47 protein-coding genes, 2 rRNA genes and 1 pseudogene (2 of these 50 running past the window's edge) are annotated in these 56,430 nt (G+C 69.0%); 33 read left to right on the top strand and 17 right to left on the bottom strand.

The genetic code is table 11. The features are described from left to right. The 3 genes and pseudogenes from AC6R2M_RS00020 to AC6R2M_RS00030 all read left to right on the top strand — a co-directional run. Nucleotides 1-1,166: ribosomal RNA gene (locus AC6R2M_RS00020) — 23S ribosomal RNA — on the top strand (it extends 1,750 nt beyond the left edge of the window). 393 nt (nt 1,167-1,559) lie between these two features. Continuing rightward, nucleotides 1,560-1,673, top strand: a 5S ribosomal RNA gene (rrf, locus tag AC6R2M_RS00025). A gap of 503 nt (nt 1,674-2,176) precedes the next feature. Then, nucleotides 2,177-2,302 (top strand): annotated as a pseudogene (locus tag AC6R2M_RS00030) (3-oxoacyl-ACP reductase); the annotation flags it as partial. Nucleotides 2,303-2,318: 16 nt separating this feature from the next. Here AC6R2M_RS00030 and AC6R2M_RS00035 read toward each other — a convergent pair. After that, nucleotides 2,319-3,404 (bottom strand): MBL fold metallo-hydrolase, encoded by a 1,086-nt coding sequence (locus AC6R2M_RS00035; protein ID WP_500484266.1) that lies wholly within the window; start codon nt 3,402-3,404, stop codon nt 2,319-2,321. A gap of 310 nt (nt 3,405-3,714) precedes the next feature. Between AC6R2M_RS00035 and mprF the strand changes: the two genes are divergently transcribed. The 4 genes from mprF (at nt 3,715) to AC6R2M_RS00055 (ending at nt 10,635) form a co-directional block, all read left to right on the top strand. Then, nucleotides 3,715-6,297, top strand: a complete 2,583-nt coding sequence (gene mprF, locus AC6R2M_RS00040) for a bifunctional lysylphosphatidylglycerol flippase/synthetase MprF (protein ID WP_500484268.1) — start codon at nt 3,715-3,717, stop codon at nt 6,295-6,297. Further along, nucleotides 6,297-7,679: a virulence factor family protein gene (locus AC6R2M_RS00045; RefSeq protein ID WP_500484270.1), complete on the top strand. Its 1,383-nt coding sequence runs from the start codon at nt 6,297-6,299 to the stop codon at nt 7,677-7,679. The genes mprF and AC6R2M_RS00045 overlap by 1 nt, the downstream gene beginning before the upstream one ends. Nucleotides 7,680-7,716: 37 nt before the next feature. Then, nucleotides 7,717-8,892: a GNAT family N-acetyltransferase/peptidase C39 family protein gene (locus AC6R2M_RS00050; protein ID WP_500484272.1), complete on the top strand. Its 1,176-nt coding sequence runs from the start codon at nt 7,717-7,719 to the stop codon at nt 8,890-8,892. A gap of 288 nt (nt 8,893-9,180) precedes the next feature. Continuing rightward, entirely contained in the window at nt 9,181-10,635 is a 1,455-nt protein-coding gene (locus AC6R2M_RS00055) for a RimK family ATP-grasp domain-containing protein (RefSeq protein ID WP_500484273.1), read from the top strand. Between the two features lie 233 nt (nt 10,636-10,868). Here AC6R2M_RS00055 and hslV read toward each other — a convergent pair whose 3' ends face one another. Next, complete coding sequence (hslV, locus tag AC6R2M_RS00060) at nt 10,869-11,429, bottom strand: ATP-dependent protease subunit HslV (protein WP_500484275.1); 561 nt, start codon at nt 11,427-11,429, stop codon at nt 10,869-10,871. A gap of 127 nt (nt 11,430-11,556) precedes the next feature. On the opposite strand from hslV, the gene hisB reads away from it, so the two are divergent. From hisB to AC6R2M_RS00105, 9 genes are all read left to right on the top strand, one after another. Continuing rightward, on the top strand, nt 11,557-12,159 hold the full coding sequence (gene hisB, locus AC6R2M_RS00065) for an imidazoleglycerol-phosphate dehydratase HisB (RefSeq protein ID WP_500484277.1): 603 nt from the start codon (nt 11,557-11,559) through the stop codon (nt 12,157-12,159). Further along, nucleotides 12,156-12,659, top strand: coding sequence for a DUF2628 domain-containing protein (locus tag AC6R2M_RS00070; RefSeq protein ID WP_500484279.1), 504 nt, complete (start codon nt 12,156-12,158; stop codon nt 12,657-12,659). Before hisB ends, AC6R2M_RS00070 begins: the two co-directional genes overlap by 4 nt. Continuing rightward, complete coding sequence (gene hisH, locus AC6R2M_RS00075) at nt 12,659-13,312, top strand: imidazole glycerol phosphate synthase subunit HisH (protein ID WP_500484281.1); 654 nt, start codon at nt 12,659-12,661, stop codon at nt 13,310-13,312. Before AC6R2M_RS00070 ends, hisH begins: the two co-directional genes overlap by 1 nt. Beyond that, entirely contained in the window at nt 13,312-14,043 is a 732-nt protein-coding gene (hisA, locus tag AC6R2M_RS00080) for a 1-(5-phosphoribosyl)-5-[(5-phosphoribosylamino)methylideneamino]imidazole-4-carboxamide isomerase (protein ID WP_500484283.1), read from the top strand. The genes hisH and hisA overlap by 1 nt, the downstream gene beginning before the upstream one ends. 110 nt (nt 14,044-14,153) lie before the next feature. Next, complete coding sequence (locus tag AC6R2M_RS00085; RefSeq protein ID WP_500484285.1) at nt 14,154-14,708, top strand: Uma2 family endonuclease; 555 nt, start codon at nt 14,154-14,156, stop codon at nt 14,706-14,708. Between the two features lie 42 nt (nt 14,709-14,750). Beyond that, the gene (gene hisF / locus AC6R2M_RS00090; RefSeq protein ID WP_500484287.1) at nt 14,751-15,533 is read left to right on the top strand and encodes an imidazole glycerol phosphate synthase subunit HisF; all 783 of its coding nucleotides are present in this window, start codon (nt 14,751-14,753) and stop codon (nt 15,531-15,533) included. A 31-nt stretch (nt 15,534-15,564) separates the two neighbouring features. Further along, nucleotides 15,565-15,897 (top strand): phosphoribosyl-ATP diphosphatase, encoded by a 333-nt coding sequence (locus AC6R2M_RS00095; protein WP_500484289.1) that lies wholly within the window; start codon nt 15,565-15,567, stop codon nt 15,895-15,897. Nucleotides 15,898-15,902: 5 nt separating this feature from the next. After that, nucleotides 15,903-16,859, top strand: coding sequence for a type I pantothenate kinase (gene coaA / locus AC6R2M_RS00100; protein ID WP_500484291.1), 957 nt, complete (start codon nt 15,903-15,905; stop codon nt 16,857-16,859). A 259-nt stretch (nt 16,860-17,118) separates the two neighbouring features. Next, nucleotides 17,119-18,684 (top strand): OpgD/OpgG family glucan biosynthesis protein, encoded by a 1,566-nt coding sequence (locus tag AC6R2M_RS00105; protein ID WP_500484293.1) that lies wholly within the window; start codon nt 17,119-17,121, stop codon nt 18,682-18,684. Between the two features lie 13 nt (nt 18,685-18,697). On the opposite strand, the gene AC6R2M_RS00110 is transcribed toward AC6R2M_RS00105, so the two are convergent. From AC6R2M_RS00110 to AC6R2M_RS00120, 3 genes are all read right to left on the bottom strand, one after another. After that, nucleotides 18,698-19,315, bottom strand: coding sequence for an alpha-ketoglutarate-dependent dioxygenase AlkB family protein (locus AC6R2M_RS00110; protein ID WP_500487429.1), 618 nt, complete (start codon nt 19,313-19,315; stop codon nt 18,698-18,700). A 132-nt stretch (nt 19,316-19,447) separates the two neighbouring features. Further along, on the bottom strand, nt 19,448-19,762 hold the full coding sequence (locus AC6R2M_RS00115) for a hypothetical protein (RefSeq protein WP_500484295.1): 315 nt from the start codon (nt 19,760-19,762) through the stop codon (nt 19,448-19,450). Beyond that, nucleotides 19,759-20,478 carry a helix-turn-helix transcriptional regulator gene (locus tag AC6R2M_RS00120; protein ID WP_500484297.1) on the bottom strand — a complete coding sequence of 240 codons (720 nt, stop codon included), beginning with the start codon at nt 20,476-20,478 and terminating at the stop codon, nt 19,759-19,761. The genes AC6R2M_RS00115 and AC6R2M_RS00120 overlap by 4 nt, the downstream gene beginning before the upstream one ends. Before the next feature lie 212 nt (nt 20,479-20,690). On the opposite strand from AC6R2M_RS00120, the gene hslU reads away from it, so the two are divergent. Next, complete coding sequence (gene hslU / locus AC6R2M_RS00125) at nt 20,691-22,001, top strand: ATP-dependent protease ATPase subunit HslU (RefSeq protein WP_500484299.1); 1,311 nt, start codon at nt 20,691-20,693, stop codon at nt 21,999-22,001. Between the two features lie 194 nt (nt 22,002-22,195). Next, the gene (locus AC6R2M_RS00130; RefSeq protein WP_500484301.1) at nt 22,196-23,503 is read left to right on the top strand and encodes a PQQ-dependent sugar dehydrogenase; all 1,308 of its coding nucleotides are present in this window, start codon (nt 22,196-22,198) and stop codon (nt 23,501-23,503) included. A 121-nt stretch (nt 23,504-23,624) separates the two neighbouring features. On the opposite strand, the gene AC6R2M_RS00135 is transcribed toward AC6R2M_RS00130, so the two are convergent. The 3 genes from AC6R2M_RS00135 to AC6R2M_RS00145 all read right to left on the bottom strand — a co-directional run bounded on the left by AC6R2M_RS00135 (nt 23,625) and on the right by AC6R2M_RS00145 (nt 25,565). Next, nucleotides 23,625-24,227, bottom strand: coding sequence for a superoxide dismutase (locus AC6R2M_RS00135; protein WP_500484303.1), 603 nt, complete (start codon nt 24,225-24,227; stop codon nt 23,625-23,627). 96 nt (nt 24,228-24,323) lie between these two features. Then, the gene (locus AC6R2M_RS00140; RefSeq protein WP_500484305.1) at nt 24,324-25,196 is read right to left on the bottom strand and encodes a branched-chain amino acid aminotransferase; all 873 of its coding nucleotides are present in this window, start codon (nt 25,194-25,196) and stop codon (nt 24,324-24,326) included. Nucleotides 25,197-25,325: 129 nt separating this feature from the next. After that, nucleotides 25,326-25,565 carry an NINE protein gene (locus AC6R2M_RS00145; RefSeq protein ID WP_500484307.1) on the bottom strand — a complete coding sequence of 80 codons (240 nt, stop codon included), beginning with the start codon at nt 25,563-25,565 and terminating at the stop codon, nt 25,326-25,328. Nucleotides 25,566-25,797: 232 nt separating this feature from the next. Here AC6R2M_RS00145 and AC6R2M_RS00150 point away from each other — a divergent pair, with 232 nt between their 5' ends. The 3 genes from AC6R2M_RS00150 (at nt 25,798) to AC6R2M_RS00160 (ending at nt 29,483) form a co-directional block, all read left to right on the top strand. Continuing rightward, entirely contained in the window at nt 25,798-26,148 is a 351-nt protein-coding gene (locus AC6R2M_RS00150) for a DUF2267 domain-containing protein (protein WP_500484309.1), read from the top strand. A 343-nt stretch (nt 26,149-26,491) separates the two neighbouring features. After that, the gene (locus tag AC6R2M_RS00155) at nt 26,492-28,372 is read left to right on the top strand and encodes a putative bifunctional diguanylate cyclase/phosphodiesterase (protein ID WP_500484311.1); all 1,881 of its coding nucleotides are present in this window, start codon (nt 26,492-26,494) and stop codon (nt 28,370-28,372) included. A 349-nt stretch (nt 28,373-28,721) separates the two neighbouring features. Continuing rightward, nucleotides 28,722-29,483, top strand: coding sequence for an N-acyl amino acid synthase FeeM domain-containing protein (locus tag AC6R2M_RS00160; protein ID WP_500484313.1), 762 nt, complete (start codon nt 28,722-28,724; stop codon nt 29,481-29,483). A gap of 20 nt (nt 29,484-29,503) precedes the next feature. Here AC6R2M_RS00160 and AC6R2M_RS00165 read toward each other — a convergent pair whose 3' ends face one another. Then, a complete protein-coding gene (locus AC6R2M_RS00165; protein ID WP_500484315.1) occupies nt 29,504-30,505 on the bottom strand; it encodes an asparaginase in 1,002 nt (333 codons plus the stop codon). 160 nt (nt 30,506-30,665) lie between these two features. Between AC6R2M_RS00165 and AC6R2M_RS00170 the strand changes: the two genes are divergently transcribed. Next, entirely contained in the window at nt 30,666-31,616 is a 951-nt protein-coding gene (locus AC6R2M_RS00170) for a carbohydrate kinase family protein (RefSeq protein ID WP_500484317.1), read from the top strand. A gap of 93 nt (nt 31,617-31,709) precedes the next feature. Here the strand turns inward: AC6R2M_RS00170 and AC6R2M_RS00175 are convergent, their stop codons facing one another. The 4 genes from AC6R2M_RS00175 to AC6R2M_RS00190 form a co-directional block, all read right to left on the bottom strand. Further along, nucleotides 31,710-32,516 (bottom strand): outer membrane protein, encoded by an 807-nt coding sequence (locus AC6R2M_RS00175; protein ID WP_500484319.1) that lies wholly within the window; start codon nt 32,514-32,516, stop codon nt 31,710-31,712. Between the two features lie 453 nt (nt 32,517-32,969). Continuing rightward, complete coding sequence (locus AC6R2M_RS00180) at nt 32,970-33,242, bottom strand: YMGG-like glycine zipper-containing protein (protein ID WP_500484321.1); 273 nt, start codon at nt 33,240-33,242, stop codon at nt 32,970-32,972. A gap of 99 nt (nt 33,243-33,341) precedes the next feature. Beyond that, nucleotides 33,342-33,677, bottom strand: a complete 336-nt coding sequence (locus tag AC6R2M_RS00185; protein ID WP_500484323.1) for a hypothetical protein — start codon at nt 33,675-33,677, stop codon at nt 33,342-33,344. An 89-nt stretch (nt 33,678-33,766) separates the two neighbouring features. Next, a complete protein-coding gene (locus tag AC6R2M_RS00190) occupies nt 33,767-34,912 on the bottom strand; it encodes a M48 family metallopeptidase (RefSeq protein WP_500484324.1) in 1,146 nt (381 codons plus the stop codon). A gap of 281 nt (nt 34,913-35,193) precedes the next feature. Between AC6R2M_RS00190 and ytfQ the strand changes: the two genes are divergently transcribed. The 4 genes from ytfQ to yjfF all read left to right on the top strand — a co-directional run bounded on the left by ytfQ (nt 35,194) and on the right by yjfF (nt 39,729). After that, a complete protein-coding gene (gene ytfQ, locus AC6R2M_RS00195) occupies nt 35,194-36,156 on the top strand; it encodes a galactofuranose ABC transporter, galactofuranose-binding protein YtfQ (RefSeq protein WP_500484325.1) in 963 nt (320 codons plus the stop codon). 62 nt (nt 36,157-36,218) lie between these two features. Continuing rightward, a complete protein-coding gene (locus AC6R2M_RS00200; RefSeq protein ID WP_500484326.1) occupies nt 36,219-37,724 on the top strand; it encodes a sugar ABC transporter ATP-binding protein in 1,506 nt (501 codons plus the stop codon). Continuing rightward, the gene (locus tag AC6R2M_RS00205; RefSeq protein WP_500484328.1) at nt 37,721-38,755 is read left to right on the top strand and encodes an ABC transporter permease; all 1,035 of its coding nucleotides are present in this window, start codon (nt 37,721-37,723) and stop codon (nt 38,753-38,755) included. The genes AC6R2M_RS00200 and AC6R2M_RS00205 overlap by 4 nt, the downstream gene beginning before the upstream one ends. Beyond that, nucleotides 38,755-39,729: a galactofuranose ABC transporter, permease protein YjfF gene (yjfF, locus tag AC6R2M_RS00210; RefSeq protein ID WP_500484329.1), complete on the top strand. Its 975-nt coding sequence runs from the start codon at nt 38,755-38,757 to the stop codon at nt 39,727-39,729. Before AC6R2M_RS00205 ends, yjfF begins: the two co-directional genes overlap by 1 nt. 62 nt (nt 39,730-39,791) lie before the next feature. Here the strand turns inward: yjfF and AC6R2M_RS00215 are convergent, their stop codons facing one another. Then, the gene (locus AC6R2M_RS00215; protein ID WP_500484330.1) at nt 39,792-41,540 is read right to left on the bottom strand and encodes a M14 family metallopeptidase; all 1,749 of its coding nucleotides are present in this window, start codon (nt 41,538-41,540) and stop codon (nt 39,792-39,794) included. A 378-nt stretch (nt 41,541-41,918) separates the two neighbouring features. Here AC6R2M_RS00215 and AC6R2M_RS00220 point away from each other — a divergent pair, with 378 nt between their 5' ends. From AC6R2M_RS00220 to AC6R2M_RS00240, 5 genes are all read left to right on the top strand, one after another. Beyond that, complete coding sequence (locus AC6R2M_RS00220) at nt 41,919-42,680, top strand: LamB/YcsF family protein (protein ID WP_500484331.1); 762 nt, start codon at nt 41,919-41,921, stop codon at nt 42,678-42,680. A gap of 5 nt (nt 42,681-42,685) precedes the next feature. Further along, nucleotides 42,686-44,305: a 5-oxoprolinase subunit B/C family protein gene (locus tag AC6R2M_RS00225; RefSeq protein ID WP_500484333.1), complete on the top strand. Its 1,620-nt coding sequence runs from the start codon at nt 42,686-42,688 to the stop codon at nt 44,303-44,305. Beyond that, entirely contained in the window at nt 44,302-46,020 is a 1,719-nt protein-coding gene (locus tag AC6R2M_RS00230) for an acetyl/propionyl/methylcrotonyl-CoA carboxylase subunit alpha (protein WP_500484335.1), read from the top strand. The genes AC6R2M_RS00225 and AC6R2M_RS00230 overlap by 4 nt, the downstream gene beginning before the upstream one ends. Before the next feature lie 69 nt (nt 46,021-46,089). After that, complete coding sequence (locus AC6R2M_RS00235; RefSeq protein WP_500484337.1) at nt 46,090-49,371, top strand: response regulator; 3,282 nt, start codon at nt 46,090-46,092, stop codon at nt 49,369-49,371. Next, nucleotides 49,368-49,745, top strand: coding sequence for a response regulator (locus AC6R2M_RS00240; RefSeq protein WP_500484339.1), 378 nt, complete (start codon nt 49,368-49,370; stop codon nt 49,743-49,745). The genes AC6R2M_RS00235 and AC6R2M_RS00240 overlap by 4 nt, the downstream gene beginning before the upstream one ends. Before the next feature lie 9 nt (nt 49,746-49,754). On the opposite strand, the gene AC6R2M_RS00245 is transcribed toward AC6R2M_RS00240, so the two are convergent. The 3 genes from AC6R2M_RS00245 to AC6R2M_RS00255 all read right to left on the bottom strand — a co-directional run bounded on the left by AC6R2M_RS00245 (nt 49,755) and on the right by AC6R2M_RS00255 (nt 54,725). After that, the gene (locus tag AC6R2M_RS00245) at nt 49,755-51,701 is read right to left on the bottom strand and encodes an AI-2E family transporter (protein ID WP_500484341.1); all 1,947 of its coding nucleotides are present in this window, start codon (nt 51,699-51,701) and stop codon (nt 49,755-49,757) included. A gap of 116 nt (nt 51,702-51,817) precedes the next feature. Then, nucleotides 51,818-53,389 (bottom strand): hypothetical protein, encoded by a 1,572-nt coding sequence (locus tag AC6R2M_RS00250; RefSeq protein WP_500484343.1) that lies wholly within the window; start codon nt 53,387-53,389, stop codon nt 51,818-51,820. A gap of 91 nt (nt 53,390-53,480) precedes the next feature. Next, nucleotides 53,481-54,725, bottom strand: a complete 1,245-nt coding sequence (locus AC6R2M_RS00255; protein WP_500484345.1) for a D-arabinono-1,4-lactone oxidase — start codon at nt 54,723-54,725, stop codon at nt 53,481-53,483. 153 nt (nt 54,726-54,878) lie between these two features. Between AC6R2M_RS00255 and eutH the strand changes: the two genes are divergently transcribed. Beyond that, complete coding sequence (gene eutH, locus AC6R2M_RS00260) at nt 54,879-56,123, top strand: ethanolamine utilization protein EutH (RefSeq protein ID WP_500484347.1); 1,245 nt, start codon at nt 54,879-54,881, stop codon at nt 56,121-56,123. 28 nt (nt 56,124-56,151) lie between these two features. Further along, a protein-coding gene (locus tag AC6R2M_RS00265; protein WP_500484349.1) for an ethanolamine ammonia-lyase subunit EutB crosses the window boundary here: on the top strand, nt 56,152-56,430 show its 5' end (the start). 1,113 nt of this gene lie beyond the right edge of the window; 279 of the gene's 1,392 nt are visible here — the first part of the coding sequence; its start codon is at nt 56,152-56,154; the stop codon falls past the right edge of the window.

The following is a 56,430-nucleotide window of genomic DNA, read 5'->3' on the forward strand; positions in this document are numbered from 1 at the left end:
AAGAAGCGTGACCTCCATGCGGGCAACCGTATGGTGGTGGCACAGACCAGGGGGTAGCGACTGTTTATCAAAAACACAGGGCTCTGCGAAGTCGAAAGACGACGTATAGGGTCTGACGCCTGCCCGGTGCTGGAAGGTTAAGAGGAGGGGTGCAAGCTCTGAATCGAAGCCCCAGTAAACGGCGGCCGTAACTATAACGGTCCTAAGGTAGCGAAATTCCTTGTCGGGTAAGTTCCGACCTGCACGAATGGCGTAACGACTTCCCCGCTGTCTCCAACGCAGACTCAGTGAAATTGAATTCCCCGTGAAGATGCGGGGTTCCTGCGGTCAGACGGAAAGACCCCGTGCACCTTTACTATAGCTTTACACTGGCATTCGTGTCGGCATGTGTAGGATAGGTGGTAGGCTTTGAAGCGTGGGCGCCAGCTCGCGTGGAGCCATCCTTGAAATACCACCCTTATCGTCATGGATGTCTAACCGCGGCCCGTCATCCGGGTCCGGGACAGTGTATGGTGGGTAGTTTGACTGGGGCGGTCGCCTCCCAAAGAGTAACGGAGGCGCGCGATGGTGGGCTCAGACCGGTCGGAAATCGGTCGTCGAGTGCAATGGCATAAGCCCGCCTGACTGCGAGACAGACAAGTCGAGCAGAGACGAAAGTCGGTCATAGTGATCCGGTGGTCCCGAGTGGAAGGGCCATCGCTCAACGGATAAAAGGTACGCCGGGGATAACAGGCTGATGACCCCCAAGAGTCCATATCGACGGGGTTGTTTGGCACCTCGATGTCGGCTCATCGCATCCTGGGGCTGGAGCAGGTCCCAAGGGTTTGGCTGTTCGCCAATTAAAGCGGTACGTGAGCTGGGTTCAGAACGTCGTGAGACAGTTCGGTCCCTATCTGCCGTGGGTGCAGGAATATTGACAGGATCTGTCCCTAGTACGAGAGGACCGGGATGGACGTACCTCTGGTGGACCTGTTGTGGCGCCAGCCGCAGTGCAGGGTAGCTATGTACGGTCGGGATAACCGCTGAAGGCATCTAAGCGGGAAACCCACCTGGAAACGAGTATTCCCTATCAGAGCCGTGGAAGACCACCACGTTGATAGGCCGGGTGTGGAAGTGCGGCAACGCATGAAGCTTACCGGTACTAATCGCTCGATCGGCTTGATCGTTCTCATTCGCCAATGTTCATCAGCGGGCTGCGCCCGTGATGAACATTGCCTCATCTCTTCATGGTTCGCCTCGTGGCGATCGGCTACGGGCCGATCACCTGCGGCGGGCCGGAACCTGAAGGTTCCGCCGACGCTATCGCGTCGGGACTGCCGTGCGCCCCTCAGCGGTGCATGACGATACAGACCAGCTCACGTCACCTCACGCTCCATGCGGCTCGACCTTCGCAAAGGTCTTCGCTGACATGGACGGACGGGGTGCCCTCCGAGGACCCGAAAGGGTCCGTGGGGAAGCCCGAACGGGCGTCGCGCCCCGTGGCGCGCCCCAGCGGAGACGAACGGCTCGATAGCCGTTCGGCGTGAGCGTCCCAAGCTTCCAGTGATGCGATTTGCCGACCTGGTGGTTCAGCGAGGTGCCCCCACCCGATCCCATTCCGAACTCGGCCGTGAAACGCCTCAGCGCCTATGATACTTCGTCTTAAGACGCGGGAAAGTCGGTCGCCGCCAGGTCTGCAAATCGCATCCATCACCTCTCTCACACACAGCACACTCCATTCCAAACCATCCACAACCCCGGGGCCGAAAGCCGCCGGGGATTTTTGCGTTCGTCCGCCAGAAAGAACGGGCGGGCCACGAAAGAACGGGCGGGCAAGGGCTCGCCGCGGGAAGAGCAATGCCGGCGCCGTCCAGCACCCCGAAACACAGCAGATCCGCCGCCCCCAACGCAGGCCAAACCCGCCCCCGATAGCGGCCCCAAGGGCGCAATCCGCCCCGCCCACGAAACCAGCCTGGCTCCCAAAGGTGCCACCGGCCCCGAAGCCGGTCGACCGCAGGCCGCACGAAACCGTGCCCATACAAGCCGCACGCCAGACAACCCCGACAACCACAGAACACTTCCCCGCACGCCGTCAGAACCCCCACCACACACCACCCCGCCTTGATGTCCAAAACACCAAAGCGCAAAAACACTCCCCAATGGCTCAACAGCGAGAGCCAACCGGGGAGGGGAATCCATGAAACGACTGCAGGACCGCTGCGCCATCGTGTTCGGCGCGGGCTCGATCGGCGAAGGCTGGGGCAACGGGAAAGCAGCCGCCGTCGCCTATGCCCGAGAAGGCGCGAAAATCGTCTGCGTCGATTGAGCGGCCGGAGCTCTTACAGGCCAGCGCCGCCATCGCGGATCGCCCGCGTCTCTCCGATGCGCATGACCATGGCGCGGCCCAGCGGCCAGCCTGCCTCCCGCGCTCGCGCGAGAAAGGCCGGACCCGGCTTGAAGGTCGGCTCGGCGCCGAGCGGGAAGGTGCCCCAGTGGACAGGCACGGATGTGGCCGCGCGTAGCTCGTCGCCGGCCCGAACCATCTCGCTCGGCGTGACGTGGCGCGCTCGCGCCACCGGCCGAGGGGCGTAGCCGCCAAGATAGATCACAGCCAGATCGAAGGGGCCGTGGGCACGGCCGATCCGCTCGAAATGGGAGTGGTGGCCGCTGTCTCCCGACACGTAGACGCTCACGGCGTTCGGCTTGGCGCCGGCGATCGCGAAGGAGGCCCAGAGCGTGCGGTTGCGCGAGAAGGCACCGCGCGCCGATGTGTGGGCGGCGGGAAGCGCGCGCACGGACAGGCCCGCAACGCGCCGCTCCTCCCACCAGTCCATCTCCACGACGTCGGCGAAGCCGGCCGAGCGCAGGAGCGGCGCCAGCCCGAGCGGCACCACGACCTGGACGCGGTCCTTGCCGGGCAGGGCGCGTAGCGTCGGCATGTCGAGATGGTCGTAATGATCGTGCGTGACGATGAGAACGTCGATCGGCGGAAGCGCGGCCAGTGGCACGGCGGGCGGGGTCGCGCGCCTGGGGCCGAGCGGCGGCATGGGCGTCGCATAGGTGGACCAGACGGGATCGATCAGGACGCGCTTTCCCTCGATCTGCAGCAGGGTCGTCGCGTGGCCGAGCCAGGTGATCCGATCCTCGCTCGAGGGTACCAGCATCCCGGCCAGCGCCTCGTCCTCGGGCAGGACGAAGCCGTCGGGAACCGGCTCGCGCTCGCGCGCAAAGGTGATCCGCACCGCGTTCTCGATGCGCGCGGGCAGGCTCGCAGTCGGCTCGGGCGCGCCGGGCTCGTTGCAGAAGCCGGTGGCCCCGTGATGGGCGGGGCGACCGGGAAGGCCGCAGGTCGGGGTCGCGCAGGCGCCGAGCACGGAGCCCAGGAGCGCGAGACCGGCAAAGCGCACAGCCGAGGCGGCGCGCATGTGTCTCCGGCGGGCCGGGTCGCCTGCGTTGCGAAGGCGCGCGTCCGCCCGGATGCACGAGGATCGCGCCATGTCCTTGTTGCCACCCCATCGGCGTCGCCGGAAGCCGAGCCCTGGCGCGCGGGCGATGCCGCTCGAACGGCGTGCCGGACTTGGCGCTTCTTCCGTCCTGCCGTATCTGCGTTGGAGAGGGCCCGCAAGGTGTCGCGGCACCGGCCGGACAACGCTTTGCCGCAATCGCGCGCAAGGTCCGGCGCAAGCCTTCGTGATCGGGCGGAGCGCCCCTCAGGGCCGGGAGCGAGCAGTCGAGATGGTCGAGATCCCAGCCCCTTCCGAGGATGCCATGCCGGTCTCCCGGCTCCGCCGCCTGCTGCCCGCGCTTCTCGGGGTCGGGATCACGATCGTCGCCTTCGCGGCGCTCGACATCCTCCTGACCCATGTCTCCTACGAGGACATCCGGACCGCGATCGCCGACAAGCCCGCTTCGGCGATCCTCGCCTGTCTCGGCTTCACCGCTCTCTCCTTCCTCGCCATGTCGAGCTACGACGTGATCGCGGTCCGCACCGTCGCGCCGGGCCGGGTGAAGGCTTCGACGGCGGCGCTGGTCGGGGCCGCGGGCTACGCGGTCTCCAATGCGCTCGGCTTCCCGCTCCTGACCGGGGGCGCGCTGCGCTACCGGCTCTATCGGGCCGCCGAGCTCGATCCGGCGATGATCGGCAAGATCGTCGGCACCTCCTTCTACGCCCTCTGGCTCGCCTTCGCGGTTCTCGTTGGCATCACGCTGATGGCCGACCCGGAGGCCGTGCCGCTCTTCTCCGAGCTCGACCCGGTGGTCGATCTCGTCATCGGCGTGGCGCTGATCGGCGGGGTGGGCGCCTTGATCCTGTGGCTTCGGGGTGGCGGCCGAAGCCTGACCTTCCGCGGTTCCGTGCTGCCGCTCCCCTCGTCCCGCTATGCGCTGGCGCAGACCCTGGCCGGCATCGTCGATCTGATCGCCGCCGCGGCGGCGCTCTACGTCCTGATGCCGGAGGGGAGCGTCTCCTCCTTCTTCGTCTTCGCCCTCGTCTTCATCGTCGCGACCATCGCGGGCATGGTCTCCCACGCCCCGGCCGGGCTCGGCGCCTTCGAGGCGACGATCCTCGCCGGCCTCGGGCTCGGCGCGCAGCCCGGCGCCATCGCCGCCCTCGTCGTCTACCGCGTCATCTACACGGGCCTGCCGCTCGGCGTGGCGACCCTGGCGCTCGCGATCGCGGAAGGCCTTCGCCAGCGCCACATCATCTCCGGCCCGGCGGCGGAGGCCCTGCGGCTGTTCCGGCCGCTCGTGCCGCCGCTCGCCGCCACCGTCACCTTCATCGCCGGGATCGTCCTCCTCGTCTCGGGGGCGACGCCGACGCTGGACCAGCGGCTCGCCGCCCTGCGCGACATCGTCCCGCTTCCCTTCGTGGAGGTCTCGCACCTCGTCTCCAGCCTCGTCGGCCTGGCCCTGCTCGTCATCGCGCGCGGGCTCGCCCTGCGCCTTCGCCGCGCGGTGCATCTGGCGATCGCCCTGACGCTGGCGGGCGCCGTCGTCTCCCTCACCAAGGGGCTGGACTGGGAAGAGGCGCTGACGCTCGGGCTCGTCGCCCTCTCGCTCGCCGCCTTCCGGCGCTCCTTCTACCGCCGGGCGCATCTGTCGGGCATGACGCTCTCCTGGCGATGGCTCGCCGCGACCGTCGCCACCGTCGTCGCCTTCCTCTGGATCGGCTTCTTCTCCTACGAGAACGTCGCCTATTCCGACCAGCTCTGGTGGCAGTTCGCCATCGAGGACGACGCGCCGCGCTTCCTGCGCGCGGGCGTCCTTGTCGTCGCGGCGCTGGTGGTGACCGTCCTGCATTTCTGGATCGCGGGCCGCCCGCGCCGAGCGAAGCTCCGTCCGCCGATCCCGGCGGAGGTCGCGTCCATCGTCGCGGGGAGCCCGGATTCGGGGGCTGCGCTGGCGCTTCTCGGGGACAAGGAGTTCCTGATGTCGCCGGGCCGCGACGCCTTCGTCATGTATGCGCGCTCGGGCGGCAGCCTCATCGCGCTCGGCGAGCCGGTCGGGGAGGAGGGCGCGGTGGAGGAGCTCGCCTGGACCTTCCGCGCCGCCGCCGACCGGCAGGCGCTGCGGCCGGTCTTCTACGAGGTCGGTCCGGGGCGGCTGCCGCTCTTTCTCGACATGGGGCTGACGGCGCTGAAGCTCGGCGAGGTGGCGCGCGTCGATCTCGCCAGGTTCGACCTGAAGGGCTCCAAGCGCCAGTCTCTGCGCTCGGCGGTCAACCGCGCGACGCGCGAGGGGATCGCCTTCCGCATCGTCCCGGCCAGCGACACGCGTCCGATCATGCCGCGCCTTCGGGCGATCTCCGACGCCTGGCTTAAGGAGAAGTCGGGCGCCGAGAAGGGGTTCTCGCTCGGCTTCTTCGACGAGGCGTATCTGTCGAACTTCGACATCGCGGTTCTGGAGAAGGACGGCGTCATCGTCGCCTTCGCCAATCTGTGGAAGAGCGGCGGCCTGAACGAGATGTCGATCGACCTCATGCGCCATACGCCGGACGCGCCGCACGGGGTGATGGAGACCCTGTTCGTGAACCTGATGACGAGCGCGCGCGAGGAGGGCTATCGCTGGTTCTCGCTGGGCGCGGCGCCCCTGTCGGGCCTCACCGACCGGCCCGGCGCCTCGCGATGGAACCGCTTCGGCACGCTCCTCTACCGGCACGGCAACGAACTCTACTCCTTCGACGGGCTGCGCGGCTTCAAGAACAAGTTCGGCCCCGTCTGGACGCCGCACTACCTCGTCTGCCCGCCGGGGCTTGAGGCGGCGCGCGCGTTGGTCGACGTGACGGCCCTCATCTCCCGACGCATGAAGGTGAAGCACTGATGCGCAGACTTCGCGTTCTCCTGGCGACCACCGGGCTCGGCCTGCTGATCGCCGCGGCCTGGCATGTGGGGCTGCTCGATTCCGCGCATATGGCGGTCCCGGTCGCGCAGGTGTCCTCGCCGCCGCTGCAGAACATCGACGTGCAGTCGCCCGCCGGGGAGCCGAAGGGACTGGTGATCCTCGTCTCCGACGCGGGCGGGATCGCACAGGCCGACCGCGACCTCGCCGACGCGCTGCTCGTTCGCGATCTCGTGGTCCTGCCGGTCGACCTGGAGGTCTGGCGCGCCGCCCTGAACCAGGAGAGCGGCACCTGCGTCTATCTCGGCTCGGCCATCGAAGGGCTCGCGAAGGAGGCGCAGCGCGCGCTCGGCCTCGATAGCTACTTCCACCCCGTCGTCGCCGGGCGCGGGGAGGGCGGCACGCTCGCCTTCGCCGCGGTGGCCGACTCGCCCGCCGCGACCATGGCCGGCGGGCTCTCCTTCGAAGCCGCGCCCGCGCTGCGCACGAGCCTGCCCGTCTGCGCCGGCGCTTCGCCGAGCCCGGCCGAGGGCGGCGGCTTCTCCTACGATCCTTCGGCCCGCCTGCCCGAGCCCTTCGTCGCGCTCGACACAGGGGCCGCGACGGCCACGCCCGAGATCGCGCCCCACGGCCCCTACACGGTCCAGACGATGGGCGTCGCCGCAAACGAGGCGCAGGAGGCGGGCGCCGACATGATCGCGACCCTGGCCGCCGACGACGCGACCGCGCTGCCGGTGATCGACACGCCCGCGACGGGCACGGCCAGCGCGCTCGCCGTCTTCTATTCGGGCGACGGGGGCTGGCGCGATCTCGACAAGACGACCGGCGACGCTCTCGCCACGCAGGGCGTCCACGTCGTCGGCGTCGATTCGCTGCGCTATTTCTGGTCGGAGAAGCGTCCGCAACAGATCGCCGAGGATCTGGAGACGATCGTCGCGGCCGCCGACCCGACCGGGAAGCTCCCGGTGGCGCTGCTCGGCTATTCCTTCGGCGCCGACACGCTGCCCTTCGCCATCCCCCTTCTCGACGAAGGCCTGCGGGATCGCGTCACCTTGATCGGACTTCTGGCGCCGGGTCTGGAGACCGGGTTCGAGGTCTCGATCGGCGGCTGGCTCGGTCTTTCGACGGGCGACGAGCCGATCGCGCCGCAGATCGCGGCGCTTCCCGCAGACAAGGTTCTGTGCGTCGAGGGGCGCGAGGATGAGGCGTCCGCCTGCGCCGACCCGTCGCTGTCGCAGGTCGCGCGCCTGACCCTCGACGGCGGCCATCATTTCGACGGCAATTACGGCGCTCTCGCCACGCGCATCCGCGCCGCCATTGCCTCCGGTCCGCAGGCCGCTCTCGCAACGCCGCCCGGTTCGTGAGACAATCGCGGCCTCAACCCTGTCCCAAGTCGAACCGATGTCCCTCGCATCCGCCCCGTCGCCCGCCCGGTCGCCTCTCTGCGGCGATCCGCCGGCGGGCCTGCGACCGGCACGGATGGAGGATCTCGACCGGCTGGTGGCGCTGGAGCGCGAGGCCTTCGACGCCGACCGCATCTCGCGCCGGTCCTTCAAGGCCCTGCTCGGCTCGAAGAGCGCGATCCTGATCGTGGCGGAGGGGCCGGGGGGCGCCGCCGAGCCGCTTCACGGCTACGCCGCCATCCTCCTGCGGTCCGGCACCGCGCTCGCCCGGCTCTATTCCATCGCGGTCGCCGCCGCCGCCAAGGGGCGCGGCATCGGCAAGGCCCTGCTCCATGCGAGCGAGATCGAGGCCTTCGAGCGCGACCGCATCGCGCTGCGCCTCGAAGTGCGCGAGGACAATGCGCCCGCCATCTCGCTCTACGAGGCGTCGGGCTACCGCCCGATCGGGCGCTATCTGGACTATTACGCCGACCACGGAAACGCGCTGCGCTACGAGAAGACGCTGCGCGGCGACCACCCGGTGGAGAGCGGCGTGCCCTTCTACGAGCAGCGCACCGACTTCACCTGCGGCGCCTGCTGCCTGATGATGGCGATGGCGCGCGACGTGCCCGGCACGGCGATGAGCCCGGTTCTGGAAATCCGCCTCTGGCGGGAGGCGACGACGATCTTCATGATGTCCGGGCCGGGCGGCTGCGAGCCCTACGGACTGGCGGTCGCCGCGCACGAGGCGGGGCTCGACGCCGAGATCCACGTCTCAGAGCCGGGCGACCTGTTCCTGGAAGGCGTGCGCTCGCCGGAAAAGCAGACGGTGATGGCGCTCGCGCAGGAGGATTTCCGCACCCGCGCCGAAGTCTACGGGATCAGGGCGCTGATCCGCCCCTTCACCATCGAGGACATCAGCGGCGTCGTCGCGCGCGGAGGCACGGCCATCGTCCTCGTCTCCGGCTACCGGATGTTCGGCAAGAAGGTGCCGCACTGGATCCTCGTCCACGGCGACGACGGACGGCATCTGATCGTCCACGACCCCTGGGTGGACGACCAGCGCCACGAGACCGTGGCGGACGCGGCCTCCATGCCCATTCCCTACGCCGCCTTCGACAAGATGGCGCGCTTCGGAAAGATCGGCCTTCGCGCCGCCGTTTTCCTGACCAAACGTTCCCCCGCGGCGAACTAGGGTGTGTCCCCATAAGCAGGGACGGAAATGGTCGGGACGATCCGGGCCGGATACGAGGAGCGAGAGCGAAGGAAATGCGGGCATTTTCGAGCTCTCGCGACGAAGTTGCCGCCCCGGAGCGCCCGATCCCGAAGGGACGCGGTCCCGGCTTCGAGCTGCGTCGTCGAACCGCTCGACTGGGCATCAGCCCCCTCGTCGCGCTTCTCCTCGCATCTCATCGCCGGACCTCGCGCCATTTCGTTCCTGTTTATGGGGACACACCCTAATCCGCATCATCCGAGAGCGCCGATGTCCCAATGGGTCATTCTGGTCGGACGCAATTCCGACCTCGACAATGCCGCCACGCCCCACAAGATCATGACCAGCCGGGACTATCTGGCCCGGCCGAACCTCTTCGGCGGACAGCGCCCGAAGATCATCAATCTCTCGCGCTCCTACGCCTATCAGAGCCGGGGCTACTATGCCTCGCTCTTGGCCGGGGCGCGGGGCCACCGGGTCATCCCCTCGGTCGAGACCATGATCGACCTGTCGGAGAAGAAGCTCTACGAGAACGCGCTGCCGGAGCTGGAGGCGACGCTGGCAAGGGCCTTCTCGGACGCGGCCTCGCTGCCCGACGGGCCGATCCGCGTCTATTTCGGCTTCTCCGACGATCACCGGCTGGAGCGCTTCGCCAAGCTCGTCTTCGACTGGTTCCGCGCGCCCGCGCTGGAGATCGCGCTCGAGTGGAAGGACCGACTGCGCATCCGCAAGATCGGCTTTGCCTCGATCGGCAAGCTCCCGGCGGCCGAACTCGACCGGCTGAGCGCGGCGATGGAGCGTTACACCGCGCGCGAATGGCGCGACGCGCGGGCCAAGACGCCGGCCAAATATTCCTTCGCCACGCTCTACGATCCGAAGGAGGAGCTGCCGCCGACCTCGGTGGACTCGCTGAAGCACTGGGCGCGCATCGCCGCGCGCATGGGCGTGGACGTCGAGCCGATCACCCGGCGCGACCTGCCCCGGCTCGCCAATTTCGACGCGCTGTTCATCCGCGAGACGACGTCGATCTCCAACCACACCTATCGCTTCGCGCGGCGGGCGATGCAGGAGGGAATGCCGGTCATCGACGATCCCGTCTCGATGATCCGCTGCACCAACAAGGTCTATTTGAACGAGCTGATGCTCGGGAACGGCGTCTCGGTGCCGCCCTCGGTGATGATCGCGGGCAAGGAGGACCTGACGCGCGCGGCCGACCTTCTCGGCTTCCCGATGGTCCTGAAGATTCCCGACGGGTCGTTCTCGCGCGGGGTGAAGAAGGTGCAGGACTTCGCGGGACTCCAAAGGCTCGCGCTCGAATGGCTGGAGGATTCCGATCTTCTGATCGCGCAGAAATACATGCCCACGAGCTTCGACTGGCGCATCGGGGTGCTCGGCGGCCAGCCGCTCTTCGCGGTGAAGTATCTGATGGCCAAGAGCCATTGGCAGATCGTCAACCACGAGGGCGGGGGGCGGCCGGTGGAAGGCGGCTTCGAGAGCGTGGCCATGGCCGACGCGCCGCCGCACGTGCTCGACGCCGGCCTTCGGGCGGCGCGCTGCATCGGCGACGGGCTCTATGGCGTCGACCTGAAGGAGACCGAGGACGGCGTGTTCCTCATCGAGGTCAACGACAACCCGAACCTCGAACACGGCGTGGAGGATTCGGCCGAGAAGGACGAGGTCTGGACGCGCCTCACCCGCTGGTTCATCGACCGGATCGAGCGGTAGGCTCGTCATGGTCTTCCAGGTCCGACGGACAAGGCGCCAGTCCTCTCCCCGAGGGGGAGAGGGTGGACGGTGCGAAGCACCGGCCGGGTGAGGGCCTGACGCGTGCGGCGCTGGACGGAACACCGACTGCAGCTCTCGACGACGCCCTCATCCGGCCCTTCGGGCCACCTTCTCCCGCAAGCGGGAGAAGAATGGCGGTGCCCTCTGAAAATGCCGCTGATCGACGATGGACGTCAGGCCGCGTCGAGGCTCTCCAGCACCACGTTCTCGTTGGTGTAGATGCAGATGTCGGCGGCGATGCGCATGGCGCGCCGCGCGATCTCCTCGGCGTCGAAATCCGTCTCGGCCAGCGCGCGCGCCGCGGCCAGCGCGTAATTGCCGCCCGAGCCGATCGCGATGATGCCGTTCTCGGGCTCCAGCACGTCGCCATTGCCGGTCAGCGTGAGCGTCACCGATCTGTCGGCGACGATCATCATCGCCTCCAGGCGCCGGAGATAGCGGTCGGTTCGCCAGTCCTTGGCGAGCTCCACGCAGGCGCGCATCAGCTGATCCGGATACTGCTCGAGCTTGGCCTCCAGCCGCTCCAGAAGCGTGAAGGCGTCCGCCGTCGCGCCCGCGAAGCCCGCGATGACGTTGCCGCCCTTGCCGAGCCGGCGCACCTTGCGCGCATTGCCCTTCATCACCGTGTTGCCGAGCGAGACCTGCCCGTCTCCCGCGACGACGACCTTGCCGCCCTTTCGCACCGTCACGATCGTCGTGCCGTAGATCGTCGCCGGATCGTGTTTCTCGAACATGCCTCGCCTCGCGTTCTGAAGTCTCGCGGCGCTGATATGGGAGAGGAACGCTCGCGTTGCAAAGCGTTGGCGCGGCGGGCCGGGCGCTGTATGAACCGGGTCGAGCGAAGACGGACGGACGAGACCCATGAGCGCCGAAGGCAGAACCGCGAGCGTGGAACGCGCGACCCGGGAGACCGCGATCAAGATTCGGGTCGATCTCGACGGCACGGGCGCCTCGACGATCTCGACCGGGATCGGCTTCTTCGACCACATGCTGGAGCAGCTTTCGCGCCACTCGCTGATCGACATGGAGATCGAGGCCAAGGGCGATCTCCACATCGACGACCACCACACGGTGGAGGACACGGGCATCGCGATCGGGCAGGCGATCCGCAAGGCGCTGGGCGAGCGCGCCGGCATCCGGCGCTACGCCTCGCTGGATCTGGCCATGGACGAATGCCTGACGCGCGCGGCGGTGGACGTCTCGGGCCGGGCCTTCCTCGTCTTCAAGGTGGAGTTCGCCACCCAGAAGATCGGCACCTTCGACACCGAACTGGTTCTGGAGTTCTTTCAGGCGCTCGCCATGAACGCCGGCATCACGCTGCACGTCCAGAATCTCTACGGCCAGAACTCGCACCACATCGCCGAGACCTGTTTCAAGGCGGTGGCCCGCGTTCTGGGCGAGGCCGTCTCGCTCGATCCGCGCCAGAAGGGCGCCATTCCGTCCACCAAGGGCACGATCGCGTGACGCGCACCATCGTTCTGGAACGTGGGGAAGGGGCGAGCGCGGAGGCGGTGTTCCTCCGCGACCGCTTCCACCTCCTCGCCTTCCTCCTGCCCTTCGTCTGGCTGGCCGCGCGCCGGCTGTATCTCTTCGCCGTGCTCGCCTTCCTGGTGCAGCTGGGGCTGTGGCAGCTCGGGCGCGTCGAGGGGTTCGGGCTCGCCGGCGCGGTCCTGCCGATTCTCTTCGGGCTGGCGGTGGCGCTGGAAGGCCCGCGCCTCGTCGCCTGGCGGCTGCGCCGGAAGGGCTATCGCGAGGCCGGGATCGTGAACGCGGAGGACCGCGAGGAGGCCGAGCTGATCTATTACGGCTCGGCTGCGGCCGCTCCGACGTCCGAACGGGCCGAGGCCGAGCCGGCTCCTTCGCATGCGAACGCGTCGCAGGCGACGGCTCCCTCGCGCGAGCCTCTGCCGATCTTCGGCTGGCGCAGCGCGCGGACGCTTCTGGACACGGGAGAGAGACGCTGATGGGCACGCTCGCCATCATCGACTACGGCTCGGGCAATCTGCGCTCGGCCGAAAAGGCCTTCCGCCGCATGGCGACGGAGCGCGGGCTTGACACCGGGATCGTCGTCACCGACGATCCCGAAAAGGTGCGCTCCGCCGAGCGGATCGTCCTGCCGGGCGTCGGCGCCTATGCGGATTGCCGGGCCGGGCTCGCGGCCGCGCCCGGGCTGGAGGACAGTTTGCGCGAGGCGGTGGAGCGGGAGGGCAAGCCCTTCCTCGGCATCTGCGTCGGCATGCAGCTCATGTCCTCGCGCGGCCTGGAGAAGACGGTCACCCAGGGGCTCGACTGGATCGAGGGCGACGTGGAGCCGATCGTGCCCTCCGACCCTTCGCTGAAGATCCCGCAGATCGGCTGGAACACGATCCGGCTGGAGCGCGAGCATGCCCTGTTCGCCGGCATACCGACGGGCGAGGACGGGCTGCACGCCTATTTCGTCCACTCCTACCACCTCGTCTCCCGCCAGCCCGATCAGGTCATCGCGACGACCGACTACGGCGGACCCGTCACGGCCTTCGTCGCGGACGGCAACACCGCCGGCGCGCAGTTCCACCCCGAGAAGAGCCAGCGTCTCGGGCTGGAACTGATCGGCAATTTCCTGACCTGGACGCCCTGATGCCCATTCTCTTTCCCGCGATCGACCTGAAGGACGGCGCCTGCGTGCGTCTGAAGCTCGGGCTCATGGATCAGGCGACCGTCTACAGCGAGGACCCGGCCGCGCAGGCGGCGAGCTTCGCCGAGGCCGGCTTCACCCATCTGCACGTCGTCGATCTGAACGGCGCCTTCGAGGGCCGCGCGGTCAATGCCGGCGCCGTCGAGGCGATCGTCGGGGCCGTGGGCGGGCGGATGAAGGTGCAGCTCGGCGGCGGCATCCGCTCCATGGCCGACATCGAGCGCTGGCTGGACGCCGGGCTCTCGCGCGTCATCCTGGGCACGGTCGCGCTGCGCGATCCGGCGCTGGTGCGGGAGGCGGCGCGCCGCTTCCCCGGCGGCGTGGCGGTCGGCATCGACGCCAAGGGCGGCAGGGTCGCGGTGGAGGGCTGGGCCGAGACCTCGGAGCTGACCGTGCTCGACCTCTCGCGCGCCTACGAGGACGCGGGCGTTTCGGCGATCATCTACACCGACATCGACCGCGACGGGATCCTGGCCGGCATCAACTGGGATTCGACCATCGCCCTCGCCGAGGCGATCTCGATCCCGGTGATCGCGAGCGGCGGGCTCGCCTCCATGGAGGACATCGAGCGCCTCGCCTCGCCGCAGGCCGCGCACCTCGAGGGCGCCATCACCGGCCGCGCCCTCTATGACGGACGGATCGACGCCAAGGCGGCGCTGGCGCGGCTGGGGTGACGGCGGACCATCGATCGACGCTCATCAGCTCTTCAGAGGGGGGCGCTGGTTCCAGCCGCTCGTTCTCGGCGCGCTTTGAAGCTCTCGCTTCGAATGTTATCTTCGCCGGCATGAACATTCAGGCGCCCATCCTGACCGAGGACGATTTCCTGCGCTGGAACGAAGGGCGCGAGGGGAAGCGCGAGTTCGTCAACGGGAGGATCGTCGCGATGATGACGGGCGGGTCGCGGCGGCATGCCGAACTCTTCCTCCAGTTCGCCATGATCCTGAAACGGGACCTGACGGACGACGCGCTCCGGGTCACCGCCGCAGATTTCGGCGTGCGCACACCGGCCGGCATTCGGTACCCGGACGTTCTGGTTCACCGGGGCGAGGGCGACGGCCGCGAACTGGCGACGCGCAATCCGCTCCTGGTCGCCGAAATTTTCTCGCCATCTTCGCTGGCGCTCGACTTCGGAGAGAAGGCGCGCGAATACACGGCCCTTCCGTCCCTCCTCCATTATCTCGTCCTGTCGCAGGACGAGCCCCGCGTCTGGCTTTGGACGCGCGGCGAGGACGGCGTCTTCGGCTCGCCCGAGATGATCGTGGGGCGCGACGAGACCGTGCCGCTGGACGGGCTCGGCCTGACGATCACCCTTGCGGAGCTCTATCGCGGCATCGCATAGAGACGCCGTCCCGATCTCCTGCCGCGAAGGCCGGCTTTCCCCGTGTCACTGAAGTCCCGCATCATCCCCTGCCTCGACGTCGCGAACGGCCGCGTGGTGAAGGGCGTCAACTTCGTCGATCTGATCGACGCGGGCGATCCCGTGGAGGCCGCCAAGGCCTATGACGCGGCCGGCGCGGACGAGCTCTGCTTTCTCGACATCACCGCGTCCTCCGACGAGCGCGCCACCCTTCTCGACATCGTGGAGCGGACGGCCGCCGAGTGCTTCATGCCGGTGACGGTCGGCGGCGGCGTGCGCACGGTGGCAGACATCCGCAACCTGCTTCTCGCCGGAGCCGACAAGGTCTCGATCAACACGGCGGCGGTCGCGCGGCCCGAATTCGTGGCCGAGGCCGCCGACAAGTTCGGCAACCAGTGCATCGTCGTCGCCATCGACGCGCGCCGCGTGTCGCGCGGGGGCGAGAGCGCGCGCTGGGACATCTTCACCCATGGCGGCCGGCGCGAGACCGGCATCGACGCCGTGGAGTTCGCCCGGCGCGTCACCGCGCTCGGCGCGGGCGAAATTCTCCTGACCTCGATGGACCGGGACGGCACCAAGGCCGGGTTCGACATCGAGCTGACGCGGGCGGTGTCCGACGCGGTTCCCGTGCCCGTCATCGCCAGCGGGGGCGTCGGCACGCTGGATCATCTCGTCGACGGCGTGCGCGAAGGCGGCGCCAGCGCGGTTCTCGCCGCCTCGATCTTCCATTTCGGCACCTATACGATCGCCCAGGCGAAGAATCATATGGCGGCGGCCGGCCTGCCCATGCGATTGAATGTCGGCTGAGGCCGGAGGGCCCCCTCCAACGGGACGCGCGATGAGCGGCTTCGATCTTGCCAGCCTCGAACGGATCGTCGCGACGCGCGCAGCGTCCACCGACGGCTCCTCCTACACCGCCCGGCTCGCTGCCGCCGGCGTCGCCAAAGCCGCCAAGAAGCTCGGAGAGGAGGCGACGGAGGTCGTCATCGCGGCGGTGAGCGAGGACGAGACGGCACTCACGGGCGAGGCGGCCGACCTCCTCTACCATCTCCTCGTCGTGCTCAGGTTGCGCGGCGTGCAGCTCGAAGCCGTCATGGCCGAGCTCCAGTCGCGCACCGGCCAGACCGGGCTGCAGGAAAAGGCCTCCCGCCCGGCGGGCGCGGGAATCTGACGGCGATGGATCAGATGACGCCCTCGGACCTCTCGCCCTATCGCTTCTTCTCGGCGGAGGAATGGGCGACCTTCCGGGGCGGCGCGGAGCTGACGCTGCGCGAGGACGAGGTCGCGCGGCTGCGCTCGCTGGACGACCCGGTCGATCTCGACGAGGTGGCCCGCATCTATCTGCCGATCTCCCGGCTTCTCTCGGCGCATGTCGAATCCAGCCAGGCGCTCTTCGCCATGCGCCAGCGCTTCCTGCGTCGGCCGGATGCGGCGAAGTCCCCCTTCGTCATCGGGCTCGCCGGCTCGGTCTCCGTCGGCAAGTCCACGACCGCGCGCATCCTGAAGGAACTGCTCGCCCGCTGGCCGACGAGCCCGAAGGTTGATCTCGTGACCACCGACGGGTTCCTCTATCCGAACGCGGTGCTGGAGGCCGAGGGCCGGATGCAGCGCAAGGGGTTCCCCGAGAGCTACGACGTCGCCTCGATCCTGCGCTTCCTGTCCGACATCAAGGCCGGCGCGCCGGCGGTGCGCGCGCCGGTCTACTCGCACTTCTCCTACGACGTCCTGCCCGGGCGCGAGCAGACGGTCGACCGGCCGGACATCCTGATCTTCGAGGGGCTGAACGTCCTGCAGGTGCGCGAGATGCCGAAGGACGGCAAGGCGATCCCCTTCGTCTCGGACTTCTTCGACTATTCCATCTATCTCGACGCCGAGGAGACCGATCTTCGCCGCTGGTACATCGCGCGCTTCATGCGGCTGCGCGAGACGGCCTTCCGCGAGCGCGACTCCTTCTTCCATCGTTATTCGCAGATCTCGGAAGAAGAGGCGCTGGAGCGCGCCGAATGGCTGTGGCGCGAGATCAACGCCAAGAACCTCTACGACAACATCCTGCCGACGCGCCCGCGCGCGGACCTGATCCTGCGCAAGGGATCGAGCCACAGGGTCGAGCAGGTGGCCCTGCGCAAGCTCTGAGGCCGCCGGAGGCTCTCAAGACCGGCTTCGCCTCCGCGACCGATACGCTCGTCGTGTCCCGCTCTCGCGAGCCCTGAGGCCGTCCCGCCGAGCCGCTTTCTCCTGTCCCTCGACGATCTGCGACGCCGCCGGAACGGGCGCTTCCGCCCCGGCGTGAAAAGCCGTAAAGACGCCGCGCCAAAACATCGCCCGCTTTTGCCGCTCAAAGCCCGGTCACGGGCGAGTGATCGTTCGTCGTATGCCATCAGGGACCTCTGGCATGATCGAGATCAACCGCCGCCAGCTTCTGGCGAGTCTGGCCGCCGTCGGCCTCGTTCCGGCGAGCACGCTGCCGTCCTTTGCGAGCGACGCGCTTCGCTTCGACGAGCCGGAGCCCTTCAGCTTCGACGCGCTGGTGGAGGACGCGCGCGAGCGCGCCGCCAAGCCCTACGCCCCGCAGCCGATCCGTGCGGGGGAGACGCTGACCGACATCGACTACGACGCGCACTGGAAGATCGAGTACCGGCGCGAGAACACGCTGGACCTGGCCGACGGCAAGGCGCCGCTGCGATTCTTCCATCTCGGCCGCTATTTCCAGGAGCCGGTCGGCATCCACGTCGTGGACGGGGACGAGGCCCGCACCCTTCTCTACGATCCGGCGCTCTTCCGCTTTCCCGAAGACAGCCCGGCGCGCCGGCTTCCCTCCGACATCGGCTTTGCGGGCTTCCGCGTGCTGGAGCCGGGGCGCGACAACGACTGGCTCGCCTTCCTCGGCGCCTCGTATTTCCGCACGTCGGGGGAGGAGGGGCAGTTCGGCATGTCGTGCCGCGCGCTCGCCATCGACGTCGCCATGCCGACGCCCGAGGAGTTTCCGCGCTTCACCGACTTCTATCTCGCGCCCTCGCCGACGGGCGGGCGCATCCTCGTTCATGCCAAGCTGGAGAGCGCGCGCATCACCGGCGCGCTGCGCATGGACATGGCCAAGGACGGACCGGTCGTCATGGACATCGCGGCGCGCTTCTTCGCCCGCGAGGCGATCGAGCGTGTCGGTCTCGCGCCGCTCGTCTCCATGTACTGGTTCTCCAAGAGCGACCGGCTCCCGCGCGAGGATTGGCGCCCGCAGGTGCACGATTCCGACGGTCTCGCGCTCTGGACGGGGACGGGAGAGCGCATCTGGCGGCCCCTGAACAATCCGTCCCGCGTCATGACCTCGACCTTCGCGGACGAGACCCCGAAGGGGTTCGGCCTCCTGCAGCGCGATCGTGACTTCGAGAACTTTCAGGACGACGGTGTTTACTACGAGAAGCGTGCGGGCGTCTGGGTCGAGCCGAAGGGCGACTGGGGACGCGGCGCGGTACAGCTCGTCGAGATTCCGACAGACGACGAGATCCACGACAACATCGCCGCCTACTGGCTGGCCGAGAAGCCGGTGGAGAAGGGCGATGCGATCGCCATCGACTACCGCCTGACCTGGTCGAGCGTCGAGCCGCATCTGCCCGAGGTCGGCCATGTGGTCGCGACGCGCCTCGGGCGCGGCGGCATCACCGGCCAGCCCCGGCCGGAGGGCGTGACGAAGATCATCGTCGATTTCGATGGCGGCAAGATCGCCGCGCTCGCGCGCGAGGTGGACGACGTGGAGGTCGAAGTGACGGCCTCGCGCGGGGCGATCAGCCTCGTGAACGCCCATTCGATCAAGGTCGGCACCGGCTGGCGCGCGACCTTCGACATCCGGCCGGACGGCGAGGAGCCGGTGGATCTGCGCCTCTATCTGCACCGGGGCGACGAGGTTCTGACCGAGACCTGGCTCTACCAGTTCCACCCGTCCGAGCCCGACCGCGACGCCTGAGGTCGCACGCGGCTCAGTCCGGCCGCGTCACCCGGCGCAGGGTCAGATTGATGCGCCCGCCGCGCTTCAAAAGGGCGGAGGTCGCCGGGTAGATGCGATCGACGCCGTGATAGGCGAGACGGCCCTCGCCGCCGAGGACGACGACGTCGCCGGACTTCAGGCGGATCGAAGTGGTGCGGCCGCCCCGGTTCGTCTCGCCGATGCGGAACAGGCATTCGTCGCCGAGCGACACCGAGACGACGGGCGCGGAGAGATCCTCCTCGTCGCGGTCCTGATGCAGGCCCATCTTGGCCTTGTCCTCGTAGAAGTTGACGAGACAGGCCTGCGGCCCGGCGGCGGGATAGGCGGAGACCTCGCGCCACAGCTGACGGAGACTGTCCGGGATCGGCGGCCAGGGCTCGCCGGTGACGGGATGGAGCGGCTGGTAGCGGTAGCCCGACCGGTCCGAGACCCAGCCGAGCGAGCCGCAATTGGTCATGCGGACGGAGAAGGGTTTTCCGGTGCGCGGCATTTCCGGCCGGAAGAGCGGCGCGCGCTCGACGACCGAGCGGATGGCCTCGACGAGCGCGGCCTGAGCGTCGGTCGAGAGATAGCCCGGAATATGCCGGACGCCTTTGGGCAGGACGTTCACGTCGTGATCGACGGACATGGGACGGGCGCGGTCAGAACCGCTGGTTCTCGCCGGTGAAGAGGTAGACGCAGATCGCAGCGATCGCGACGCCGCCCAAAGGGCCGATCATGAAGGTCCAGAAGAGTTCGTTCGTCATCGCCTAAACTCCCTGCGCAGAACATAGCGTGCGCTCAGGTGGGTCACAAGGCTGAGGCCGAAGCCACCCAAGACGAGCGGGATGCCTGCAGGGCCGGCGACCCATAGGGCTGTCTGCGAGAGATAGCCCACGATCGGAGCGAGCGCTCCGACCGCGAAGATCGAGGTTGCCAGCGCGTTCAGATAATTCGCCGTGAGCTTCGCCAGTTCCCGCCGCGTCTCGCGGTCGCGCCCGGACGAGTCGACGCCTTCGGTCAATGTCGGGGCCGGACGAAACGAGCGGGTCGGTCCCTCGTTCGTCGGCAGGGTCACGACAGATAGCCGAGCTGCGCGGCCATCGCGACGGCGTGCGTGCGGTTGGAGGCGTTCAGCTTTCGCGTCGCCGACGCCAGATATTGCGAGACTGTGTATTCCGAGATCGAGAGGATGGTTCCGACCTCCGAGGAGGTCTTGCCGAGCATGGCGAGCTTCAGGCAGTCGCGCTCGCGCTGCGTCAGCGGATTGCGGCGCTTGTTCTCCTCGAAGCGGGATGCGGCGAGAATGCCGAAGACCGCGAAGGCGGCCAGATGCAGCTCCCGCGCCTCATCGTCCGAGAGCAGCGGCCGGTCGCCGGCCAGCGCCAGCGCGCCGTTGAAGTTGGTCAGCCCGTGGACGGGAAAATAACCGCCGGTGAGGCAGCCGGAGGACAGAAGCAGCTTCACCTGTGGGTCGGCCTCCTCCGGCTCGTCCGGATCGTAGCCATGCAGCGTCTCGACGTCCCAGACGAGCGGCGAGGGGTCGGCCTTCAGCGCCCGCAGCACCAGAGAGAACCGCGACAGGCCCGAACGCTCCCAGGTCTTGCGGAACTCCTGGCTCCAGTTGGAGAGGACGAGCCGCAGTTCCGATCCGGCGTCGTCTGAGGACGGGATGGTGACGATGGCGATGTGGGAGAAGCCGTAGGCCTCCGCGATCGCGTCCAGACACGTGCAGAGATCGCTTTCGCACCAGGGGCGCTCCATCCGGCCGAGTATGTCGTGTGCAACAGACATCGATCAGGCGCGAACCCATGCGAATCAGGAGGGACTTCCTTGATAGCGCACGCCGCACGGTGGCGTGAACCGGAGAAAGTCGATCGCGGGCACGGGGGGGCGTTCTCTGGCGCAACGGCGCAACGCTCCCCATCTTGGGACCGGCGCGTCGGCGCCGCCCGCCCCGCCGGCTCCCCAATGCCGGCCCCCGTTCCTCATCCGAAGTGCCCCAGATGTCCGACTTCTCCCCCCGCGAAATCGTCTCCGAACTCGACCGCCACATCATCGGGCAGCGGGATGCCAAGCGCGCGGTCGCCGTGGCGCTGCGCAATCGCTGGCGCCGTCAGCAGCTGAAGGGCTCGCTCCGCGAGGAGGTGATGCCCAAGAACATCCTGATGATCGGCCCGACCGGCGTCGGCAAGACGGAGATTTCCCGCCGTCTCGCCAAGCTCGCCGGAGCGCCCTTCATCAAGGTGGAGGCGACGAAGTTCACCGAGGTCGGCTATGTCGGCCGCGACGTCGAGCAGATCGTGCGCGACCTCGTCGAGGTCGGCATCGGCCTGGTGCGCGAGAAGAAGCGCGAGGCCGTGCGGGCCAAGGCCCATGCGGGCGCCGAGGACCGCGTGCTGGACGCGCTGGTCGGCAAGAACGCCTCGCCCGCCACGCGCGACAGTTTCCGCAAGCGGCTGCGCGAGGGCGAGCTCGACGACAAGGAGATCGACATCGAGGTGGCCGACACCGCCTCGCCCTTCGGCGGCATGGAGATCCCCGGCATGCCCGGCGGCAATGTCGGCATGATCAATCTGTCGGAGATGTTCGGCAAGGCGATGGGCGGGCGCACCAAGACGCGGCGCACGACCGTCAAGGAGAGCTACGAGCTTCTGATCGGCGAGGAGTCGGACAAGCTTCTCGACAACGAGGCGCTGGTCACGGAGGCCATCGCGGCGGTGGAGAACAACGGCATCGTCTTCCTCGACGAGATCGACAAGGTCGCCAACAACGGCGACGGGCGCGGCGGCGCGGGCGTCAGCCGCGAAGGCGTGCAGCGCGATCTCCTGCCGCTGGTCGAGGGCACGACCGTCGCCACCAAGCACGGGCCGGTGAAGACCGACCACATCCTCTTCATCGCCTCGGGCGCCTTCCACGTGTCGAAACCCTCCGACCTCCTGCCGGAGCTGCAGGGTCGCCTGCCGATCCGCGTGGAGCTGCAGGCGCTGACCAAGGAGGACTTCCGCCGCATCCTGACCGAGACCGAGGCCTCGCTCATCAAGCAGTATGTCGCGCTTCTGAAGACCGAGAACGTCGATCTGGAGATCACCGAGGACGCCATCGACGCGCTGGCGGACGTCGCGGTCGCGCTGAACGGTTCGGTCGAGAACATCGGCGCGCGGCGGCTCCAGACGGTGATGGAGCGCGTTCTCGACGACATCTCCTTCGAGGCGCCGGACAAGGGCGGGCAGAGCTATCGGGTCGACGCCGCCTACGTCCACAAGGCGCTCGACGGCATCGCCGGCAACACCGATCTGTCCCGCTTCATCCTGTAAGGCCGAGATGCGGGAGGCGTCGCTCCCGCATCTCGCCATCCTTCCGATAGCGTTTTCTTGACCGCTCCCGGGCCGATCGATCGGCCGGAAGCGGTTTTCCTCCGGGCTCATCGTCCCATTTGCGGACCGGATGAAGCGGCGCCAGGCGCGCCGCGCCCCGCGGCGCGAGCCACCGGGCAGACCTCGGAGGAACGATGACGAACTTGACCCGTCTTCTCGCCGGCAGCGCGCTCGCCGCCGGCCTTCTGGCCGTTCCGGCCTACGCCCAGTCGACCGGCGACAGCTCGCCGCTCGACCATGTCGAGGGCCAGCCGCCCGCCTCCGGCGAAGAGGACACGTCCGCCGGCGAGCCGGTGGAGACCGAGCCGGCCAATGCGCCCGACCAGGAGCCGGCCTTCCCCGAACAGACCCGCGCCGTCCAGCCGGACGAGATGCCCGAGGTGAACTCCGAGACCTTCGCCGAGGGGCTGCCCCAGCTCTGGTCGATGGAGTTCATGCCCGACGGCCGCCTGCTCGTCGCCGCCAAGGAAGGCGCGATGCACATCGTGAGCGCCGAGGGCGAAGCCGGTCCCGCGATCGAGGGCGTGCCGGAGGTGGATTCGGCCGAGCAGGGCGGTCTTCTGGATCTCGCGCTCTCGCCGGACTTCGAGACAGACAACCGCATCTTCTTCACCTTCTCCGAGCCCGTGGAGGGCGGCAACCACACCGCGCTCGGGACCGCGATCCTGGAGACGGACGATCAGGGCGGCGGTTCGCTCTCGGACGTCGAAGTCATCTGGAGCCAGGTGCCGGTCTATGACGGGCACAAGCATTTCGGCTCGCGCATCGTCTTCTCGCCGGACGGCAACATCTATGTCGGCCTCGGCGAGCGTTCGGACGATCCGATCCGCGAGCTCAGCCAGGATCTGACCTCCACGCTCGGCAAGGTGATCCACATCACGCCGGACGGCGAGCCGGTGGAGGGCAACCCCTTCATCGACGGCGCGGAAGGTGCGCTGCCGGAAATCTGGTCCTACGGCCACCGCAACATCCAGGCCGCCGCGCTCGACGGCCAGGGCCGGCTCTGGACCGTGGAGCACGGGCCGAAGGGCGGCGACGAGCTGAACCGTCCCGAGGCCGGGCTGAACTATGGCTGGCCGGTCATCACCTACGGCATCGAGTATTCCGGCGACGAGGTGAACGAGGGCATCACCGCCCAGGAGGGCATGGAGCAGCCGGTCTATTACTGGGATCCGGTGATCGGCCCGGCCGGCATGGCCCTCTACGAGGGCGAGGAGTTCCCCGAGTGGGAGAACGCCTTCCTCATCGGCGGTCTCGTGACGACCGGCGTCGTCGTCCTGCACATGGACGAGGCGGGCGAGCGCGTCGCCTACGAGGAGCGCGTGCCGCTTGGCGAGCGCATCCGCGACGTGAAGGTCGGGCCGGACGGCGCGGTCTACGCCCTGGCCGAGCAGCCGAGGGAGGGCGCTTCGGTGATCTTCCGCCTGACCAAGGCCGACTGATCCTCGAAGGGTCCGGGAAACGAAAAAGGCGGGCGCCATCCCGGCGCCCGCCCCTTCATCCATCGACCGGCAAGGTCGGAGCGGCCCGTGCGCGCCCGAAGGAGCGCAAAGGCCTGCGAGATCAGCCGCGCGCGGCCTCGAAGCGCTCCAGGACGTAGTCCCAGTTCACGAGGTTGTCGACGAAGGCTTCCAGGTATTTCGGCCGGGCGTTGCGGTAGTCGATGTAGTAGGAGTGCTCCCAGACATCGACGCCCAGGATCGGCTCGGCGCCGTGAACGAGCGGGTTCTCGCCGTTCGGCGTCTTCATGATCTCCAGCTTGCCGTTCTTCACCGCGAGCCAGGCCCAGCCCGAACCGAACTGGCCCTTGCCGGCCTCGATGAAGTCGGTGCGGAACTTGTCGTAGCCGCCGAGGTCGGAATCGATCGCGGTCTGAAGCGCGCCCGGCAGGCTCTTGCCGCCGCCGTTCGGCTTCATCCACTTCCAGAAGTGGATGTGGTTGTAGTGCTGGCCGGCATTGTTGAAGAGCGGCTGGTTCTTCCCGTAGGACTGCTTCACCACCTCTTCGAGAGACGCGTCTCCCAGACCCGCATCGGCCACCAGCTTGTTGCCCATGTCGACATAGGCCTGGTGGTGCTTGTCGTGGTGGAACTCGAGCGTTTCCTTCGACATGTACGGCGCGAGAGCGTCGTAGGCGTAGGGCAGTTCGGGCAGGGTGAAGGCCATGTCCGGTGTCTCCTTCTCAGGCGTTGGAATCGTCTGCTCCGTCCTCGGCGAGCGGGCCGAAGCATGGACCCTAAGTAGGGTCTGGAAGGCGTCCTGTCAGCGTCCGGACGCCTCGGTCTTGCGCGCGAAGTCCCAGTAGAGCTCCCGGGCCCGCGCCGCGACCGCGCCGCCGGAAAACTCGCGGTCCTCGAAGCGGGTGACCGGCACGACCTTGGAATGATTGCCGGTGGAGAAGATCTCGTCGGCGGTCGCGAAGTCCTCCGGGGTCAGCGACCGCTCGACCACCTCCATGCCGTCGGCGCGAAGAAGCTCGATGATCCGCTGACGCGTGATGCCGTTGAGGAAGGTGCCGTTCGGGATCGGCGTCTGAACGACGCCGTCGCGGACCATGAAGATGTTGGAGGTCCCGGTTTCGGCGACGTTGCCGACCGCGTCGCGGATCAGCGCGTTCTCGAAGCCGCGCGAGCGGGCTTCCAGGATGGCGCGGCCCGAATTCGGGTAGAGGCAGCCGGCCTTGGCGAGCGTCGGCGCCGATTCCGGCGTCGGCCGGCGGAAGGGCGACAGCCCCAGGGTGAACCCCGTCGAGGCGATCATCGGGGATTCGTAGAGGCACAGGCAGAAGCGCGTGGAGGCCGGGTCCGCCGGAACGCCCATGTAGCCGCCGTCCTCGGCCCAGTACATCGGCCGGATGTAGACGGCCGTCTCGCCGTCGAAGCGCTGCAGGCCCTCACGCGTCAGGCGCACGATCTCCTGCGCCGTCACGGTCGGCTCCAGGCCGAGGGCGCGGGCCGAGGCGTTGACGCGGCTCGCGTGCCGGTCGAGGTCGGGCGAGAGGCCCTCGAACCAGCGCGCGCCGTCGAAGACCGTCGAGCCCAGCCACATCGCGTGGCTGCGCGGGCCGGCGATCTGCGGGTTGCCCTCCACCCATCGCCCGTCGAGGAAGGTCAGCGTGCGGGACATCTCGGCCATGATCGTCGTCCTCCGAACTTCAGGCGGGGGCGACAGAGCCCCGCGCGGGAGGACTGATAGGACGGGCCGGCGCGTTTGTCTAAAGGGGGAAGACGCGCGCTCCTGCGCGGACGGCGCTTCGCGCTCCCGTCAGAAGCGGCCGTCGCCGATCCGGCCCCGTTCGAAGGCCGTGACGCGCTGCTCCAGATTCGACTGCCGCAGCATCGAGGGCAGGAGGAAGAGGTCGATCAGCTGGCCGATCCCCAAGAGACCGAAGGTGAAGAGCCAGAGCAGGCCGGTCCAGAAGCGGCCGAGATAGAAGCGGTGCAGTCCGCACAGCCCGACGAAGCAGAGCAGCCAGAGCACGAAGGCGGCGGGTCCGGATTTCATCTTGGCTCCTTGGCATGCGCGGCACGCGTCTCTCTCGCCACGACATAGGTTGGGGAAGGCCGGACTTCGAGGGCCGGACCGGCAGGGAGAGCGTTCGACCGGCGCAAAGTCCCTCGGACCTTGCGCGGACATGGGCAGCCGTCGGCCCCCGCCGCGTCCCGCATTGCCAGACGGAGCGCGCTTTGACATGGTCCGCCGCGACCCCGACCAGGATCGGGCAGGAGGAGAAGCGATGTCCGCCGAAACCGCGTTTCAGACCATGGCCGACACCGTCGGGATCACGCCGGCCGAGGCCAAGGAAGCCGCCGGGCACATCCTCGCCTTCATGCGCTCCGAAAGCGAAGATCCGGCCGTCGAGCGGATGATCGCCGAGACGCCCGGCGCGCCCGAAGCGGTGGCCGGCGCCGGCGAAGGCGCCAACGGCATCATGGCGCTCGGCGCGCAGCTGATGGGCCTCGGGCTCGACATGGCGCAGATGCGGGCCATGGGCGAGGCGCTGATCCTCCACGCCCGCGCCCATGCGGGGGACGACACGGTGGATCAGGCCGTCGCGTCGGTTCCGGCGATCGGCCAGTTCATCTGACCGGCGTCCGCTCCGTCTCGTCCGTCCGGCGCGGCCTGCGCGGTCCCGGCGAAACCGGGCGACCACTTGATACGATCCGGCACAACCGCAAAGCGGTCAATGGAATCTTACCGCTACTGTCGCAATCGATAGGATCGGCCGGACGAATACGTCCTTGGTAGGACGAAGACTGTAAGACAGTTACGTCAGATGAGTCGATCTAGAGAAGCATGTGCGACTCATCGACTGAATCAAACAGTCTTTGCAACTTAACGAAGAATTCTTACTTAGTGTCCCATGATCCGCCGATCATGGCATGCGGTAGTTCGGATCGCCGCGAATGGACACGATCGCTCTGTCTAGGATGATACCGCGACCGCGCCAGAGACGCGCCTACGTCGTCGACTCCCTCTACGGGGATCGGCTGTCGTTCTTCATCGGCGGTCTGGCCGTGGTCTCGGCCGCCGCCTACACGGCGGTCCGCACGGGCGAGGGCGAACTCTGGCTGGTCACCGCCGGCATCGCGTTCTTCGTCGTCCTGCGTCTCGCCGCCTTCGCGATCTTCCTGGCCAACGCCTCCCACGCGGACCGGCATCCCGTCTTCTGGAAGCGTCTCTACTCGTGGCTGGCGGTCGCGCATCTGGCGCTGATCGGCACCTGGACCGCTCTCACGCACTGGCTGACCGTCGACGAGTTCTCGCAGACCCTGTCGGTCTTCGTCGCGCTCGGCTACATGATCGGCGCGCAGGGACGCAATTTCTCCAGCCTGCCGCTGGTGCAGTGCCAGCTGATCGCCTGCATCCTGCCCATGATCGTCGGCTTCACCGCGCTCTCCACCACGCGTGCGGTCATTCTCGGCCTGTTTCTCGCCGCCTTCTACTTCTCCGTCGTCGGCACCTCCCGCCGGATCCGCGGCATTCTCCACGACGCCATCGAGGCCTCCGAGGAGAACTGGCGCCTCGCCCACACCGACGCGCTGACCGGGCTGCCCAACGGCACCAGCATGCGCACGACGATCCAGCGGCTCATCCGCGAGGGGCGGCCCTTCACGCTCCTGATCGTCGACATCGAGACGCACCGCCGCGTCATGGAGACGCTGGGGCAGCTGGCGAGCGATCAGTTCATCCGGCAAATGGGGGCGACGATCCGCGAGGTGGTCGGCCGCGGATCGCTTGTCGCCCGTGAGCCGGGAGACCGGTTCCAGATCGTCCACCCGGACGGCGAGGCGCGCTCGGCCGAGGAACTGGCCCGGGCGCTTCTCGACGTGATCGGCCGGCCGAGCGTCGTCAACGGCATCACCATGCAGGGCGCCTGCAGCATCGGCGCCGCCCATTTTCCCGGCGACGGCCTTCTCTTCGAGGAAATCTCGCACCATGCCGACATGGCATTGTTCGAGGCCAGGGCCGCCGGTGGGCAGCGCTTCGTCACCTTCGCGCCGGGCACGCCCGACCGCGCCGCCGACCGCCTTCAGCTCGAGAACGACCTTCGCCAGGCGCTGCGGGACGATCTGATCGAGCTGCACTTCCAGCCGATCCTCGAGAACGGCACCTATCGCGTCGTCGGATGCGAGGCGCTGGCGCGCTGGCCGCACCCCACGCGCGGCTCGATCCCGCCGGGCGACTTCCTGGTCGTCGCCGAGGACGCCGGCCTGATGGACGATCTGACGGACCGCACGCTGATCGCCGGGTGCAGGGCGGCGGCGAGCTGGCCCGCCTCGATGCAGGTCTCGATCAATCTCTCCCCGAGCCAGCTCCTTCGCACCGACCTCATCCCCACCATCGCCAAGAGCCTCAAGGACAGCGGCCTTTCGCCCGATCGGCTCGAGATCGAGATCACCGAGACCATGGTCCTCGAGACCCATCCTTGCGTGATCGAGACCCTCCGGCGGATCAGCGCCATGGGCGTGCGGCTCTCGCTCGACGATTTCGGCACCGGCTATTCCAATCTCGGCCGCATCGCGCTTCTGCCGATCGGCAAGATCAAGCTGGACAAGAGCTTCCTCGACGGGCTCGGCCAGGACGAGCGCCGCACGGCGGTCCTGCGCGGCGCGGTGCGGTTCATCGCCACGCTGGGGCTCGAACTCGTCATGGAGGGCGTCGAGACGGAGGCGCATGTCCGCTTCGCCGCCAGCGAGCCGGGCGTCTCGCTGCTCCAGGGCTTCGCCTTCGCGCGCCCCATGCCAGAAGCGGAAATCCTCGACTATCTTCGCGAGAAGGTCGACGACGCCGAGCGGCTGAACGCCTGATTCCCGCCGCCTACAGCATCGGCCCGAAAATCCGAATCGATTTTCGGAAAGCCTGATACGCGGATTCAAAGGTTAGAGCGCCGTGCGTCCAATCGGACGCACGGCGCTCTAACGTCACAAGCATCGGCTCGCGCACGGCCCACGCCCGCGCACATGCGCGCGCCGTTCCTGCGAACGGCCGATCGCCTCGTCCGCCTCTTCGAATCGTGACGTGCCGAGCGCCGGGCGACTGCGCCCGCGGCAACGCAAAATTAACCAATGGAGACAATTTTAGACAAATCGGAATCGAACGCCTGCCGCTCCTCGGGTCCTGCCCGACGTCGCCATCGGCTGAGAAGGAGGGACTGCGTTGGCAGATCAGGCGCGGGTCGAGGTCGAACCGCCATCCACCCCGCAGGGCCTCGCGTTCCGCTACCGGCGCGCGACCCGGCCGCAGGAGCAGGAAGAGCTCTTCCGTCTTCGCTACCGCTGCTACCTTGCCGAGGGCGCGATCGACCCCAACCCGACGCAGCGCCTGTCCGACCATTACGACGAGGACCCGAACGTCTTCATCTTCGGCATCGAGAGCGAGAACGCGCTCGTCGCCTCGATCCGCATCCATGTCTGCTCGCCGGACATGCCCTTCGCGCCGGGCCTGAAGGTCTTTCCGGACATTCTGGAGCCGCTCATCGAGAAGGGGCGCTCCTTCGTCGACCCGACCCGCTTCGTCGTCGATCGCTCACTGCGCCGCGCCATGGGGCAGATGCCCTTCGCCACCGTGCGCATGGCGGGAATGGCCGCCGAGCATTTCGACGCCGACTACATGCTGGCGACGGTGCGGGCCGAGCACGCGCCTTTCTACCAGCGCTTCTGCCACATGAGCGTGATGACGGAGCCGCGCTTCTATCCCGGCCTCAAGCGCCCGATCTGCCTGATGTCCGGCCATTTCGAGACGATGCGCCAGACGGTCTATCCGCGCTATCCCCACTTCCTCTCCACGCATCGCGAGCGAGTCGGGCTCTTCGGCGCGTCGCGCATGATCGGCCTCGGCATGACGGACATGCCGGTCCTCAACGACAATGACGGGATCGAAGGCGAGCCGACCGCCGGAGCCCGCGCCTTCGATCTCTGAAATCGGTCGATCCGGCCGGCTCAGAAGTTCGCCGGGCGGATGTCGCCGACGACGTCGCCGTTCCAGTTGCGCAGGGTGGTGCGGGCGAGCGCCGCGAAGCGCTCGGCCAGCTCGGGCCGGCTCGCGGCCAGAACCGCGGCAAGCGTTGCCGCGACGGCTGATTCCGAGGCGCGCGTCGCCCCGTCCTCGATCTTGAGCGCAAAGCCCAGCCCCTCCTCGGGAAGCGCCCCGCAGAAGACGCCCTCGGCGCCCGTCTTGACGAAGACGCGGCGTTCCCCGGCCTCGATGAGCGATGCGCAGGCCCGGCCGCTTCCGGACATGAACCAGGGCTCGGCGATGCAGGCCGAGATCAGCCGCCGTCCCGCCGCCGCCCGCTCCGGCGCGACGCCCGTTTCGCCCACGAGCCGGGCGAAGCCGAGGGCGAAGGCTTCCAGCGGCGCGGCGTAGGTCGGGATCGCGCAGCCGTCGATGCCGCAGTCGTCGGCCTCGATCGCCTCGCCCGTCAGATCCTCGAACACGGACCGGACGCGCCTCTGCACGCCGTGCTCGGGCCGGACATAGCCGCGCGGGTCCTCCCCGAGGTGAACGGCGGTGCAGAGGAAGCCGGCATGCTTGCCCGAGCAGTTGTTGTGGAGCGCCGTCGGCTCGCCGCCACCGCGCGCCATGGCGAGCGCCACCTTCTGGTCGAAGGGCCAGTGACAGCCGCATTCCAGAGCCGCGCCCGTCAGCCCGGCCTTGCCGAGCACCGCCGAGGCGCGCTCGGCGTGCCCGGCTTCGCCCGAATGGGAGGCGCAGGCGAGCGACAGATCCGCGGCGTCCAGTCCGAAGGCGTCGGCCGCGCCGCTCTCGATCAGCGGGATGGCCTGGAACACCTTCACCGCCGAGCGCGGAAAGACGGGCGCGGCGACGTCGCCGCGCGAGAACACCGGACGGCCGGTCGCATCGACGACGGAGACTGCGCCGCGATGGCGGCTCTCGACCCGGCCGCCGCGGGTGACTTCGATGATGAACGGATCGGCCATGGGACGCATCTCCTCGTCTGATTGCGGACGATCTACCCCATCGGCGCCGCGACGGGGAGGCGTCGCAAGGCCGCTTTCGCGCAAGGCGGCAGTTCTGGTAGAGGGCGCTAGGCGACAGGGCGGGGCGCCCGTCCAAGCAACGACACGATCGGGGGGATCCATGTTCCTGAGCTGCGGCGACTGCCTGTTCGACATCTTCGCCGGGCCGCAGGAGGGCGGCGACGTCGCCTCGGTCTCGCTCTCGGGCCGTGTCGGCGGCTCTCCGCTGAACGTCGCGCTCGGCCTCGCCCGGCTCGGACATCGCGCCGCCTTCCTGACCAAGATGTCGAAGGACCTCTTCGGGCAGCGGATCGTTTCCTTCATGGATCGCGAATCGATCGACCGGCGCTTCCTGGTGGAGACCACCCGCAGCACGACGCTCGCCATGGTCTCGCTGAAGGCGGACGGCTCGCCCCGCTACGACTTCTACATCGAGGGGACGGCGGACCGCTCCATCGAGATCGCCGACCTGCCGGCGAGCCTCCCGGGGGAGGTGCGCGGCATCCACTTCTCGAGCTATTCCACCGTCACCGAGCCGACGGCCTCGTCCCTCCAGCACCTCATCGAGCGCGAGAGCGGGAAGCGCCTGATCTCCTACGATCTGAACGTGCGGCTCGCCGTCGTGCCCGATCTCGACATCTGGCGCGACCGGGTGAAGCGCATCGTTCCGCTGGCCGGGCTCGTGAAGGCGAGCGAGGAGGATCTGGAGGCGCTGTTCCCGGGCGTGCCCGTCGAGGACATCCTCGCCAAATGGATCGCGCAGGGCGCGGAGCTCGCGATCGTCACGCGCGGCGAGCGCGGGGCGGTGGCTCTGACGCGCGCGGGCACGAAGGCGGAGGCGCCGGGCCGCTCGATCCAGGTCGTCGACACGGTCGGGGCGGGCGACACCTTCCAGGCCGCGTTCCTGGCGGGCCTTGCCGAGGCCGATCGTCTGCGCGACCTCGGGTCGCTCGGCGGAGACGAGCTCGAAGGGCTCCTCGGCTTCGCGGTGGGCGCGGCGGCCGTCACCTGCACGCGGCAGGGCGCGGACCTGCCGCGGCGCGCCGATCTCGGCCTTTCGCCGCTCGCCTGATAGGGCGCATTGCGCGCCGGAATGCAAGAAGACCGCCGGACGGATCGCCCGGCGGTCTTCTCGTCGGTGGAACGGGCCTTGCGGCCCGGCCGATCAGTTGAAGCGGTAGGAGGCCTTCGCCCAGACCGTGTGGAAGTCGAGGTCCGTGTTGGACGAGGCGGTGTAGGTCTCGCCCGCCGCCGCGCCGGTGCCGGCGAAGGTCACCTTCGTGTCGGCCGAACCGAGGTCGTGGTAGAGATATTCGAGGCCGAACGAGATGTTGTCCGTGGCCAGATAGTCGATGCCCGCGCCGACGGCGTAGCCGACCTCGTCCTTGTCCTGCGAGAAGACGACGCCGTAGGCGTCCGAGGTCGCGCCGGCCACCGGGGAGCCGACGAACTGGCCCGGACCGGAGGTCGAGGTGTCGAGGCTGGCATAGGCCAGACCGCCGGTCGCATAGACCGCCAGGCGGTCGGCCGCGACGCCGACCTTGCCGCGCACGGTGCCGATATAGTCGATCTCGGAGGCGGAGCCGAACGTGTCCGTGCCGCCGCCAGTGTTGGTGAGGCCGAAGGACGAGGAGGAGGACGCGTCGATCAGGTTGATGTCGGCGACGGCGCCCAGGATGATGTTGTCGATCTGGTGGTCGTAGCCGACATGCAGGCCGCCGACGAGGCCCGAATCGCTGCCGTCATTGCCGCCCGCGAAGGACGAGCCGGCCGAGGTGAAGGGACCGGAATCGGTGTTGAAGGCCGCGCCGAGCTGGCCGCCGACATAGAAGCCGGTCCACTGCGGGACGGCCGTGCCGAACGAGATCGGGTCCATCGGCGCGGGCGCCATGGGCTCGTTGTAGATGATGTCCGCCGCGCTTGCCGGGAGGGCGAAGGCCGCCGAGGCGACGAGGATCGCGATACGCTTCATTTCATGTGCTCCAGCTGTCGCCCTTCGGCGACGTTCGATCGCGAGGACGGGTCCCGTCCGCTCTCGCGAAGTTCGGGGCCGGTGAACCGGCTCGGGTTGGGATTGGGTCAGCCGTCCCGAACGGTGGGAACGACGGATCCGCCGCCTCGCGCGGGGCGCTCTTCGAGGCGCCGATCCGTTCGATTGCGTTTGAAACGATAATGGTCCGCCAACCTTAAGGTCGGTTTAAGCGATTGAGTTAACGAGAGAGTTCGAGGCGGCGACTGGCGTTAACGCCTGTGGCGAGCCCCGCGCCGCGTGCCGGTTTCCAGCGGTGCCGCAGCGCGTTCGCTCCAGCGGTCGGCAGGGTCGAGGGGGGAGCGTGCGGCACAAAAAAAACCCGCCGGCCGAGGCCGACGGGTTGGATGGGGTCGGGACCCGGACGCCTTGCGCCCGGTCCGTCCTCCCTGCGGCTTACGGGCAGCGCGCCACGTAGCGCTGACCGCGCGAGTCGCGATAGACGCAGTCGCCCGGACGGTTCGCCGCCGCGCCGACGAGCGCACCAGCCGCGGCGCCGACGCCCGCGCCGATGAGCGTGGAGCTCGTGTCGCGACCGATGGCCTGACCGACGAGCGCACCGCCGCCCGCACCGATCGCCGCCGGCAGCGCGACGTTCTGATCGACGCCCTGGCAGCCCGCCGCGCCCAGCGTGAGGGCCGCCATCGCGGCCATCATGATCTTCTTCATTCTCAGAGCCTTTCCAGCCTTATGTCCCTGTCTGCGAAACGAAGGACGAGAACTATGGTTTCACCGAGACGGTGATAGTTGGAGCAGGAGTCCGATTTGTCAGCGGGCGGCGACGCGAACGTCGTCGACGCCGATCTCCGGCTGTTCGGCGGACGCGACCTGCGGCTCGTCCGGCCGGATCTCGACGATCAGCTCGCCGGCGCGGTTGATCGCCCATTCCACGGTGCCGGACTGTTCCATCATCGCTTCGTCGACGGGGGTGCAGGTGCCGAACACCTTGTTGTCGTAAGTGGAGGTCATCCGCATCTGCAGTCCGAGATCGGTCCGGCAGTCTTCCACGGATGAATAGAACGGCGTCGCGACGGGGATTTCGGAACAGACCTCCTGATCCGAACTGCAACCGACCAACAGCATGACCGCGAGAAACTGTTCCATCGCCTCGACCTCCTATCGATCGAAGAACAGTTTGCTTGACAGACGGTTCCGGGCCTTTCCGTAAAATGCGTCGCGAAACGCGCGCTCCGTCAGTTCGCGGTTGCGATCCGGTCGGCGCAGCCGGAATAGTTGTCCGGCAGCCGGCCGCCGCAGGTCAGGCCGTAGGCTTCCTCCGGCGAATCGACGGGTGTGGTCCAGTAGAGCGTGTCGCAGGCCGCCATGTCGCCCTCGAAGCAGGCCTGCGCGCCCGGCTGGAAACTCGGGTCGCTCAAGGTGGGGACGGCCGTCGGCGGGGGCATGTCGGCGACGCTGGCGAAGGTCGCCTCCGAATCGGCCGTTCCGGTCTGTCCGGCGTCGTCGATCGCCGGGATGTGGCCCGCGAGCTCGCTTTCGAGCGACCGTTGCAACTCGCCGAGAGGCCCGGCGAGGAGGAGGGGCAGCGCGAGGACGAGGGCCGTCGGGATCGCGACGAAGGCGAGGAGCAGCGCGAAGGCGCGCAGAGCCCCGCGCCGGGCGGGAGTGGTGGAGCCGAACTGCGGCCCGATCGCCTGCACGCGCGCCGACAGCGGGGGATAGGTGCCGAGCCAGCGCGACAGCGTCATCCAGCCCGTGTTCAAATCGTCCTGCTGGCGGATGAAGGCGGCCTCGTCGACCTTGCGGTAGTGCTGCGCCCCGGCCGCGAGAATCAGAAGCCCGCGCCGCGCGCCCTCCGGATCGCCCGAAAGAGCGGCGCCCCAGCGGTCGCAGGTGAACTCGCAGGCGCGCGAATAGGCCGAGCCGAGGAAGGGCACGATCCGGCCCGGCAGCGTCAGGAGGTTCCAGTTCAGATGGTTGGACCGCAGATGCCCGATCTCGTGGCCGATGATCATGTCCCGCGCGGCCAGATCGTCCCCGCAGGCGTCGAGGAGATCCGAGTGGAGGACGACGAAGCGGCCCCGGAAGAACTTGGTGGCGAAGGCGTTGAGACTGCCGTCGGCCTGCATGAGATAGGCGTCCGGCGGCGAGGAGAGGCCGGCGCGGGCGGAGAACTCGACGATCCGTGCGTAGAGATTGGGAAACTGGTCGGGCCCGAGCTTGATGGCGCTGCCCCGGACATGGGCGATGAGCGCGGCATGCGCGAAGAAGATGAGGATCGTGATCAGCGCCACGTAGACGAGGCCGATCCCGAGCGTCCCGACGACGATCGCGATCCACAACGGGATCGAGACGACGACCATCGTGATGAAAAGGGGCATCTCGCTCGGCCAGCGTTCGACGCTGACCCGCTGTTCCGGTGCTCCGACAGACCCGATTTTCATCGCAATCAGCCTCTCTGCATTATCGCGAATTCGTAGCCTCCTAACGGAGATCACGCAAGCGTGATGACGGTGTGCGTTGGACACCGGGCGCCTCGCGTTTTCGCCGACGCCGATCGGCGTCCGAAGAGCCCCTTTTCAAAAGTCATACGATATGCCTAAATCGATCCCGTTCGGGCGGTCGGGAAGGATGCCGTCCAACGTCTTCAGGGAGGTCATCCATGTTTCGTTCCCGCTCGGCCGTGTTCGGCGCGGCAGCCCTTGCGCTCGCCGCGACGACCGTCTCGGCCCATGCTCTCACCGTCGGATTCTCGCAGATCGGCTCCGAGTCCGGCTGGCGCGCCGCCGAAACCACAGTGACGCGGCAGCAGGCGGAGGAGCGCGGCGTCGACCTGCGCTTCTCCGACGCCCAGCAGCGCCAGGAGAACCAGATCCGCGCGCTGCGCACCTTCATCGCGCAGGGGGTGGACGCCATCCTGCTCGCACCGGTCGTCGAGACCGGGTGGGATCAGGTGCTGGAGGAGGCCAAGGAGGCCGAAATCCCCGTCGTCCTGCTCGACCGCCGCGTCGATGCCTCCGAGGACCTCTATCTGACGGCCGTCGGCTCCGACCTCGTCCACGAAGGCTCCGTGGCCGGCGAGTGGCTGGTCGAGGAGACGGCGGGAGAGCCCTGCCGCGTCGTCGAGCTCCAGGGCACCACCGGCTCCTCGCCGGCGCTGCTCCGCAAGCAGGGCTTCGAGGAGGCGATCGCCGGCCACGACAACATCGAGATCGTCCGCTCGCAGACCGGCGACTTCACCCGCACCAAGGGCAAGGAGGTGATGGAAAGCTTCCTGCGCGCCGAGGGCGGCGGGGCCGACATCTGCGCGGTCTACGCCCACAATGACGACATGGCCGTCGGCGCCATCCAGGCGATCAAGGAAGCCGGCCTGAAGCCCGGCGAGGACATCAAGATCGTCTCCATCGACGCCGTGCCGGACATCTTCCTCGCCATGGCGGCGGGCGAGGCGAACGCCACCGTGGAGCTCACGCCGAACATGGCCGGCCCGGCCTTCGACGCGCTCGAGGCCTATCTGAACGACGGCACCGAGCCGGAGAAGTTCATCCAGACCGAATCCAAGCTCTTCACCCAGAGCGACGACCCCCAGGCGGTCTACGAGTCCAAGAAGGACCTCGGCTACTGATCGACGCCGGGCGGGGCGCCTCCGGCGCCCCATCCTTCGATCGCCAATCGGGAGGGCAGGCGATGGACGACATCCTGATCGCGCGCGGCGTCACCAAGGCGTTCTTCGGGATCAAGGCGCTGGACGGGGTGGACCTGACCCTGAGGCGCGGCGAGATCCACGCGCTCCTCGGCGAGAACGGCGCCGGCAAGTCGACGCTGATCAAGGTGCTGTCGGGCGCGCTCTCCGCCAATTCCGGCACGATCGAGATGGACGGCGCGGCCGTCCATCCGCGCTCCGTGGCCGACGCGCAGCGGCTCGGCATCGGGACGGTCTATCAGGAGGTGAACCTCCTGCCGAATCTTTCGGTCGCCGAGAACCTCTATCTGGAGCGCCAGCCGCGCCGCTTCGGCCTTCTGGATCACCGGCGCATGGAGCGCGACGCGCGCGCGCTCCTCTCCGGCTACGGTCTTTCGATCGACGTGACGAAGCCGCTGGCCGCCTATTCCGTCGCGATCCGCCAGCTCGTCGCCATTGCCCGCGCGGTCGATCTCTCCGGCAAGGTTCTGATCCTCGACGAGCCGACCGCGAGCCTCGATTCCAGCGAGGTGGAGGCGCTCTTCGCCGTCCTGCGCCGGCTGCGCGAGAGCGGGCTGGCCATCGTCATCATCACCCACTTCCTCGACCAGGTCTTCGCGCTGGCCGACCGCGTCACGGTCCTGCGCAACGGACGCCGGGTCGGCTCGTCCGCCATCGGGGAACTGACGCGCATGTCGCTCATCACCATGATGCTCGGCCACGAGCTGCGGGAGGAGACGACCGCCCGCGCCCCCGAAGGGAGCGCGGCGCCCGAGCCCTTCGTGCGCTTCGCCGATTACGGGCGGCGCGGCGCGGTGGAGCCGTTCGATCTCGACATCGGGCGCGGCGAGATCGTCGGCGTCGCGGGGCTCCTGGGCTCGGGTCGCACCGAGACCGCGCGCCTCGCCTTCGGCGCCGACCGGGCCGACTCGGGCTCGGCCACGGTGGACGGAACGCCCGTCCGCCTGACGAGCCCGCACGAGGCCATGGCGCACGGCTTCGCCTTCTGCCCCGAGGAGCGCAAGCACGACGGGATCGTGGAGGATCTGTCGGTCCGCGAGAACATCGTCCTCGCGCTCCAGGCGCGTCGCGGCTGGGCAAGGCCCCTGTCGCGGGCCGAGCAGGTCGCGCTGGCCGACCGCTACATCGCGGCGCTCGACATCCGCACCGCCAGCCGCGAGACGCCGATCAAGTTCCTGTCGGGCGGCAACCAGCAGAAGGCGATCCTCGCCCGCTGGCTCGCCACCGACCCGCGCTTCCTCATCCTCGACGAGCCGACGCGCGGCATCGACGTCGGCGCCCATGCCGAGATCATCCGCCTGATCGAGAGGCTGCGCGCCGACGGATTGTCGCTTCTCGTCGTCTCCTCCGAACTGGAGGAGCTCGTGGCCTACGCCTCGCGCGTCGTCGTCCTCGCCGACCGCCGCCACGTCGCGGAGCTGACCGGTGAGGCCGTCACGCCGGGCGGCATCCTGTCCGCCATCGCCGACGCCCGGAAGGACGCCGCATGACCGAAGCCCTGGGCGCCCGCCTGAAACGCCTGTCGCCGCAGCTGATCGCCCTCGCCGCGATCCTGGCGCTGAACGCGGCCATCGCGCCGAACTTCCTCGACCTGACATGGGCGAACGGCCGACTCTACGGCTCGCTGATCGACATCCTCAATCGCGGCGCGCCGGTCGCGCTCCTCTCCATCGGCATGACGCTGGTGATCGCGACCAAGGGCATCGACCTCTCGGTCGGCGCCATCATGGCGATCTGCGGCGCGATCGCCGCGTCGCTCGTCGCCGACGGCACGCCGCTGCCGGTCGCGCTCCTTTCGGCGGTCGCGGTCGGGCTGCTCGCCGGGCTCTGGAACGGCGTCCTCGTCGCCTTCCTGAAGATCCAGCCGATCATCGCGACGCTGATCCTGATGGTCGCGGGGCGCGGCATCGCGCAGCTCGTCACCGAGGGCGTCATCCTCACCTTCAACGATCCGGGCTTCGCCTTCCTCGGCTCCGGTTCGCTTCTCGGCCTGCCGACGCCGGTGGTGATCTGGCTTTGCGCCGGGCTGGTCGTCGGCCTCGTCGTGCGCCGCACCGCGCTCGGCCTGCTGATCGAGGCGATCGGCATCAACCGCCGCGCCTCCGCCCTCGTCGGGGTGCGCACCCACACGCTGGTTCTCGCCGTCTACATGGTGTCGGGGCTTTGCGCGGCTCTGGCCGGCCTGATCGCCACGGCCGACATCAGGGGCGCGGACGCCAACAATGCGGGCCTCTGGCTGGAGCTCGACGCGATCCTCGCCGTCGTCATCGGCGGCACCTCGCTCCTCGGCGGCCGCTTCTCGATCCTCGCCTCGCTGATCGGCGCGATGATCATACAGTCGGTGAACACCGGCATCCTCACCGCCGGCTTCCCGCCCGAGTTCAACCTCGTCATCAAGGCCGGGATCATCGTCCTCATCCTGACCATCCAGTCGCCCGCCGTCTCCGGCGCGCTCGGCTACGCCTTCCGGCGACGCGAGTCCGGCACGCCCGAGCCGAAGAACGCGGAGGCCCGTTCGTGATGAATTCGCGCAACGCTCCCTTCCTCATCACGCTCGGCGTCTTCCTCCTCGCCTACGCCATCTGCATCTGGCAGTTCCCGGCGATGCTCTCGACCCGCGTCGTCGGCAATCTCCTCACCGACAACGCCTTTCTCGGCATCGCGGCGGTGGGGATGACCTTCGTCATCCTCTCGGGCGGCATCGACCTCTCCATCGGCTCGGTCATCGCCTTCACCAGCGTGTTCCTCGCGGTGCTCCTTCGCGAAGGCGTGCCGACGGGCGTCGTGCTGGCCCTGGCGCTGGCCGTCACCACCGCCTTCGGGGCGCTGATGGGACTGACGATCCACGTGTTGAAGATGCCGGCCTTCGTCGTCACCCTCGCGGGGATGTTCCTGGCGCGCGGCGCGGCCTTCCTTCTCTCCACCCAGTCGGTCCCGGTCGACGACGCGACCTTCCGCGCCATCGGCAACGTCTTCTTCCGTGTGCCGGGCGGCGGGCGGCTGACGATGGTGGCGATCGTCATGCTCGTCGTCTTCGTCATCGCCGCCATCGTGGCGCGCCGCACGCGCTTCGGCGCCAATGTCTACGCCATCGGCGGCAGCGCGCAGTCGGCGGAACTGATGGGCGTTCCCATCGCGGCGACGACGGTGGGCATCTACGCCGTCTCCGGCTTCCTCGCCGGGCTCTCGGGCATCGTCTACACGCTCTACACCTCGGCCGGCTATTCGCTGGCGACGGTGGGCGTGGAGCTCGACGCCATTGCGGCCGTCGTCATCGGCGGCACGCTCCTCACCGGCGGCTCCGGTCTCGTCGCGGGCACCTTCGTCGGGATCCTCATCATGGGGCTGATCCAGACCTACATCGTCTTCGACGGCACGCTCTCCTCCTGGTGGACGAAGATCGTGATCGGGCTCCTGCTCTTCGCCTTCATCGTGCTCCAGCGGATCGTGACGATGGTCTCGGAGCGGCGAAACCCGGCCGGCGCCCACGCCTGAACTGCGCGCGGGCGCCCCGGCCGGCAGGGCGCTTCCGTTCGTCCGCGGGCGCTCGGCAGGGCTCAGACCTCCGCTGAGCCCTCGGCGGCGATCGCCTGCCAGCCCTCATAGGCCGCGATCACGGCCGCCGCCTGCACCCGCGCGCCGAGGCGGAAGGCCTCGCCCAGGATCGTCTCGTCCGGGAACTCCGTGACGAGCGTGACGGGCACGCGATGGCGGGCGTCCTCGACCACCGTCACCGGAATGCCGGCGTGGACCTCCAGGCCCGGATCGCCGGCATGGATGCGGTGGAGCGCGATCTGCCGTGCGTTGAGGGCGGCGAGCTCGGGGATCGCGGCGAGCCGTTCGGCGACGAAGCGGGCCAGCCGCCGGCCCGCTTCGCCATGGCCGGGATGATGGCGCAGGATGAGGAAGAAGCCCCTCGGCACCGTCCAGCGCTCGAAGCCCTGCGGCAGATAGCCGGTCAGGGGTCTCGTCCACTCGTGGGCGGGATAGCCGTGGCAGTTGACGTGGAGGCCCGGCCGCATCCGGTCGACGATGGCCTCGCGCGCCTCGCGCTCGAAGAGCCGAGCCGAGATGCGGAACTCCAGATCGTCGCCGAGCGCGGTGTAGCGCGCCGCGTGGTGCATGTGGCGCGGCTGCTCCTCCATGAGTTCGCCGCACAGCGCGTGTCCGTCGGGGTTCTCCAGCGGGATGAGCGCGAAATGCGCGCTCGCACGCGCGGCGAGATCGACGCCGGCGAGGAGCGCGCCCGCGATGCCGGTCGGCTCGTTGGCGTGCTGGCCGCCGGTGATGAGGACGGGCGCGTCCGGTCCCGCCCGGTAGCGGCCTTCGACCGGGCGGCCGCAGACCGAACGGCCCGAGAAGGCCTCTGCGTCCACGAGCCGAAGGGCGCGTTCGATCTCGGCCCTGTTGAGCGGGGCCTCGGCCTCGAGCGGCGTCCAGCGCGGGCGACGGGGCACGGCGGGCGGCTCGGCATGCGGGCGCAGTTCCATCCGAAGGCCGGGCGCGCCCTCGCGCGTCGCGATCACCGGCACGATGCGGCCGGGCTGGAAGCTGCGATCGCCGGCGGGACGGCCCGCGCGCGACTGGAGCACCTCCAGGCTGGAGAAGTAGAAGTCCTCGTGCAGCGCCTCGGTCAGGCTGATCGCCTCGTCACCGAAGCCGAGCGTCCGGTCGCCGAAGGGCAGGTGGGCCTCGATCCGCAGCTCCTCGAAGATCGGCTCGTCGCCGGCCCGCTCCAGCCGGTCGAAAGCCGCCATGCCGGCCTCGAAGAGCGCTTCGAAGTCCGTTTCCAACCGCGCATCCTCGACGACCGCGCCGTTGCGAAGAACGCGCAGCCATCCGGTCGGCGAGAGGACCGTCGCGCCGGTCGGCCCCGGATGGACCCGGTTCGGCGCCTCGACCTCGATCGTCTCCGGCGGTCTGTCCTCGAAATGGATCGTCACGGCGTAGGTGAGGGGGCGCAGCTTGCAGGAGCCGAAGCCGACGGGACGTCCGATCAGCCCGGCCAGCGGGTAGGCCTCGATCAGGAAGCGCCGCTCGTCCGCCGCCTCGTGGACGGGATAGGCGATCTCGACGCTCGTCGCGCCGGCGAGGTCGATCTCCTCCAGGAAGGCATGGACGAGCGGCTTGTAGGCGCTGCGCAATCTCGCCGTCACGCCGCTGGCGGCAAGGCTGTCCTCGCCGGCCCGGCGGGCCGCCTCGTCCTCGAAGAGCCACGCTTCGATCGAGAGGTCCGAGCGGCCGTGGAAGCGCTGAACGAGGGCGTCGAGCGTGCGGGGGAATTGTCGTTCGATGAGTAGGGTCATGATCGGGTCCAACCCGTGGGGCCTGCGTCGTCCTCGTACGCGCCGCCGAGGGCGAGGGCATGTGATCCGCAATTGGAGCGGGATGTTGTCCGCGGCGCGGTCTCATGATGGCGGAAAGGGCCGGGGCGCGAAACGTGATCGCCCTGGCTGCGGGTCGCCGCTTGCCCGGCTCGGCTTGGGGGTTTCGCGCATCGCGGCCTCGACAGATTCGCCGGGCCCATGCCATCGTCCGCGCGACGTTCCACCCCATGCGCCGCCGGCGCCTTGCCGGGTCGCGCCACCGTCGCTCGCTGCGAACAGCCGCAGCCGGCAGCGTGACGGAAGGCCCGTCCGCGAGATGGCCGACAAGGCCGATGCACGATCCAGGAAAGACGAGCCATGACCGCCATCGATCTCAACAGCGATCTCGGCGAGGGCTTCGGTGCCTGGAGCATGGGCGACGACGAGGCGATGCTCGACATCGTCTCCTCCGCCAACGTCGCCTGCGGCTTTCACGCCGGCAGCCCCGCCGGCATCCTGCGCACGCTGCAGGCCGCAGCCGCGCGCGGCGTCTGCGTTGGCGCGCATGTCTCCTATCCCGATCTCGTCGGCTTCGGACGCCGCGACATGGACGTGGCGAGCGAGGACCTGTTCGCCGACGTCGCCTACCAGATCGGCGCGCTGAAGGGGCTCGCGACGGCGGCGGGCACCAAGGTCGTCTACGTCAAGCCGCACGGCGCGCTCTACAACCGCATCGCGGTCGACGACCGGCAGTGCCGCGACGTCGTGAACGCCGTTCTGGCCGTCGATCCCTCACTCCCGATGATGGCGCTGGCGGGCTCGCCGATGGTCGCGCTGGTGCGGGAGGCCGGGCTCGCAGTCGTGGAGGAGGCCTTCGCCGACCGCGCCTACCGGCCCGACGGTCAGCTCGTGTCGCGCCGCGAGCCGGGCGCGGTCATCCACGATGCGGGCCATGTCGCCGAGCGCATGCTGCGCCTCGCGACGACGGGCGAGATCGAGACCGTGGACGGCTCGCTCGTTCGTCTGACCGCCCGCTCCATCTGCGTTCACGGCGACAACCCCGCCGCCGTCGCGATCGCCAGGCGACTGCGCGACACGCTGGAGGCGAACGGCGTCTCCATCCGCCCCTTCCGGCCGTGAGCGCCATGCGGCTTCTGCCGGCGGGCTCGCGGCGGATCATGGTCGAACTGGCGTCGCTCGAAGAGGCGCAGGCGCTGTTCGCCTCGCTCGTCGCCGATCCGGTCCCGGAGGTGGACGAGATCGTGCCGGCCGCCCGCACGCTTCTCCTGCGCTTTCGAACCGGCGAGGCGCCCGATCGCGCGGCCTTCGCCGCCAATCTGCGTGCGCGCGACCTCTCGGGCGAGACGGCGGCATCGACGCGTTGGGTCGAGATACCGATCCTCTACGACGGCGAGGATCTCGGCGAGGTCTCGCGGCTGACGGGCCTGCCCGCCGAAGAGGTGATCGAGCGGCATGCGGCGCGCGACTATGCCGTCGCCTTCACCGGTTTCGCGCCCGGCTTCGCCTATCTCTCCGGCGGCGATCCGGCGCTCAAGGTCCCGCGCCGGCAGAGCCCGCGCACGCGCATTCCCCCTGAATCCCTGGCGATCGGAGGCGAGTTCAGCGGCATCTACCCGCAGGCCAGTCCCGGCGGCTGGCAGATCCTCGGGCGCTCGGCGGTGAAGATGTTCGATCCGAACCGCGAACCCGCCATCCTTCTCGAGCCCGGAATGCGCGTGCGCTTCCGCCGGCTGGAGAGCGAGGCGGCGTTCGAACGCGAGGCCGCCGCGAACGCCGCGACGCCGGTCGAACGGCCGCAGGCGCGCCCGGACGGGACGCGGCTCGAGGTCCTGGCCGCGCCTCTGCCGGCTCTCTATCAGGATGGCGGACGCCACGGCCTCGTCGGGCAGGGCATCTCGGTTTCGGGCGCGCTCGACCGGGCGAGTCTGGCCGAGGCGAACCGGCTCGTCGGCAACGATGCCGGTGCGGCAGCGCTGGAGATCGTCGGCGGCGGCTTCGCCTTCGAGGCGAAGGGGCAGGCCGTGCTCGCTCTGGCCGGCGCGCCGTCAGGCGTCGCGATCCGCGCCTCCGCCGACCATCGGATCGAAGAGGCCTGCGGCCGCGCCTTCGCCGTCGAGGCCGGCGACCGGGTGACCCTGTCGGCGCCCGCCAGCGGCGCCCGCATCTATCTGGCCGCGCGCGGCGGCTTTCACGTGGAGCCCGTCTTCGGCAGCGCCTCCACCGACACGCTGGCGATGATCGGCCCGCCGCCCGTCTCCGCCGGATCGACACTGGTCGTGCGTGCGCGAAAGGGCGGTCCGGCGGTCGCCGAGCCGAGCCCTTCTTCGCCGGCCTTTCCGGCCGCGGGCGAAACGGTGACGCTCGACCTCGTTCTCGGCCCGCGCACCGACTGGTTCACGCCAGAGGGCGTGACGAGCCTTCTGACGCAGGAATGGGCGGTGACCCCGCGCTCCAACCGCATCGGCCTGAGGCTGAACGCCCCCGTGCCGCTCGCCCGCGCCGATCCGAAGGCGGAACTGCCGAGCGAGGGCACGGTGCGGGGCTCCGTCCAGGTTCCGCACGAGGGCCAGCCGGTTCTCTTCCTCGCCGACCATCCCCTGACCGGCGGCTATCCCGTCATCGGGGTCGTCGCCGACCATCATCTCGATCTGGCGGGCCAGATCCCCATCGGCGCGCGCATCCGCTTCCGCGCGGTCGCGCCCTTCGCCGAGATCGCGCCACGCTCGCAGGGACCGCGTCCATGAAGAAAGTCCTCATCGCCAATCGCGGCGAGATCGCCCTTCGCATCGTCCGCGCCTGCCGGGACTACGGCGTCGCCTCCGTGGCGGTCTATGCGGACGGCGACGAGGAGGCGCCGTTCGTCGCCCATGCCGACGAGGCCTACGCGCTGGAGGGAACGGCGCCGGCCGAGACCTATCTGTCGATCGAGAAGCTCGTGGCGCTCGCGCGGCGGAGCGGCGCCGACGCGGTCCATCCCGGCTACGGCTTCCTGTCCGAGCGCGCCGACTTCGCGGCCACCGTCGTCGAGGCGGGACTGATCTGGATCGGCCCGGACGCCGGCGTGATCGAGACGCTGGGCGACAAGGTCCGCGCCCGCGAGATCGCCGCGCGTGTTGGCGCGCCGCTGGTGCCCGGTTCGGACGGGCCGGTCGCGAGCGGCGCCCAAGCGCTCTCCTTCGCCCGCGAACACGGGCTGCCGCTCGCCATCAAGGCCGCCTTCGGCGGCGGCGGGCGCGGCATGAAGGTCGCCTGGACGCTGGAGGAGGTCGAGCCTCTCTTCGCTTCGGCCGTGCGCGAGGCCGAAGCCGCCTTCGGCCGGGGCGAGTGCTTCGTCGAGCGCTTCCTCGACAGGCCCCGCCACGTGGAGGCGCAGGTGCTCGCCGACCGCCACGGCACCGTCCTCGTCGTCGGCACGCGCGACTGTTCGCTCCAGCGCCGCAACCAGAAGCTCGTGGAGGAGGCGCCGGCGCCCTTCCTGACGAACGGCCAGCGCGAAGCGATCCACGAGGGCGCGCGCAAGGTGTGCGCGGCGGCCGGCTATACGGGGGCGGGGACGGTGGAGTTCCTGCTGGGGGCAGATGGCGTGATCTCGTTCCTGGAGGTCAACACGCGCCTTCAGGTCGAGCATCCCGTGACCGAGGAGACGACGGGCCTCGACCTCGTGGTCGAGCAGCTGCGGATCGCGGACGGCTTGCCTCTCGCGGTGACGCAGACGCCCGCGCCGCGCGGCCATTCGATCGAGTTCCGCATCAACGCCGAGGATCCCGCGCGGGGCTTCCTGCCGACGCCGGGCGCGATCGCCCGCTTCGATCCGCCCTCCGGCCCCGGAGTACGGGTCGATTCCGCCGTCGTCTCGGGCTCGGTCGTCTCGGGCCGCTTCGACAGTCTGATGGCCAAGCTGATCGTCTCGGGGCCGACGCGCGAGATCGCCCTGAAGCGGGCCCGACGTGCGCTCGCCGAATTCGTCGTCGAGGGCGTCGCCAGCGTCCTGCCCTTCCACCGGGCGGTGGTGGAGGCGCCGGCCTTCGCAGGCGAGCGCTTCGCGGTCCACACGCGCTGGATCGAGACCGATTTCGACGCCTCGCTGAAGGCCGGACTTCGGCCCGACCCGGCACCGGACGGCGAGTTCGTGCGGTTTGCCGTGGAGATCGACGGCAGGCGTCACCGCCTCGGCCTTCCGGCGTCCCTGATCGGCCGCCTGCAGACCGGCGGCGTGACCGCGTCCGACGCCGGTCCCGTCGAGGAGGCGCCGGGCCGCGTCGAGGCGCCGATCTCCGGGACGCTGCAATCCTGGAGCGTTCAGGACGGCGACAGCGTCGAGCAAGGCCAGATCGTCGCCGTCATGGAGGCGATGAAGATGGAGACGCAGATCGCGGCGCCCGCCGCCGGCACGATCACGCTCGCCGTCGAGGCCGGCGCGGGCGTTTCGGCGGGAACGGAGCTCGCCCGCATCGCCTGACCGGGCCCGCCCTGTCCGTTCTCGCGGCGAACGCCATCTTGCTCTCTCACCGAGGCAGGATGGCCGGGCATGACGGAACGGGGCGACGTGCGGACGGGGCCGGGCGCGCGCGCCCGGCGTGCGAACTGGACGGCGCCGCTCGCGGCCGCCGCCCTGCTTCTGGGCTGTGCGCTCTTCGGCTACGGGGCCTTCGTCAGCTCCAACCGCACGGCGGCGATGACGAGCGAATCCCTGCTCATCGACGACACCCAGCGCCTTCTGACGACGCTTCTCTCGGCCGAATCCAGCGAGCGCGGCTTCGTCCTGACGGGCGGCGCGGCGTTTCGCGAGCCCTACGATGCCGGCATCGCGCAGGTGGACGCGGACCTCGCGGCCATCGAGACGCGCTTCTCCGTCACCGGCGCGGACCCGGCCGAACTCGACAGCCTCCGCCGGCGGGTGGACACCCAGCTCGCCTTCGCCGCGCAGGTGGTCGAGGCGCGCCAAGTGGAGGGGTTCGAGGCGGCGGCCGAGCTCGTGCGCTCGGGCGAGGGGCGCGCGCGCATGGACCTCGTACGCGGCGAGATCGCCTCGATCCAGGAGGGGGCGGCGGCGCGCATGGGGCGGCTGGCGACCGAGCGGCGGTCGTCCGGCTTCTGGTCCTCCGCGGGCTTCGGCCTCGCCCTCCTGTCGGCTCTCGCCCTCGGGCTCCTGGCGCTGCGCCGGCAGAGGGAGGCCAGGCGCTCGCGCGAGCTTCTCGACGCCGTCCTCGCCCACTCGCCGCTCTCCATCGGCTTTCTCGGCCGCGACGGCCGGCCCGCGCCCCTTTCGGCCGGTGCCGCGTCGCTCGACACGCTCGCCCTCGACCGGGAGGAGGTCCGCACCGTCCTCGACGAGGTCCGCCGCACGAGGCGCCCGGCGCTGAACGTCGAGGTGCCCGGCGCGGCGAATGGGCGGCACTTCCTCGCCAGCGTCTTCCCGCTGCGCCTCGACGGCCATGACGAGACGGCCGAAGGGCTCGGCGTCGTCGCGGTGGACACGACCGAGCGCGTGGAGGCCGAAGCGCGGCTTCTGGAGGCCGAGCGCCGCTTCCGCTCGCTGGTGGAGACGACGGCGGCCATCGTCTGGTCGGCGGCCGCCGACGGCCATTTCGGCGACCGGCAGGAGAGCTGGGAGGCCTTCACCGGCCAGAGCGAGGCGGACTATTCCGGCTTCGGCTGGGCCGACGCGATCCATCCCGAGGATCGCGAGCGCAGCGCGGCGGCCTGGGCGCGGGCGACCGAAACGACGACGCCCTATTCGATCGAGCACCGCGTGCGGCGCCGCGACGGCGTCTGGCGCGACATGCTCGCCAATGCCGTGCCCATCCTGAAGGCGGACGGCTCGGTGCGCGAATGGATCGGCACGCACACCGACATCACCGAGCACAAGGAGACGGCCGCGCGCCTCTCCGAGACCCATTCCCAGTTCCAGGCGCTCGCCGACAACATCCCGCAGATGGCCTGGATGGCGAGGCCGGACGGCAGCATCTTCTGGTACAATCGCCGCTGGTTCGAGTTCACCGGCACCACGCTGGAGGAGATGCGAGGCTTCGGCTGGGTGTCCGTCCATCACCCGGACCATGCCGAGCGGGTGACGGAGAGCTACAGGAGCGCGCTCGCGGCCGGGCGCCCGTGGGAGGACACCTTCCCCCTGCGCGGCGCGGACGGCGCCTATCGCTGGTTCCTGACGCAGGCCCTTCCGATCCGGAACGCGGTCGGGACGATCACCCGCTGGTTCGGCACCAACACCGACGTGACGCGCCAGCGCGAGCAGGAGCGCGAGCTCGCCAGCGCCAAGGAGCTGGCCGAGAACGCCAACCGCGCCAAGAGCCAGTTCATCGCCAATATGAGCCACGAGCTGCGCACGCCGCTGACGGCGGTGATCGGCTACACGGAAATGCTGGAGGAGGACGCCGAGGATTCCGGCGCCACCCATCTCCTGCCCGATCTCGGCAAGATCCGGGGCAACGCGCGCCACCTCCTCAGCCTCATCAACGACGTCCTCGACCTGTCCAAGATCGAGGCCGAGCGCATGGAGGTCCATGCCGAGACCTTCGACGTCGCCGGAACGGTGGAGGAGATCGCCTCCACCGTCGGCTCGCTGATGGAGAAGAAGGAGAACCGGCTCGAACTCGACCTTCCGCCCGATCTCGGCTCGGCCCACACCGACGTGGTGAAGCTGCGCCAGTGCCTGATCAACCTTCTCTCCAATGCCGCCAAGTTCACCGAAAAGGGCACGATCCGGCTCAAGGTCCGGCGCGAGCGGCAGGGCGAGACCGACTGGCTGGTCTTCGACGTCGCCGACGAGGGCATCGGCATGAGCGACGAGCAACTCGCCAGGCTCTTCCAGCGCTTCACCCAGGCCGACGCCTCGACCACGCGCAAGTTCGGCGGCACGGGGCTCGGCCTCGCCATCACCAAGGCCTTCTGCAAGCTGCTCGGCGGCGACGTGGCCGTGACGAGCCGCGAGGGGGAGGGCTCGACCTTCACCGTCAAGATCCCGGCGACGGTGGCCGAGGGAATCGCGGAGGCACCCGCCTCCGCCCCGGTGCCGGCGGCCGACCGCGCGCGCTCGGCCGGCGTGGTGCTGGCGATCGACGACGATCCGGCCGCGCGCGACCTCGTCTCGCGCTTCCTGACCCGCGAGGGCTTCCTGGTGCGGACCGCCGCCGACGGCGTCGCGGGTCTGGAAATGGCGCGGCTCACGCGGCCGGACGCCATCCTCCTCGACGTGACCATGCCGCGCATGGACGGCTGGACCGTCCTGACCGCGCTGAAGGCCGACGCCGACCTCTCGCGCATTCCGGTCATCATGCTCACCGTCATCGACGAGCACAGCCTCGGCTACGCGCTCGGCGCCTCGGACTATCTTCTGAAGCCCGTCGAATGGGACCAGCTGCGCAAGGTCATGGACCGCTTCCGCGCCAAGGCGGACGCCCTGGTGCTGGCCGTGGACGACGACGCGGACCTCCTGTCGCGCATGCGCGCCTCGCTGGAGCGCGAGGGCTTCCGCGTGATGACGGCGCTGAACGGGCGCGAAGCGCTGGCCGAACTGGAGCGCGAGACGCCCGACCTCATCCTGACCGACCTCGTGATGCCGCAGATGGACGGTTTCGGCTTCATCCGCGCGGCGCGCAAGCGGCCGCAGACGGCGACGACGCCCATCGTCGTCCTCACCTCCAAGGACCTGACCCGCGCCGAGTTCCGCGAGCTTCGTCAGGAGACCGAGGAGGTGATCGCCAAGCACGAGGTGGCGCTTTCGGAGCTTGCCGAGCAGTTGCGCGTTATCGTCTCGCCCGCCGAGCCGACGCATGAGGACCAAGCGCGATGACCAAAATCCTTCTCGTGGAGGACCACGAAGAGATCTGGGACTTCCTGTCGCGCCGGCTCCAGCGAAAGGGCTACGAGGTCGTCCTCGCCCATGACGGGCAGGACGGGGTCGAGAAGGCGCGCATCGCCGCGCCCGACATCATCCTCCTCGACATGAACCTGCCGATCATCGACGGCTGGACGGCGGCCCGCTCGATCCGGGCGGATTCGACGCTGCCGCGCATGCCGATCATCGCGCTGACGGCGCATGCCATGTCGGGCGACCGGGAGAAGACGATCGCGGCGGGCTGCGACGACTACCATCCCAAGCCCGTGGACTTCGCCAAGCTCGTCACGCAGATCGAGGCGCTGGTCTCTCCCGCCCTCGCCGACTGACGGACGGGTCTATCCCCGGCCGGGGCGTAGGCTTCTGGCGCGCTCGAAGGTCGGCGAGGAATCCTCGCTGGCAAGCCGGAGCGCGGCGGCGAGCGCCGACTGGAAGGTGGTGACGACCGCGTCGGTCCGCAGCTTGGCGGAGAGCTCGGCGATCATCGCCGGATCGCGCTGGCGCCAGATGCCGACGATGACGTGCGCCTTGGGCGCGACGCGGTGCACCTGCCGCACCATCAGCCGCAGATGAATGGTGGACAGCGGCTCGAGGAACGACAGGCAGACCAGCGCGACGCCCTCGGCGTCCCGCTTCGTGGGCGGAGCCGCGACGAGGTCTTCCCACGCGGTCTGCCGCGTCGCGAGGCCGTGCTTTTCCAGGACCTGCGCGAGCATGGCCGTCACCGGCGCGTCGAGCGGCGTGTTGCCGGAAACGCAGAGGACGGGATGAGGGCCGCGCCATGCCGGCTTCAGATCCTCGCGCGCCTGGACGATGCGCGTTACCTCGGCGTCCGGGCCGGCTGCGTCCACGGCGGCCTTGGCCTCGGGCCGCATCGCGCCGCCCTGCGGCAACGGGCTCTTCAGCCCGTCGAGACGCGTCACGAACGCCAAGGTGGCCTCGCGCAGCGTGTCGAGCCGGGCCCCCGAAACGGCGAAGCGCGCCACGTCCTCGTGGGCGAGGCGGATGCCCTCCAGCGCCACCTCGTCGTAATAGGTGGCGAGCGCCCGTTCGCGCAGGAACTCGCGCGCCTGGAGCGAGGCCTCCTGCGGGGCGCCGGCGAGCATGCGCTGGTAGAAGATCTGCGGCGGCGAGAGCGCCGGCCGGTCGCCGAACATGATGTCGATCGATTCCAGCGCCGGGACGTGCCGGCCGAGAACGACGAGGCAGATCGTGAGCGGCGTGGCGAGGATCAGGCCGACCGGGCCCCAGATCAGCGTCCAGATCAGCGCGGCGAACATGATGGCGACCGGCGAGAGCCCGGTCGAGTGACCGTAGAGGACCGGCTCCACGACGTTCGACATCACTGTCTCGACGGTGAGGTAGATGATCGCGGTCCACACGATCATGCTCCAGCCCGGATCGACCGCGAAGGCGAGCATCATGGGCAGGCCCGCGCCGAGGAACCCGCCGATATAGGGGATGTAGCGCAGGACGCCGCCGAGAATGCCCCACAGGAACGGGCTCGGCACCCCGATCAGCCAGAGCCCGAAGCCGGTGATGATCCCGAAGCCCGCATTCATCAGGAACTGGAAGAACAGGAGCCGCGACAGGCGGATCGCCGCGTCGTCGATCGCGGCCGTCGTCTGCTGCAGGTCGTCCGTGCCGGCGAGGCGGATGAACCGGTTCCGCAGATCCTCCCGCTGGAGGAGGATGAAGATGGCGAAGACGATGACGATGCCGACCGTCGCGAGCGGGCCGAGGAGGGGCGAGGCCACCGCCGCGGTGGTGGCCAGCGCCCCGCCGCTGGCCGAGACGATCGTCACCGGCTGCGGCGCGCGGGGCGCGAGCGGCCCTTCGGCCTCCGAGGACTGGCCTTCGCCGACCTCGCCCACATCGGCGACGATCCCCTGGATCGCCTCGACCGCCCGCCCGAAGGGTCCGCGCGGCTCGTCCGGATCGGACGAGAAGCTGTCGAGCTTGGTCTCGATGTTGGCGCGATAGGACGGAATCTGGGTGACGACCGAGGTCAGCTGGATCGCGATGAAGCCGGCGAGCGCGGCGATCACGGCCGTCGCGGTCAGGATCGCCGCCGAGATGGCGACGATGCGCGGCACGTTCATCTTCTGGAGGAAGATGACGATCGGCGCGAGGACGAAGGACAACAGGATGCCCAGCGCGAAGGGCACGAAGACCTCACGCCCGAGATAGAGGATCGCCGAAACGGAGAGCACGAGGACGCTGACCGCCAGCGCCGCGAAGAGCGGCAGCAGCCGGCGGAGGAGCTGCGAGGTGACGAGATCCATGGGGAGCGGTCTTCGGTGCCGGATGCGCGGCACTGAAAACTAAGCCGGGCGAGCACCACGGCGAGGGCCGAGGCGACGCAATCGCGCGTCCCGCCTCATACGGGCGGTCGAGCGCTTCAGAGCTCGTCGCGGGCGCCCTCGTTCCCCTCGTCCGCGCCCGGCGCGTCCGGCCCCTTGAGCATCGCGCCGTTCAGATGGACCGAGCCGTCGGGCCGCGCTTCGATGTCCCAGATCGCGCGTCCGTCCTCGCCCGGACGGCTGAAGCCCTTGGCGAGCTGCAGCATGCCGATGCCCTCGTTCAGTTCGGGCGTGTCGACCGCCGCCGCCTGCAAGGCGGCGATGGTCTCGTCCAGCCCGCTCACGGCGAGGTTCAGCCGCGCGTCCGGTCCGCCCCGCGCGATGGAGACTCTTCCCTCGAAGGACAGGTCGAAGAGCTCGGCCTCGATCCGCCCGCCGTCGAGGCCGACGCGAATGCGCTCGCGGTCGAAGGCGGCGATCATCTTGTCCGCCGCCTCCGGGGACAGGATGTCCTCGCGCTCGAAATCGGCCTCGCGAAGCAGGATGTCGAGCGGCGTCGCGAGATCGATGTCGGCCGCCGTGAGGCCGAACTCGATCAGCGTCGGCGTCAGCGCGCCCGCCCATTCCGGGACGAGGACCGAGCGGGCCGAAATGCCGGAAAGGCTCACATCCGTCTCGAAGAACGTGCTCTCGTCGATGCCCGACATGCGCAACGTCTGCACCAGCCGTTCGATCGCGAAATCGCCGAAGAGGGTCGTGACGCCGAAATCCTCGGCCTCGCCCGTCACGTCGAGCTCGTCCCAGAGGGGAAGGGCGGTTTCCAAAGCGGTCTTCAGCTCCTCGCCGACCGGGCCGGACAGCGCCGCGCGCGGGTCTTCGGCCAGCGCCTCGGCATGGGAGAGGGCGAGCACGTAGAGATCGAGCAGCTCGCGCGTGCGCAGGCCCGCCGACGTGCCGGAGTTCGCCATCGAGGCGAGACTGGCCTCGAAGGAGAAGGCGAAGGTCTCCTCCGGCGCGCTCTCGTCGAGCGGGATCTCGACGGCCAGCGTCTGGGCGAAGCCGTCATAGGTCTGCCGGAAGGCGAGATCGACGCCGCCCCCGGCCGCGGCCTGCGCGGTCATCTCGAAGGTCGAGCCCATGAAGCCGACGAGCCCCTGCGAGAAGGCGTCGGAGGAGACCTGCGACGTCGGACCACTCTCGCCCGCCAACGAGAGAAAGGTGCCGAGAGAGGGCGAGAAGACGCCCTTGTAGGCCTGCCAGTCCTGCCGGTACGCCTCGCTCTGCTCCTCTCCGCCGATCTCGAAGGTCGCGGAGGCCTCGATGGGATCGTTCCAGAAGACGTTCCAGTCGCCGTCCGGCCGCTCGCTGACGACGAAGGAGAGGGGCGAGAACTCGACGGGCCGGCCGGTGAGCGCGCCCGCGAGTTCCGACGGATCGAGCACGATCCGCAGGCCGGCCTCGTCGGGCTCGACGCGAAGCGCGCCGAGGTCGAAGGGCGTCGCGGTCAGATAGGCCTGCAGCGCTTCGCGCAGGTCGTGCGCGTCTTCGAGCGTGCCGGCGGGCGCGGGCTCGGGCGAAAGGTCCGGCGGCATGCGCTCCTGCGCCCCCGCGGCGAAAGGCAGCACGAGCATGGAGGCGAGGAGAAGGGCGGTCGAACGGCGTCCGAGCATGGGCGCTCCAGTCGGATGTGGGATCACGAGCGTGTGAACGTCCGGCCGTCTTACCATCGCCGTCGCGCCGGAGCCAAGCGCAGGGAGCGCCTCAACCGAAGAGCAGTCGCAGATGGTCGTTGAGGAAGCGGCCTTCGGGATCGAGCTCGCGCCGCAGCGCCCGGAAATCGTTCGCGCGCGGGTAAAGCGCGGTCACGTCGTCCGCATCGAGGAAATGCATCTTCCCCCAATGCGGGCGCGAGCCGTAGCGGCGCAGGATCTCGTCCGTGTCGCGCAGGAACGCCCAATAATCGATGCCGGGGCCGCCCGAGACCGAAAGGGTGATGGAGTCCTGATTGTGGAAGGGGCTCATCCAGGCGGGATCGCCGGCCGTGAAGCGGTACTCGATCGGGTAGATGCAATTGGTGTGCCGGGTCAGCATGAGCTCGCGCACCGCACGGATCGAATCCTTTCCATGCTCCAGCGGCACGGCGTATTCGAGCTCCACGAAATTCGGCACGTACTCGATCGGGTAGACATCGGACGAGTAGGCGATCGTCTCGAACGCGCCTTCGCGGGGAGGCTCCTCGGTGATGTCCATCACCTTTATCTCGCAGATGTCGGCATCTTTTTGGGTCGAGGACCAGGGCGAGGCGCGCGTGTCGGCCAGGCAGTAGAGGTGCCGGCTTTCCGGCACCGGGCACCAGAAGAAGCCGAAATGACGGTGCTTGGCCGCCAGTTCGTCGTGCCGCTCCATGCAGGTCTCGAAATCGTCCCGGAAGAGCCATTCGTGAAGATTGTAGCTCTCCGTCACGTTCAGCGTCAGTTCCGAGATCGCGCCCAGCGTGCCGACGCTCACCTGCGCGGCGTGCAGGAGGTCCGTGTCGCGTCCGTCGATGTCGAGAATCTCGCCGTCAGCCTTCACTAGGCGCATGCCGGCGATGGAGGAGGCGAGGTTCCCGAGCTTCAGCCCCGTGCCGTGGGTTCCGGTCGTGAAGGCGCCGGCCACGGCCTGGCTGTCGATGTCTCCCTGGTTGACGAGGGAGAGCCCGTGCTCCTTCAACGCCTTGCCGACGGCATTGATGCGCGTGCCGGCCCCGACGCGGATCTGTCGGCGCTTCTCGTCGATTTCCCGGACGCCCGCGCAGTTCTCCAGCGAGAGAAGGAGGCCGGGCGTCCCGACGACGGGCGTGAAGGAGTGTCCCGAGCCCGCGACCCGCACCGGCAGACCCTGCCGGCCGGCTTCCACGATCGCGGACTGAAGCTCAGCCTCGCTCGACGGGTTCGCGCGATACTGAGGCACGCAATACTGGTTGCCGACCCAGTTTCGCCAGACACCGCCCTTTTCGAAGCCCATGCGGTCCTCCTTCGATCGACCGCATGGTGAACCGACCTCGCACTCCGGATCAACTGCCCGGAGCAGATAAGCTTACGCCGGCTCCGACCGGCACTTGCCTATCGAACGAACAGCGCCTTAACGTAAGGCAGTTTCGGACGTGGGGCGGTCTTCATGGAACTCATCGGCAATCTCGTCATCTATCTGATCATGGCCTGCGCGCTCGCAGGCTGCATCGCATCGATCGTCGATGAAGACAGCGGTCTCGGAAAGGAGTTCCTCTCCGGCCTCTACACGATCGGCATCATCTTCGTGCCCGTCGCCGGCATCATGGCGGCGCAGCCCTACGTCTCGGCCGCGATCCCCGCGATCTTCGGCCCGGCCTTCGCGGCGGTCGGAGCCGACCCCGCCGTCGCGGCCAACACCTTCATCGCGGTCGATATGGGCGGCTACCAGCTGGCCGACGCCATTGCCCGGTCGCGCGAGGACTGGATCATCGCCATGGTCGTCGGCTATCTCGCGGGCGCGACGATCATCTTCTCCATTCCCATCGGTCTGACCATGCTGAAGGAGGAGGATCGGCCCTACATGGCTCTCGGCACCATGGCGGGCTTCCTCTCGATCCCGGTCGGGGCCTTCGTCGCAGGCGTCCTCCTGATCCTGACCGGACCGACGGTCCGCGAGGCGGTGTCCACCAATTCGGAGGCGACCTACACGCTCGCCATCGGCTTCGGCCAGCTCCTGGCCAACCTCATCCCGCTCGCCATCATCTGCGCCGCCTTCGCGGCCGGCCTCGCCCTCGTTCCGGGTGCGATGATCCGGGGCTTCCTGATCTTCGGGCGGGTGCTGACGGCGGTCCTTCGCATCATCCTCGTCCTGTCGATCATCGAATACTTCACCGGCGCCTTCTCGACGCTCTTCGGCACCTGGGGCTTCGATCCGATCATCGCGGACGAGGCGGACCAGTTCCGCGCGCTGGAACTGGCGGGCTATATCGGCATCATGCTCGCCGGCGCCTTCCCGATGGTCTACCTCATCACCCGCTATCTCTCGGCGCCGATGGAGGCGCTGGGGCGCCGGCTCGGCCTGCAGGCGGAGGGCGCGGCGGGCCTCGTGGCGGCCTGCGCCAACATCATCGCGCTCTTTCGGCTGGTGGAGGACATGACACCGCGCGACAAGGTTCTGACGCTCTCCTTCGCGGTCTGCGGGGCCTTCCTCTTCGGCGACCATCTGGCCTTCACCGCCAACTTCCAACCCAGCCTCATCGTCATCATCATGATCGGCAAACTGGCCGGCGCGCTGGCGGGATTCGCCATCGCCCTTCTCATCGCGGTGCCGCGCGCCGAAATGATGGGGGCGGCGGCGAAGGTCTCGGCGGAGGCGGACGGGACGGGCAAGGCGCCGGTGCCGGCGGTCTGAGGCGCGGCAGCGGGAAACGGGATCGGGAATGGCCTACAGCTTCGACACCGGCGGGCGGCGCTTCGTCTTCGGCAGCCTTCGCGAACTGATGGCCAAGGCGAGCCCGCAGCGCTCGGGCGACGTTCTGGCGGGCGTCGCGGCCGGCGACGAGGAGGAGCGGGCCGCCGCGCAGCTGGCCCTGGCCGACCTGCCCCTGAAGACGTTCCTGACGGAAGCCCTCGTGCCCTACGAGGCCGACGAGGTGACGCGCCTCATCCTCGACGGCCACGACGTGGCCGCCTTCGCGCCGGTCTCGCATCTGACGGTC

Source organism: Aureimonas sp. CAS (genome assembly GCF_059838215.1).

Bases quoted from the DNA above. Each gene is read 5' to 3' on its own strand.
- AC6R2M_RS00035 (WP_500484266.1), bottom strand. From the start codon at position 3,404: ATGCGCGCCGCCTCGGCTGTGCGCTTTGCCGGTCTCGCGCTCCTGGGC.
- mprF (WP_500484268.1), top strand. From the start codon at position 3,715: ATGGTCGAGATCCCAGCCCCTTCCGAGGATGCCATGCCGGTCTCCCGG.
- AC6R2M_RS00045 (WP_500484270.1), top strand. From the start codon at position 6,297: ATGCGCAGACTTCGCGTTCTCCTGGCGACCACCGGGCTCGGCCTGCTG.
- AC6R2M_RS00050 (WP_500484272.1), top strand. From the start codon at position 7,717: ATGTCCCTCGCATCCGCCCCGTCGCCCGCCCGGTCGCCTCTCTGCGGC.
- AC6R2M_RS00055 (WP_500484273.1), top strand. From the start codon at position 9,181: ATGTCCCAATGGGTCATTCTGGTCGGACGCAATTCCGACCTCGACAAT.
- hslV (WP_500484275.1), bottom strand. From the start codon at position 11,429: ATGTTCGAGAAACACGATCCGGCGACGATCTACGGCACGACGATCGTG.
- hisB (WP_500484277.1), top strand. From the start codon at position 11,557: ATGAGCGCCGAAGGCAGAACCGCGAGCGTGGAACGCGCGACCCGGGAG.
- hisH (WP_500484281.1), top strand. From the start codon at position 12,659: ATGGGCACGCTCGCCATCATCGACTACGGCTCGGGCAATCTGCGCTCG.
- hisA (WP_500484283.1), top strand. From the start codon at position 13,312: ATGCCCATTCTCTTTCCCGCGATCGACCTGAAGGACGGCGCCTGCGTG.
- AC6R2M_RS00085 (WP_500484285.1), top strand. From the start codon at position 14,154: ATGAACATTCAGGCGCCCATCCTGACCGAGGACGATTTCCTGCGCTGG.
- AC6R2M_RS00095 (WP_500484289.1), top strand. From the start codon at position 15,565: ATGAGCGGCTTCGATCTTGCCAGCCTCGAACGGATCGTCGCGACGCGC.
- coaA (WP_500484291.1), top strand. From the start codon at position 15,903: ATGGATCAGATGACGCCCTCGGACCTCTCGCCCTATCGCTTCTTCTCG.
- AC6R2M_RS00105 (WP_500484293.1), top strand. From the start codon at position 17,119: ATGATCGAGATCAACCGCCGCCAGCTTCTGGCGAGTCTGGCCGCCGTC.
- AC6R2M_RS00120 (WP_500484297.1), bottom strand. From the start codon at position 20,478: ATGTCTGTTGCACACGACATACTCGGCCGGATGGAGCGCCCCTGGTGC.
- hslU (WP_500484299.1), top strand. From the start codon at position 20,691: ATGTCCGACTTCTCCCCCCGCGAAATCGTCTCCGAACTCGACCGCCAC.
- AC6R2M_RS00130 (WP_500484301.1), top strand. From the start codon at position 22,196: ATGACGAACTTGACCCGTCTTCTCGCCGGCAGCGCGCTCGCCGCCGGC.
- AC6R2M_RS00135 (WP_500484303.1), bottom strand. From the start codon at position 24,227: ATGGCCTTCACCCTGCCCGAACTGCCCTACGCCTACGACGCTCTCGCG.
- AC6R2M_RS00140 (WP_500484305.1), bottom strand. From the start codon at position 25,196: ATGGCCGAGATGTCCCGCACGCTGACCTTCCTCGACGGGCGATGGGTG.
- AC6R2M_RS00145 (WP_500484307.1), bottom strand. From the start codon at position 25,565: ATGAAATCCGGACCCGCCGCCTTCGTGCTCTGGCTGCTCTGCTTCGTC.
- AC6R2M_RS00150 (WP_500484309.1), top strand. From the start codon at position 25,798: ATGTCCGCCGAAACCGCGTTTCAGACCATGGCCGACACCGTCGGGATC.
- AC6R2M_RS00155 (WP_500484311.1), top strand. From the start codon at position 26,492: ATGATACCGCGACCGCGCCAGAGACGCGCCTACGTCGTCGACTCCCTC.
- AC6R2M_RS00165 (WP_500484315.1), bottom strand. From the start codon at position 30,505: ATGGCCGATCCGTTCATCATCGAAGTCACCCGCGGCGGCCGGGTCGAG.
- AC6R2M_RS00170 (WP_500484317.1), top strand. From the start codon at position 30,666: ATGTTCCTGAGCTGCGGCGACTGCCTGTTCGACATCTTCGCCGGGCCG.
- AC6R2M_RS00175 (WP_500484319.1), bottom strand. From the start codon at position 32,516: ATGAAGCGTATCGCGATCCTCGTCGCCTCGGCGGCCTTCGCCCTCCCG.
- AC6R2M_RS00180 (WP_500484321.1), bottom strand. From the start codon at position 33,242: ATGAAGAAGATCATGATGGCCGCGATGGCGGCCCTCACGCTGGGCGCG.
- AC6R2M_RS00185 (WP_500484323.1), bottom strand. From the start codon at position 33,677: ATGGAACAGTTTCTCGCGGTCATGCTGTTGGTCGGTTGCAGTTCGGAT.
- AC6R2M_RS00190 (WP_500484324.1), bottom strand. From the start codon at position 34,912: ATGCCCCTTTTCATCACGATGGTCGTCGTCTCGATCCCGTTGTGGATC.
- ytfQ (WP_500484325.1), top strand. From the start codon at position 35,194: ATGTTTCGTTCCCGCTCGGCCGTGTTCGGCGCGGCAGCCCTTGCGCTC.
- AC6R2M_RS00200 (WP_500484326.1), top strand. From the start codon at position 36,219: ATGGACGACATCCTGATCGCGCGCGGCGTCACCAAGGCGTTCTTCGGG.
- AC6R2M_RS00205 (WP_500484328.1), top strand. From the start codon at position 37,721: ATGACCGAAGCCCTGGGCGCCCGCCTGAAACGCCTGTCGCCGCAGCTG.
- yjfF (WP_500484329.1), top strand. From the start codon at position 38,755: ATGAATTCGCGCAACGCTCCCTTCCTCATCACGCTCGGCGTCTTCCTC.
- AC6R2M_RS00215 (WP_500484330.1), bottom strand. From the start codon at position 41,540: ATGACCCTACTCATCGAACGACAATTCCCCCGCACGCTCGACGCCCTC.
- AC6R2M_RS00220 (WP_500484331.1), top strand. From the start codon at position 41,919: ATGACCGCCATCGATCTCAACAGCGATCTCGGCGAGGGCTTCGGTGCC.
- AC6R2M_RS00225 (WP_500484333.1), top strand. From the start codon at position 42,686: ATGCGGCTTCTGCCGGCGGGCTCGCGGCGGATCATGGTCGAACTGGCG.
- AC6R2M_RS00230 (WP_500484335.1), top strand. From the start codon at position 44,302: ATGAAGAAAGTCCTCATCGCCAATCGCGGCGAGATCGCCCTTCGCATC.
- AC6R2M_RS00235 (WP_500484337.1), top strand. From the start codon at position 46,090: ATGACGGAACGGGGCGACGTGCGGACGGGGCCGGGCGCGCGCGCCCGG.
- AC6R2M_RS00240 (WP_500484339.1), top strand. From the start codon at position 49,368: ATGACCAAAATCCTTCTCGTGGAGGACCACGAAGAGATCTGGGACTTC.
- AC6R2M_RS00245 (WP_500484341.1), bottom strand. From the start codon at position 51,701: ATGGATCTCGTCACCTCGCAGCTCCTCCGCCGGCTGCTGCCGCTCTTC.
- AC6R2M_RS00250 (WP_500484343.1), bottom strand. From the start codon at position 53,389: ATGCTCGGACGCCGTTCGACCGCCCTTCTCCTCGCCTCCATGCTCGTG.
- AC6R2M_RS00255 (WP_500484345.1), bottom strand. From the start codon at position 54,725: ATGGGCTTCGAAAAGGGCGGTGTCTGGCGAAACTGGGTCGGCAACCAG.
- eutH (WP_500484347.1), top strand. From the start codon at position 54,879: ATGGAACTCATCGGCAATCTCGTCATCTATCTGATCATGGCCTGCGCG.